We start from the raw sequence: 57,671 nt of genomic DNA on the forward strand, positions 1-57,671 counted from the left end.
CTGCACCAGCAGAACCGGCGTTAAAGCCAAACCAGCCAATATACAGAATCGCAGTACCGGTAAAGACCATCGGCAGGTTATGCGGTTTGAAGGCTTCTTTGCCAAAACCAGTACGTTTACCGATGAAGTAAGCACCTACCAGACCTGCAATTGCAGCGTTAATATGCACCACAGTTCCGCCAGCAAAGTCCAGCGCACCGTGAGATGCCAGTAAACCACCGCCCCAGACCATATGCGCTATCGGCAGGTAGGAGAAGGTAAACCACACCACAACAAAGATAAGGATCGCAGAGAAGCGAACGCGTTCAGCCAGAGCACCGACAATCAGCGCAACGGTAATACAGGCAAAGGACCCCTGGAATGCCACGTGGATATATTGATATATCGTTCCGGTGACAGTGGTAATTTCCATATTACTCAGCATCGCCCAGTCAAAGTCACCGAAGAAACTGTTGCCAGGACCAAATGCCAGCGAGTAACCGTAGACCACCCACAGAACACAAACCAGCGCAAAACTAACAATGATTTGCGACATCATGGAAAGGACGTTTTTAGCGCGAATCAGGCCGCCGTAGAATAATGCCAGTCCTGGAATAGTCATAAACAGGACCAGCGCAGTACAAATCATCAGAAAAGCGTTATCGGCTTTATCTGCAACCACCACAGCAGCAGGTGCAGCCATCGCCAGCGCAGGCATCAGAGCCAGACCGCCAAAAACCAAGTATGAAGTGAGTCTTTTCATGTTTTCCGTCCGTTTGCGGTCAATTAATTACAGGGCGTCTTCATCTGTTTCACCGGTACGAATCCGGATTACGCGTTGCAACTCAGTCACAAAAATCTTGCCGTCACCAATTTTTCCGGTCCAGGCTGATTTACTCATTACGTCAATCACTTCATCGAGCTGCTCATCGGTAATAGCCACTTCAATCTTCACCTTAGGTAAAAAATTGACATTATATTCAGCCCCACGATACAGCTCGGCATGTCCCTTCTGACGTCCAAAACCTTTGACTTCAGTTACGGTGAGCCCTTGAATGCCGATTAAAGAGAGCGCTTCACGTACGTCTTCGAGTTTGAATGGTTTGATAACCACAGTAACCAGCTTCATAGATCCTCTCCTCTTGAGATCAGGTCATTACCTGTATGGAGTTATTAAAAGCAAGTCCCGTGCCAAAAGTTCATCAGCGGTTTTTTTTGTGGCAGAAATGGGGATCGTGAAGCGCGGGAAGGCGTTTATGGATAAGCAAAAGGGTATGGGCTAAAAAAAACGCACCATTGCAGTGCAATGATGCGTTACCTGATATCCAGTCCGGTGCAAAACGTTAAAAATGGGTCTCTTTTATGTTAAGCAAGGGCGGCATCTTCCTGAATGGTCGCCACTAATGCCTCACCGGCTAACTGAAGCTGATACATCTGCCAGTAACGCCCCTGCTGTGCCAGGAGCTGACTGTGTGTACCACGTTCAACTGCCTGACCACGATGAAGCACCAAAATAGTATCCGCATCAGTGATAGTCGAAAGTCGATGAGCAATGACGATGAGCGTGGTTTTTTTCCGTACCACCGCAAGTGCTTGCTGAATAGCCTGCTCGGTTCCGGAGTCAATATTGGCGGTCGCTTCATCCAGAATAAGAATTCGTGGAATATCCACCAGCACACGAGCCAGTGCCAGTAATTGCTTTTGTCCGACAGAGAGATTATTTCCCTGCTCGCCAAGCCGGGTATGAATGCCCTCAGGCAGTGCACGCGCGAAATCGGCCATCTTTACCGTTTCCAGCGCCTGCCAGACCTGGCTTTCACTGATATCCCGTCCCAGGGTTACATTGACAAAGAAAGAGTCAGCCGTAACCACCGGATCTTGTTGCACCATCGCAATACCACTGCGGAGAACCTGGTGGCTGAGAGTACTGAGCCCTCGTCCATCAAGATAAATTTCTCCGGCAGTTAACGGGTAATAGCCCATCAGTAAATTCGCCAGGGTGCTTTTACCACTCCCGGTATGCCCCACTAGCGCTACAAAATTGCCAGAGGGGATCTCAATACTGATATCGTCCAGCACTTTATTATCATCACGATAAGCAAAAGAGAGATGATTTATCGCGATACTTCCGCTTTCCAGAGGGCGGCTATCGTGCCCATAGTCCTGACGTTTACCATCCATCAGTTCGAATACGCGCTCTCCGGCTACCACCGCCTGCTGCAAAATGGACTGCTGAGTGGTCAGTTCAATTAAGGGTTCATTTAGCCGACTCAGATAGTTGATAAAGGCATACAGCACCCCGACTTCAATCATGCCCGGTTCGCTGAAACCAAATAGCAGCAACAGACCGCAGAGGATCATCGCGGCAAACAGGCTCAATAATGGACGGAGTAACCAGCCATCCAGCCGCAAGGTTTGCATACGCGCCAGATAATGCGAGCGGCTTGACTGCCCCATGCGTTCACCAAAACGGGCCTGCTGGCGAAACTGCTGAATAATCGCCATCCCATTGATGATTTCATTGAAGCCATTGTTGATATCCGCCAGATAGCCACGAACCCGCCGTACAATCGGCGTGCTATAGCGCTGATAAATAAACATCACCGTAAATACAGCCGGGAACATCGTGATAGCGACTAATGCCATTCGCCAGTCAAGACTGAACATCGCCACCAGCATGACACTGATCAACGCAATACTGCGTAACACGGTAGAGACGACCGTAATATACAGATCGCGTATCACCTCTGTGTCATTGGTAATACGCGAGATAATCTGGCCGACCGGCTGAGTATCAAATGCGCTCAACGGCTGGCGCAGCGCTGCATCCATCACATCACTACGCAGTTTTTGTACGACTCCGACGGCTGCGGTATTAAATAGCAGTGCCTGATAGTAATTCAGCAATGCTGCCAGCCCGACTAACAGCAGATAAGCCGTCGCCAGCCCGGCTACCAGGCCAAGCGGCAGGCGGTTCTTTGCTACCAGGTTATCAATAAAATAACTGACTAATACCGGACCTGTGACTTCTGCCGCGGCGGCAATCCACATGATGATCATCGCCCACGACAATGGCTTACGCCAGGGCAGACCATAGGCAAGGAGACGTTTAATCGTTGGCCATTGTAGCTTACGCATTGCTCTCTCCCTGGCTTCTTGCTGGCTGCTGATAATCATCCAGCGCCGCTTCCAATTGCTGATAACGATACATATCCCGGTACCAGCCCGTTTCTGCGACTAATTCATCATGGGTGCCGCGCTGGCTGACATTACCATGCTGTAGCACCAGAACTTCACTGGCCTCGGTCAGAGCAGAGAGCCGATGCGCACTGATGATTACGGTGCGTTGTTCACCCCACTGGCGCAAATTAGCCAGAATTTCATGCTCAGTACGCCCGTCAACGGCAGAAAGCGCATCGTCGAGGATCAAAATCTCAGCATCCAGTAACAAAGCTCGCGCAATAGAAATACGTTGTTTCTGACCACCCGAGAGCATTACGCCGCGTTCCCCGACTTCGGTTTCATAACCCTGAGGCAGACGCAGAATATCGTCATGAACGCAGGCCAGACGAGCAGCCTCTTCTATTTGTTGCCGGGTAGCGGTCGGGTGACCTAAGGCAATATTACTGGCCACAGTGTCGGAAAAGAGGAACGGCGTCTGATTTACTACAGCTAGTCGGCTTCGCCAGCTGTCGAGAGTCAGCTGCTTCAGGGGAATATCGTGATAGCGGATCTCCCCCTCGTCCACATCGAAGTGGCGCTGAATCAATGCCAGCAAGGTACTTTTCCCGCTTCCCGTAGGACCACACAATCCAAGCATTTCGCCCGGTTTCAGGACCAGAGAGACCTTCTCCAGCACCCCTTGTTCGGTTTGCGGATAACAAAAGCGATTCACGTTAATATCAAGGCTGGCACGCCCGTCAGGAACCGGCTGAGTACCATCGATCACCTGAGGTTTTTCATCAAGCAGGGAACGAATACGGCTGTAGGCTGCGCTGCCACGTTCAACGATGTTAAACATCCACGCCAGCGCCAGCATCGGCCAAATCATTAATCCGAGATACATCATAAAACTGGTTAACTGCCCAAGAGTTAACTGCCCTTCAACTACCATCCAGCTACCACCGCCAATTGCCAGGAAATTGGCAACACCGATAGCAACATAGATAGTCGGGTTAAAACGGGCGTCAACGCGCGCTACGTGCATATTTTTCGCGCCCGCATCTTCGGCCTCTTCAGAAAATAATGATGACTGTCTGTCTTCAAGCCCGAATGCCTTGATCATCCGGATACTGGTCATACTTTCCTGGGTGCGGTTATTAAGGACTGAAAAAGCCGCCTGAGCCACTTTAAAGCGTTCATGCAAACGGGCACCATCACGCTTAATCACCAATGCCATAATCGGCATGGGTAACAGCGCCAGTAGAGTCAGCGGGAAACTTATCTGGGTCGACATAACAATCAATACCGCAAGCCCCATCACCAGGGAGTCAACCAGCGTCAGTACGCCCTCTCCTGCCGCAAATACCACTCTGTCCACATCGTTGGTGGCTCGCGCAATCAAGTCTCCGGTACGATAACGCTGATAGAACTCTGGGTGATGTCGGCTCAGTTTCTGGTAATAGTCTTCGCGTAGCTCAATCGCTAACTGATAGGATGCCCCAAACAGCAGAACGCGCCAGACATAACGCAGCAGATAGACGGTAACGGCAATCGCCAGGATAACGCCAATCCACATAAGAATTTCTGACGATGTCAGGGTTTGCTGATGAACACCGTCAATAATCACGCCCACCAGTTTAGGCGGGAACAGCTGTAGCGCTGCAATGATTATCAATAATGATACCGCTCCGAGATAGCGTCGCCACTCGCGAGTAAAATACCAGCTTAATTGAGCAAATAATCGCACGAAGTTTACATCCTGAGTTGCAGCAGCCGCGCCCCGGCACTGCTTGAAAGTACATTACGCAAGCGGCAATGCAGTAGTATATTTTATCTGTTCCATGGCAAAACTCGACGTCACATCGCTGAGTCCCGGTATGCCATTAACGAGCCGTTTATAGAACTCATCATAACGTTTCATATCAGCCACCTGAACTTGTATCAGGTAGTCATACTCACCGGCCATACGCCAGAACCCTAAAACCTCAGGCATAGCTTCGACGACAGAGACAAACTGACTGTACCATTCACGGCTGTGTTGCTGGGTTTTAATCAGCACAAAAGCGGTCAGTGCCAGTCCTAGTTTTTCCGGATCAAGTAAGGCGACTTTGCCGCGAATATAACCGTCATCTTCCAGGCGTTTTAAGCGTTTCCAGCAAGGCGTGGTGGTCAGATTAACGGCATCGGCCAGGGTCTGCAAAGAGAGCGTACAGTCATCTTGTAGTAGTGCGAGCAGCTGACGATCTATTTTATCTATCATACCCTATCCAAAGAGAATAATTTTCTACTATGAGAGCTATTTGAAGGAAAATTAGCAACTTTTTTATCTTTATTTTACGTTATTCTACGCACAAATTGCTAAAAGAGAATGTGCTATGACCAATGCCTGGGTTAACAACGCTATCAGCGAAATTAATGCCGATTATCAACGTTCGGCAGATACCCATTTAATTCGTTTTGCTTTACCGGCATTTCCGGGAATTCAGCTCTATTTAAAAGACGAGAGCACCCATCCGACCGGTAGCCTGAAACACCGTCTGGCACGCTCTTTATTCCTCTACGGCCTGTGTAACGGCTGGATAAAAGAAGGGACAACCATTATTGAGGCTTCTTCAGGCTCAACAGCCGTATCAGAAGCCTATTTTGCCCGACTGTTAGGGCTGCCGTTTATTGCCGTGATGCCCGCCTGTACTGCCAGACGAAAAATAGAACAAATCGCTTTCTATGGCGGTCAATGTCATTTTGTCGATCATCCCGCTGAAATCTATGCCGCCTCGGAAAAACTCGCCCGCGAGCTGAACGGGCATTATATGGATCAGTTTACCTATGCCGAGCGTGCAACCGACTGGCGGGGTAATAACAATATCGCGGACAGTATTTTCCGCCAAATGACCCATGAACCCCATCCTATCCCGGATTATATCGTTATGAGTGCCGGTACCGGGGGGAGTTCAGCAACACTGGGGCGCTATATACGTTATCAGGGATATAAAACTAAATTACTGGTGGTTGATCCACAACATTCAGTCTTTATGGACTACTGGCTGCAACGAGACTGTGGGCTCACCAGCCCGACAGGCAGCAAGATAGAAGGTATTGGTCGGCCACGTTGCGAGCCCTCTTTTATTCCGGATGTCATTGATGACATGATGCGCGTTCCGGATGGTGCCAGTGTCGCAACCATGCAATGGCTGGAGACATTACTGGGACGTAAAGTGGGCGCGTCTACTGGAACCAATATGTGGGGCGTACTTCAGCTCGCTGCGAAAATGCATGCCGAAGGGCGTAGCGGTTCGATTGTCACTCTGCTCTGCGATAGCGGTGAACGTTATCTGGATACCTACTACAACTCACAATGGGTTGAAGAAAATATCGGTAGCTTACAACCCTGGCAGCATAAACTCAGTGAGCTGATAAAGTAGCGATCCTCCCGATCCCACATTATTCGATGATAATGTGGGATACCTCGCATTTTGAAAGTATCTGGTAGATATTAGTTCTTTTATTTGATTATAGTTAGGCACCATATTATATGGAGCCATCAAATATGATCCTTGAACAAAAATACCAGGCACTCCTGCAAGAAGCACAGCGCCGTCAGCTTCCTGATATAGAAGGCATTCAACTGTGCTTTCAAACCCTCTCTCTGGCCTCACATATTGACAATGACTGCGCCAGATTACTGGCACCGCAGGGATTATCCGAGGGGCGTTTCGTGATGTTATTTCTGCTCGATAGTGTCGGCGAAGCGCTAGCCCCCAATGAACTGGCTGAACGAGCAGGTGTAACCCGAGCGACCGTAACAGGACTCCTCGACGGTCTTGAACGTGAAGCGTTAATCGAACGCCTGCCAGCAGAGCACGATCGCCGCGCGATTCGCATCCAGCTCACCGACAAAGGCAGACAAACAGCGAAACAGGTTTTTGATAGTCACAGCACCTGGATTGCCAGTCTTTTTGGCCACCTGTCCAGGACCGAACGTGAACAGCTGGCGATGCTGTTGAATAAGGTATCGACCGGCCTGATTCACTCGGAAAAGGAACTCCCCCAATGAGCCAGCTCATGCCACGTAAAGGCTTCAGTCGTACCGCGGATATTCCGCCCGATATTCTGCACGCCTTATCACAAGGCCTTATCCCCAGTGCCACACTGACCGAAGGGCTGGCACTCGATCAGACTCAACTATTACAGGCCGTTTTTCCCGGGCTATCAGAATCCGTAGTGGCCGCAGCCAGAGCAGCTTGCCAGTTGAGCATTCTTAAGCGAATGCAGGCTATGGGTATTCTGTTACTCAATGAGTCAGGGGCTGAGGGTCTTAATCAATGCCGTACACATGATTCAGATACCGTTCGTGGCTGGGCATGTTTTATGATTGGGGCGCAAACTGGGCTGACTCTTCAGGCACGATTAGACTTGATTCAGCCTCTGGCGGATGACGAACATTTTGGCGTCCGTGAATGGGCCTGGATGGCGGTACGCCCGCATCTGGTGCAAGATTTGACCGTCACCATCACTTATCTGACCGCCTTGACACGCTCACCTTCTGAGAGAATACGTCGTTTCGCCAGTGAGGCTATACGCCCGCGCGGTGTCTGGTGCAGCCATATTGCCGAGTTTAAACAGTACCCTGACACCCTTACGCGCCGATCCTTCAGTCTATGTCCAGGACTCCGTCGCAAACTGGCTCAACGATGCCGCAAAAGACCAGCCTGTCTGGGTAAGCCAGCTTTGCATGCAATGGCTTGAAGATACACCGGCTGATGCGACCCGGCGGATATGCCAGCGCGCTTTACGAAATCTGAAATAAAGAGAATAACCCACAGGTTAATTTTCACCAGACAAGGATAAAACTGATGAATCCATTCGTTATCATTTCCGGCTGTTCCGGTGGTGGTAAAAGCACTTTACTCGCAGAGCTGGAACGACGCGGCTATACCGTATTCACTGAACCCGGACGGCGCATTATTCAGGAAGAGGTGCTCACCGGTGGCCGGGCAGTGCCTTGGGTTGATATGGCATGTTTCTTACACAGGGCGATTGAGATGTCACAGGACGACTATCTCAAGGCCCCTGCTAACAGCCATAAATGGGTGTTTTTTGACCGTGGATTAATTGATGTTAGTGCTGCTCTTGAAGCCTTAACAGGCGAAGCACAACTGTCAGTCCTCAGTGAAAACTATCGCTACCATCCCAAAGTTTTTCTGACGCCACCCTGGCCTGAAATCTACGTCCAGGATACGGAGCGCCGCCATGATTTGGACGCGGCACGGGTTGAATTCGAGCGACTACAGCAAACATATCCTGCCTTGGGCTACGAGGTATTGCTGTTACCAAAGACTGGGGTGAAGGAACGAGCTGACTTTGTACTGGAAACTCTGATGGGTCACCAGGAGGATGAGTGAAAAAAACCGGGCATATAGCCCGGCGCTGGAAGGTCTCAATATTCTGGGGAATCGGTGAGATGTGATGTGTCCAGCCAAGAGGTTAAATACTGCGCCACCGCCTGATCAGCGCAGTGGCCGATGACAGTCAGATGGGGTAAATCGGTTTTCAGTTGTGGCATGGCATTGCCCATAACCAGGCCTCGCCCCACTGAGGCAAGCATTTCCCGGTCATTCATGGCATCACCAAAGGCCATACATTCCTGCATCTTAATATCAAGATGACTACTGAGCTTATCCAGGGCAGCCCCTTTGTTCGCGCCCAGAGGCAGCACTTCAAGGCATTCGGCCGCCGAGAAACAGAGAGTAGCGCTATCACCTAACACCGCAGCCAGCTCAACAGATAAATCACACAGGCTTTCATAAGTCCCGCAGAAAACGACTTTGGTGACTTCATTGAGTGGAATACTGCGCAAGTCGGTATCCTGGGGTTTAAAGCCACTGAAGACATGGGCCGCCAGCAGTTCTGGGGTAACTTGCTCGGTAAACCAGCCGCGGTCATTGAAAACATGCATGCTCGCTGAAGTATTCCATTCCCGGTGAATAACCCGCTCTGCGACTTCAGCAGGAAGATCGCTCCCGTGCATGAGTTCCCCATCACGGCCATGAATACGCGTGCCATTTCCGGTAATCAGATACGCATCCAGATTAAAGGCATCAAGCACATGCCGCATTTCGAGTACATGGCGTCCGGTAGCAAAGACCAGAGTCACCTGACGCTCATCACGCAGACGCTCCAGGGCGGTGAGAGTATCATCACCAAGATGATGATTGGGCATCAAAAGTGTGCCATCCATATCAAATGCAGCCAGACGAACCATGTTTACTCCAGTGTGGGGAAGTGACATTAAAAGTATCGCCTGGTATATACGGAACTAATAGTGAATACTTAAAAAAAAATGTTCCGGGTTTCTTATGCGTATCCTTAACAAGCTCAATCAGTTTCAGCGTCTGTGGCAACCTTCAGTCGGAGAAACACAGCAGGTGACTGTCGCTGAACTAGCAGCACGCTGCTTCTGCAGCGAGCGTCATATACGTACTCTGCTGGGTCAGCTTAGCGATTTGGGCTGGTTACAATGGCAGGCTCAATCTGGCAGAGGGAAACGCGGGCAGCTCATTTTTAGGCGTACACCCGAGAACGTACGTACAGAGCTGATGGAGCAAGTGCTAAATAAAGGCCTGCATCAGAACGCACTGGATTTGGCAAAGATAGCCCCGGATCAGCTTCGTCATCTGCTCCAGCCTTTTCTTGGTGGCCAGTGGCAAAATAATGTGCCAACCCTGAGGATCCCCTACTATCGGCCGCTGGAGCCAATTCGACCCGGTTTTTTAGCTGGACGCGCTGAGCAGCATCTGAGCCGGCAGATATTTTCTGGTTTAACGCGTTTTACCCGGGAACATGCCCTCCCCCAGCCTGATTTGTCCCATCACTGGCAAGTTTCTGATGATGGCTTATGCTGGGACTTTTTTATTCATCCGACGCTTTACTGGCATAACGGTGAACCGCTGGATACCGCTCAGTTACAACAGCAACTACAGAGCCTGCTGCAACTTCCCGAGTTAAAACCGCTGTTTTCCAGCGTTAAAGCGATTGAGCTCCCCCATGCAGGGTGTCTGCGTTTTATGCTCTCCGGGCCGGATTACTGGCTGGCACACCGTCTTGCCAGTTACTGCAGCCGTGTTGCCCATCCGCTTCATCCTGATGTGGGATGCGGGCCTTTTCGTATTGTCAGCTTTAAAGATAATCTGGTCAGGCTGGAAAGCTTTGAGTACTACCACCTGCGCCATCCGCTGCTGCAAGCGGTGGAACTCTGGATAACGCCGCAACTGTTTAATGATTCCGCCAGAACAGGGTGTCTGCATCCGGTGCAAATTGCTATTGGCCAGCAAGAGCAACTGACGGACTTACGTCCGATAACGAGCAAAATTAGTCTGGGTTTTTGCTATCTGAGCATTAAACAGCAGGGAAAACTGACCCTGGAACAAGCCCGAACGCTGATGCAAATGGTTCGTGAACCTGAAACGATCGCCACTTTACCCTTCGATAGCACCTTGATTACGCCAAATACCGGTATGTTGCCGGGCTGGCAAACACCTGAGTGGGAACAACAAGGCGCGGTCGAGCTACCAAAAGCGCTAACGCTCATTTATCACCTGCCGGTGGAACTTCATGCAATGGCCCGGCAGCTAAAACACCACCTCGCCGCACGCGGCTGCGAGCTGAAGATAATCTTTCATGATGCTAAAAACTGGCGTCACTGCCAGAGGCTGGAAGAGGCGGATTTGATTATGGGTGACAGGCTGATTGGTGAAGAGCCGGAATATACCCTTGAGCAATGGTTGCGGGTGGATAAGCTGTGGCCCGCATTATTTAACGCCAGCCAGTATGCGGGCTTGCAAGCCAGTCTCGATAAAATCCAGTGTTCAGCCAGCGAGTTACAGCGCATTGATGACCTGAAAGCCCTGTTTCATACGCTGATGGAGAATGCTGTGATCACCCCCCTGTTTAATTATCGCTATCAGATCAGCGCCCCGCCCGGTGTACGTGGCGTGAAATTAAATACCTGGGGCTGGTTTGATTTTGCCGATGTCTGGTTGCCGCCGCCAGAGAGTGCCTGAAGATCTTGCCTCCTAGATTTCAAGTGCCGCAAGAATTCTGGCTTCCATTTTCTCCGGAGTGGTGAAGGGGGCAAAGCGCTTGAGCGGTTTACCGTCGCGTCCAATCAGAAACTTAGTGAAATTCCACATGACTCGTCCACCCAGCAGACCAGGTAATTCTTTTTTCAAATAACGGAATACCGGATGTGATGCAGAACCGTTGACCGCCACTTTCTCGAACATCGGGAAACTGACACCGTAGTTGATATGGCAGGTCTGCGCAATGTCATCGGTTCCGCCAGGTTCCTGCTTACCGAACTGGTTGCAGGGGAAGCCCAGCACCACCAGCCCCTGAGCGGCATATTTTTTGTAGAGCGTTTCAAGGCCTGCGTACTGCGGCGTAAAGCCACAATGGCTGGCGGTATTGACCACCAGCACCAGCTTGCCTGCATAGTCAGCCATAGAGACAGGCTCGCCTCGCAGGCTGGTGGCTGTAAGTTGATAAAAGGTGGTCATAGATAATTCCTCAGCTCAGAATTAGCTCAACGTCAACGGAGCCACGTGGTACTCTTTTTTTAGGTACTCGTATGTAAATCTCATTAAGTAACTCAGGATGTCGGTCTAACACTTGAAGTAGTTTCACCGTCGATGGATGAGGCTGAGAACTGCCTTTCTCATAACGAGAGAAAGCATTCGTACCGCCACCGAATACTTCTGCCGCTTCTTTTTGCGTAAGTTTCAGTTTTTTGCGCACGTTTATGATAAATACAGGATCAACAAATTTCGCGTTAATCTTCGCTTTAAATTCATTCATCAGTCCTTGTACACGATTAACCTCATCTCGCGCCATCACCACTTCGCCGCACGCTGGGCAATGGTCACCAGTGATTGAAAAGAAAGTTTTCTGCTCTTTGAAGGTAAAAGGAACATGTCTTGTTCCCGCTACAAGTTCTGCACCGGCACACACTGGACATTTCATCTTATCTCTCCTTAAACGAGACAACGACGACATCATCGCTGACTGTAAGTTTTAGATACACCCGACAGTCAGTTAAGACAGGTCGGTAAACATCCTGCCAAACTGTATGATTACTGATAAGTTGTCATGCTTTTGTAGAAGTCCGCACTTGTTAAAGCTAAAACCACTTGCTTCACATTATCAAAATCAAGTCCTGGCTCATCAGCTCCATCAGTCGCAGACATCGTCATCCTAATTTTGTCCTGCTCGACAAGCTCCTTAACTACATTGAGCCTGGTATGAGGTGTTTTCTTTTCCATTCCATGTCCACCTGCTGTCCTTACACTGAAAATAACCTAATAGGTGATTTTTAGTCAATTTAAAAACACCTGATAGGTTATATTTAAGAAAAACTTCACCGCCTGCCGGAGTATTCAGTACCTTACCTTAAACATAGCAGGGCATTTCTATTTCACCGTGAAGTCACCATCCCGCTACCAACACCAGGCTGGCTTCCCTGTTGCAGGGAAGTTACCATACCCGACTTATACTCAGTGATTATCAGCGATGGAATTTCAATGAAACGTACCGTAGTCGTCTTCAGTGGTGGGCAGGACTCAACGACCTGTCTTATTCAGGCCTTGCAACAGTATGACGAGGTACACTGTGTGACCTTTGATTATGGCCAGCGACATCGGGCTGAAATTGAAGTGGCGCAGAAGCTTGCTCGCAAGCTAGGAGCCTGCGCGCATAAAGTGCTGGATGCCACCATGCTGAACTCACTGGCCGTCAGTAGCCTGACGCGTGACAATATTCCGGTTCCGAACTATCGCCCTGATGAGCAAGGTATTCCCAATACCTTTGTCCCGGGACGTAATATTCTGTTTCTGACCCTGGCAGCTATTTATGCCTGGCAGGTAGAGGCTGAGTCGTTGATTACCGGCGTATGTGAAACGGATTTCTCTGGTTACCCGGACTGTAGAGATGAATTTGTTAAATCCCTCAATCAAGCGGTTAATTTAGGTCTGGCGCGGAATATCCGTTTTGAAACCCCGTTAATGTGGCTGGATAAAGCCGAGACTTGGGCCCTGGCTGACTACTGGCAACAGCTGGACCTGATTCGTTATGAAACCCTGACCTGCTATAACGGTATTCAGGGGGAAGGTTGTGGTGAATGTGCCGCCTGCAATCTGCGAGCAAACGGCCTTAATCACTATCTGGCCGACAGAACCGCCGTCATGGCTTCTATGAAAGAAAAAACCGGTTTGCGTTAATCGCTAAAACGCCAGATGACACCCTCCTCTGGCGCATCAACTTGTCAGCTCTTCCAGTCGGGTACTGAGTTCACCCTCAATCGGCAAAACCTGTTTGGTGTTTAAATCAATACAGACAAAAGTGATTAAAGCGTCAGCCACTATTTTTCCGTCAGGATCCAGCGTAACACTTTGCTGAAGTACGCCGCTTTTTCTGTTCAGTTGCTGTAACTGACTGGTGATACATAATACGTCGCCCAGGACGGCAGCACTGCGATAATTAATATTGATATTCACCACGATGAAGGCAATGTTATTTTCAGTGATCCATTGAAAAAAGGCGGTGTTTTCCAGACCTTCCCAGCGAGCCTCTTCCAGAAACTCCAGATAACGCGCATTATTTACATGCTGATAGACATCTAAATGATAGCCTCTGACTTTAATAATCGTCTTCATCATACCGTTACCCTTGTTTGACTTTTATCAAAACTTCATCACGCCTGTAAGGCCATACCGTTACACTGGTATGACCTTACAATTAACCTAGCAAATTTTTAATCTCAGATAGAAACAAAATCTATCAATTTCACGATTTTATGCGACTGCGGTTACGTTCCAGCAATGAGGCACCTATACCAGGTACATCTGTTATATTCTCGATGCTTTTAAAAGGACCAAACTCTTGTCGGTACTTCACAATGGCTTGTGCTTTTTTGATGCCGACTCCGTTCATTGCTTCCGCTAATTCTTCAGCAGAGGCAGTATTAATATCGACACCATAAGCGCCTGTATCTGTGGGTTTATCAGTAGCGGGTTTAGCCGCTTTTTCTGTCTGGGCTGAAGGTTCAGGACTACGCTCCTGTCCTGCATGGGCGGTAAACGTACTTATCCAGCTTGCCAGAATAAAAGTTGAAAGTATTTTTTTGATGCCGGTGTTCATGCTGTTCCTCCTTGTATGTAGACAGCTGAATCACCCTACAAGCCCTATATCAATGGAACAAACCTCATCCTTTAAATGTGGAAAAGGCCGCGAAAGCGGCCTTTTGTTTTTGCATCACGTTACAGAAACGTGCGGTGTGCTATGGAATTAATTACTGCTGTTCCAGAGACTCACCCATTTTAATTTTCGCTTGCTGACGCAGGCTGGACATTAAAGCTTCAAACGCTATCTGAGCGTTATTCTGAGTGATCCCCTGCTCCATCGCCTTTTTCTGTGCTTCCGGAACGGTTCCCGCTTTCACTTCATCCAGTGCCAGTAATACGACATTGCCATTACTGTCATTTGCCACGCCATAGCTTGGTTTATCAGCCGCAGGCAGAGCCAGGGCAAAGGCAGCCTGACTAATCGGGCCTTGAGAACCACGACTCAGAGTTTGCGGCTCGCCAAAGCTGAGGTTAGCAGCTTTCATCGCTGCATCGCCATTGCCCTTTTTCAGCTCAGCCAGCAGTTTATCCGCGTCAAGTTTCGCTACACGCTCTGCTTTTTGCTGTTTAACTTGCTCAGTAACCTGCTCTTGCACTTCATTCAGAGGTTTGATGCTCTGTGGAGTGTGAGCTGAAATACGCAGGACAAATGCCCGGTCACCATCAACGGTAATGATATCCGAGTTACTGCCAGGCGCTCCGCTCTGACCGACTAATCCGCCGTTAAAAATCATATCGGCAACAGGCTTAAAGTTCAGTGCTTCTGGCAGATTATCGTGACCAAACCACTCGGTTTCGACAGCCTTAACGCCAGCAACTTTTTCAGCACTGCCCAGTGACTCATTGTCATTACTTGCTGCATCACTCACTTGCTGCTGCAGGGCATAATAGGCATCAAGTGCTTTTTCTTGCTCAACCTTGGAAACAATATCATTGCGAACTTCTGACAGCGGTTTGACTTGTGCTGGCTGGATATCATCAAGACGTGCCACCAGGAAACCGACAGAGGACTTAATCACGCCGGATAACTGCCCTTTCTCACGAAGACCAGCATTTTTCAGCTCGTCAGGCGTGGTTGAAGCTTCCAGCCATCCCATATCACCGCCATTACGGGCAGAGATGATATCAGCCGACTTTTCTTTCGCCAGAGCGGCGAAATCCGCACCTTTTTTCAGCTCATCCAGAATGGCTTGTGCCTCTGCTTCTGTTTTCGTCTGAATAATGCTGTAGCGGTCACGCTGAGGCTGGGTGAAAGACTCAATATGCTGATCGTAGTAGGCCTGAATATCTGCATCACTGGCCGTTTCTTTAAATGTCGCCGCATCCAGCAGGATGTAGCTGACTTTAAATTGCTCAGGAGCAATATAGTTATTTTTGTTACGCTCGTAGAATTCGCTAACTTCCTGCTCGCTCGCAGTTTGTTTGGCTGCTAAGGCATCAACATTAATGGTCGCTTCACGGACAACACGTTGTTGCGAGATAAGTCCTATCAGCTCATCCATTTCGCCGGTAAGCACAAAATCAGTACCGACAATGGCTGTCACCAGTTGCTCGGTTATCAGTTGATTACGCAATGCCTGGGCATATTGTTCCGGGGTCAGCCCCATATTACGAATAATTGAGGTGTAACGAGCATTATCGAATTTGCCGTCATTCTGGAAAGCAGGCTGTTTAAAAATGGCCTGTTTGATCTGCTCATCACTGATACTCAGTCCCAGCGTTTTGGCATACTGATCAAGCAGTGCCTCATCGATCATCTGGTTCAGTACCTGACTGCGCAGCGCTTGCATATAACCATCATTAGCAGCCAGTTCAGAGAAACGTTCTCCCATCTGTTGTTGCTGGCGATTACGCTCATTGACTACCGCATTTTCAAACTGGCCACGACCAATTTCCTGGCCGTTAACTTCTGCGGCATAGTTATTGTTACCGCTCACGTAGCCACCGACGCCAGTCAATACGAATGACACGATAATCAATCCCAAAATTATCTTGAGCGCGAGGTGATTGGCCGCCGCACGTAAATTGTCCATCATGGTGTAACAACACTCCGCTGTAATAAGATGAGTAAGCTTGCGCAGGCGCTAAACTAGCATCAATGCCGACGAGATCTGCCATGATGCTGCGCGCAAAAACCTATTGTGACAAGAAACGCGTTTCAAATCATCAATCGCAAGTAAAAATCCACTCAGGATAACAAAAAAGGCACATCATTGATGTGCCAGAGCAATACCGAGATGTTTTTCCCGCTCATATCCGCCATACTCAAGCTGAACAAGTGTGACTATCGTTACTCAGCCGAATGATTGAGGATAGATAAGACGGATAACTTAGTTAACCGCGTCTTTCAACACTTTACCCGCACGGAAGCTCGGGACTTTTGCTGCAGCAATGGTTATCTCTTTACCTGTTTGTGGGTTACGGCCGGTACGAGCAGCACGTTCTTTGACGGCAAAGGTTCCGAAACCAACCAATGCTACGTCTTCACCAGCCTGAAGTGACTCAGTCACAGCAGCAATCACAGCATCTAAAGCACGTCCTGCCGCTGCTTTAGAAATATCAGCACCTGCAGCAATTTGATCGACCAGTTGAGATTTATTCACTTTAATCTTCCCCTATTTCTCATGTATATCGCACAGTCCTTGTAAAGTGCGACCGCTTTGCAGTTTATAGCATCCATGCCATTCCCTTACAACAATAGTAAGGTAAGGCAGCTATCTAACTTAACGGCACAAAAAAAAGCTGGCAAGTGACAATCTACTTACCAGCTCCTATTTTATTGACTATTTTTGCTGCAAGTCACTATTTCTCAGTAACAACCTGCATACCGTACGGAGAATTCTGTAAAGCAAGGGTCAGAACTTCTTCGATACGTTTCACCGGATGAATCACCAGGTCGGCGATAACATTGGCAGGAATCTCTTCCAGGTCACGTTTGTTATCGTCAGGGATCAGAACAGTTTTGATCCCACCGCGGTGAGCTGCCAGTAACTTCTCTTTCAGTCCACCAATCGGCAGAACTTGACCACGTAGAGTGATTTCGCCCGTCATGGCGACATCAGCACGTACCGGATTACCTGTCAGACAAGAAACCAGCGCAGTACACATTGCGATACCAGCACTTGGACCATCTTTCGGAGTCGCCCCTTCTGGTACGTGAACGTGAATATCACGTTTCTCGTAGAAATCGCTGTTAATACCCAGTTTTTCTGCACGAGCACGTACCACAGTCAGCGCTGCCTGGATGGATTCCTGCATCACTTCACCCAGTGAACCGGTATAAGTGAGTTTACCTTTACCAGGCACACAGGCTGTTTCGATAGTCAGCAGGTCACCACCGACTTCTGTCCATGCCAGACCAGTAACCTGGCCAACGCGGTTTTCACTGTCAGCACGACCATAATCAAAGCGCTGCACCCCGAGATAGTCCTTCAGGTTATCGCCATTGATTTCAATGTGCTTCAGCGTGCTATCAAGCAGGAGTTGTTTGACTGCTTTACGGCACAGTTTAGAAATTTCACGCTCAAGGCTACGCACACCCGCTTCACGCGTGTAATAACGAATAATGCCAATCAATGCGCTGTCTTCAACTTTCAGCTCGCCTTTTTTCAAGGCATTGCGTTCTATCTGCTTCGACAGTAAGTGCTGTTTAGCAATATTCAGTTTTTCGTCTTCGGTATATCCCGACAGACGAATGACTTCCATACGATCCAGCAGTGGCGCAGGAATATTCATTGAGTTAGATGTGGCAACAAACATCACATCGCTCAAGTCATAATCCACTTCAAGGTAGTGATCGTTGAATGCTACGTTCTGCTCTGGATCAAGTACTTCCAACAGGGCTGAGGCCGGATCGCCACGCATATCCGAAGACATTTTATCGATCTCATCCAACAGGAAAAGTGGGTTACGTACACCGACTTTTGCCATTTTCTGAATCAATTTACCCGGCATTGAACCAATATAAGTCCGACGGTGACCGCGGATTTCCGCTTCGTCACGTACTCCACCTAAGGCCATACGTATATACTTACGGCCCGTCGCTTTCGCGATAGACTGACCCAATGAGGTTTTACCCACACCAGGAGGCCCAACCAGACACAGGATAGGTCCTTTGAGCTTGCTGACACGCGTCTGAACCGCGAGGTACTCCAGAATACGGTCTTTAACGCGCTCAAGGCCATAATGGTCAGTATCAAGCACTTCCTGCGCCTGACGCAGGTCTTTTTTCACCTTACTGCGCGCGTTCCATGGAACCTGCACCATCCAGTCAATGTAGCCACGCACTACGGTAGCTTCCGCAGACATTGGCGACATCATTTTAAGTTTTTGCAGCTCTGCTTCAGCTTTTTCACGCGCTTCTTTGGGCATTTTTGCCGCATCGATTTTGCGTTTTAGCGCTTCGTTCTCGTCCGGAGCATCATCCATTTCGCCGAGTTCTTTCTGAATCGCTTTCATTTGCTCGTTCAGATAGTACTCACGCTGACTTTTTTCCATCTGCTTTTTAACACGATTACGGATCCGTTTTTCAACCTGTAACAGGTCGATTTCAGATTCCATCATCGCCATCAAATATTCCAGACGCTCATTGATATCTGACATCTCCAGCACGGATTGTTTGTCAGAAAGTTTCAACGGCATATGGGCTGCGATGGTGTCAGCCAGACGTTCAGGATCGTCGATGCTGTTCAGCGACGTCAGAACCTCAGGAGGAATTTTTTTGTTCAGTTTGATGTAGCCTTCAAACTGATTAATAGCAGTGCGCACCAGTACTTCCTGCTCGCGCTCTTCAATAGCTGGCGAGTTCAGGTATTCAGCCTGAGCTGAAAAGTGTTCGCCATTATCAGAAAGGGCTGTGATACGTGCACGCTGTAAACCTTCTACCAGCACTTTTACCGTACCATCAGGTAATTTAAGCATTTGTAGAATAGAGGCAACGGTACCCACTGAGAACAGGTCGTTAACGCCAGGCTCATCCGTCGAAGCCTCTTTCTGCGCCACCAGCATGATTTTTTTATCATGGTCCATTGCTGATTCCAGGCAGCGAATGGATTTTTCACGCCCGACAAACAGTGGGATAACCATGTGCGGATAAACCACCACATCGCGCAACGGCAGGACGGGGATTTCAATGCGTTCAGAACGCTCAGGATTCATAGAGCTCTCTCTTAGTTTAATTTCCGCCAGGTAATGAGGTGGTAATGTGCATAATGCGTCCCACCAATTAAGTAGATAAGTATATGGGGATGATTCTTACACATTCAACGGCAGGTATTAAGGAAAAATAAGTGGGAGATGAAATCTCCCACTTATTGCTAAATGACTGGCGAATTTATGAATTACTCACCGGAGGCTTGTTGCGCTTCAGGCTTGCTGTAAATCAGCAATGGTTTCGACTGTCCGGATATAACCGATTCATCAACAACCACTTTTTCGACATCATCCAGAGAAGGAAGGTCATACATCGTATCCAGCAGAGCGCCTTCAACAATAGAGCGTAAACCACGCGCACCGGTTTTACGGATCATGGCTTTTTTAGCGATAGCATTCAGCGCATCATCACGGAACTCAAGATCAACACCTTCAAGGTTAAACAATGCCTGATACTGTTTAGTCAGTGCATTCTTCGGCTCTTTAAGGATCTGAATTAACGCTTCTTCGCTTAATTCACTCAGCGTTGCCACAACAGGCAGACGACCGATGAACTCAGGAATTAATCCGAATTTAATCAAATCTTCCGGCTCAACTTGTCCCAGTAACTGCCCTTCGCTGGCTTTTTCTGATTTAGCTTTAACTGTCGCACCAAAACCAATACCTGAACCGGTTTCAATACGATTAGAAATCACTTTATCAAGACCGGCAAAAGCACCACCACAGATAAAGAGGATCTTAGAGGTATCAACCTGCAAGAACTCCTGCTGTGGATGTTTTCTGCCACCTTGCGGAGGTACGGCAGCAACCGTTCCTTCGATAAGCTTCAACAGCGCTTGCTGTACACCCTCACCCGAAACGTCACGCGTAATTGAAGGGTTATCTGATTTACGAGAAATTTTGTCAATTTCATCGATATAGACAATCCCACGTTGTGCTTTCTGCACATCGTAATCACATTTCTGCAACAGTTTCTGAATAATATTTTCGACGTCTTCACCGACGTAACCGGCTTCGGTCAGCGTCGTTGCATCAGCCATAGTGAAAGGTACATCCAGCAGGCGTGCCAGGGTTTCGGCCAGCAATGTTTTGCCGCTTCCCGTTGGTCCGATCAGCAGAATGTTACTTTTACCCAGTTCAATACCCTGCGCATTGTCGCCATTACGCAGGCGTTTGTAATGGTTATATACCGCAACAGCCAGAACTTTTTTAGCCTGTTCCTGACCAATCACGTAATCATCAAGATGATGACGAATTTCATGCGGTGTCGGTAGAGAGCTGCGTTCGCGATGTGGTGCGATTTCTTTAATTTCTTCGCGGATGATGTCGTTACATAAATCGACACACTCATCGCAGATATACACTGACGGCCCGGCAATTAACTTGCGCACTTCGTGCTGGCTTTTGCCGCAAAAAGAGCAGTACAGCAGTTTGCCTGAACCGTCTTTGCGTTTATCTGTCATCAGTAAAACCTCTTATCTGTTTCTTTGTGCTATCACCGATAACACAAGTGCCATTCCAGGGCCCAGCTAATGGTGGGGCTTAAACGCGAGCTGCCGCTACCAGTAAGATAGGCAGCTCACTATTTGTAGCATTAAATACGTTCAGTAAGAATTGAGTCAACCAAACCGTACTCTACTGCCTCGCTGGCAGACAAGAAACGATCGCGCTCAGTATCTTTCTCGATTTTTTCGATAGGCTGACCGGTATGCTCAGCCATCAATTCATTCATGCGTGCCTTAATTTTCAGTATTTCACGGGCATGAATTTCAATATCTGTTGCTTGCCCCTGGTAACCACCCAGCGGCTGGTGAATCATGACACGAGAATTCGGCAGGCAGAAACGCTTACCTTTAGCACCAGCAGTCAGCAGGAAAGCCCCCATAGAGGCAGCCTGTCCCATACAGATAGTACTGACATCTGGTTTAATAAATTTCATGGTGTCATAAATTGACATCCCGGCAGTAATTACACCACCCGGTGAGTTAATGTACAGATAAATATCTTTTTCCGGGTTTTCAGCTTCCAGAAAGAGCATTTGCGCCACAATCAGGTTAGCCATGTGATCTTCTACCTGTCCGGTCAGAAAAATCACGCGCTCCTTGAGCAAACGAGAGTAAATATCGTATGAACGCTCACCACGGGATGTCTGCTCAACAACCATCGGCACCAGCGCCATGTGGGGTGCTGACTGATTTTTTTCGCCACTGTATGACATTACCGTCTCCTGGTGTAATTAAGCTAACTGTACTGATTCTACTTGAGCCACAGGGTATTGACTATGGATCCTGCGCCACTTTTTGACGGAGTCAGTCAGGGAATGATTAATAAAACTTGAACTTAGTTATGGGGATTCTTTTACCCTATTTCAAGCATAACAATCTTTTGTCGATACGCTAACCTGATAATCGGTTTTATCTTTCATTCATGGTAAAAAAAAGCCCGCCACGATAAGGTGACGGGCCTTGTAACAGACAATTAAATGCTAACGTTTAAAAAACGTGCATTAAGCCTGCTGAGGTTGGTTCATCAACGCACTGAAGTTGGTCGCTTTCTCAGTCACTTTTGCTTTTTCAAGCAGTGCTTCAACAGCCTGTTCTTCCAGAGCAACATTACGCATGTTGTCCATCAGTTCTTTGTTTTTACCGTAGAACTCGATAACTTCTTTAGGATCTTCGTAAGCAGATGCCATTTCTTCGATCATCGCTTTAACGCGGTCTTCGTCAGCTTTCAGCTCTTGGGTACGAATCACTTCACCCAGCAGCAGGCCAACAACTACGCGACGTTTAGCTTGCTCTTCGAACAGCTCACGAGGTAATTCCAGCGCCTGGTTCTCGTTGCCACCAAAACGTTGTGCAGCCTGACGACGCAGAACATCGATTTCACTGTCAATGAGAGCCGCAGGAACATCGATGTTGTTTGCGTTAACCAGTCCGTCGATAGCCTGAGACTTAATACGGTTACGTACTGCGCCTTTCAGCTCACGTTCCATATTTTTACGAACTTCGGTACGCAGACCCGCGATAGAACCATCTTCAACGCCGAAACGTTTGATGAATTCTTCGGTAAATTCTGGCAGTTCACGCTCTTCAACTTTCTTCAGAACGATATCGAACTTAGCCGCTTTACCTTTCAGGTTTTCAGCATGGTAGTCTTCCGGGAAGGTCACTTCCACGACAAACTCTTCGCCCGCTTTGTGGCCAACAACGCCATCTTCAAAACCTGGGATCATACGACCCTGGCCCATTGCCAGTACGAAGTCAGTCGCTTTACCGCCTTCGAAAACTTCACCGTCTACAGAACCAGTAAAGTCGATGGTCACACGATCTTCTGCTGTTGCAGCTGCATCAGTGTCTTTCCAAGTGGCTTGCTGCTTACGCAGGGTGTCCAGCATGGTATCAACGTCTTCATCAGTCACGTCTACAACCGGTTTTTCAACTTCGATAGACTCAAGACCTTGCAGCTCAACTTCCGGGTAAACTTCAAACTCTACAGAGTAAGTGAAGTCTTCACCCAGCTTGTATTCACCTGGAATATAATTAGGTGCGCCAGCTGGATTAATTTTTTCCTGAATGATCGCATCAATAAAGTTACGGCTCATCAGCTCGCCCAGCACGTCCTGACGCACAGAAGCGCCATAACGCTGAGCAACAACGGTCATCGGAACTTTACCTTTACGGAAGCCGTCGATACGTACTTTTTTTGACACGTTGACCAGCTCGCTTTTTACAGCGGTTTCGATGCTGTCTGCAGCGATAGTAATCGTGAGACGGCGGCCAAGGCCCTGGGTGGTTTCAACTGAAACTTGCATCTTGTTACCTCAAAAAAATCACAGTGCTCGGTCAACTCAAAAGCTTAGGTTAGCTTCACAGAACCGGGACGTTCTCTAAATCAGCAGCACATTCCCTGTCTTGTCAGAATCATCCCGAAGACATTCCGAAAAATAAGACGCGCATTATAGCGGCATCACTGGGGTGAGTCGAGAACAGCAGCAACGCACAGCTGTGGTCTTTTTCACATTTTATCCCTTTCAGCTGTTCGTCTGACCTCATAAATAGAGGAATTCAGGCAAAATAGAACCTTACTCTGGCTATTTTCTCAAACAGCTAAAACAAAAAACACTGCAACATAACGGAAAACTTCTATTAAGTGCAAATGGTTAGCTATTTACTTACCGCCCCCCATACAGGGCGGAGATGCAAGCTGCTTATCTTGTAAGTCTTCCCATTCTTGTGCGGTATAAGTATGTAACGCCAGAGCATGCACACTACCCGCAAGAGCATCACTGAGAACAGAATAGACTTGGCGATGACGACTAATTAAGCGCTGACCTGCAAATTTTTCACTTACCAGAGTCACTTTGAAATGGCTCTCTGCGCCTGAAGGAACATTGTGGCGGTGGCTTTCATCAACCACTTCCAGATATTCCGGGCTGAATGAGGAAGTCAGTTCAGCTTCTATATGTTCACGCATCGTCATTAACGCTTTCCTCAATCACTTAAATAGCGGGTATCCCGATAAACTGGAGCCGTCTTCTGCCTCAATTCAGTTCAGGTGATTGAAGACGATATCCTTTGATGATGCATCCTGACACAAAAAATGGGCTAATAAGAGGCTAAATGTCAGTCAGGAGGGTAACAATAGGTAGCGACAGGCGAAAAAAAAAGCAATGCGATGTATTTACGGACATTCCCTACTTCCCTGGCGCTTCGGCAATGATATGATGGCGGGGTTTTATCAGCCTGCCTATTGAGTATATTGAGAATATCAAACATGTTAAAAAAAATAATTTTCCCGCTGGTAGCGCTCTTTATGCTGGCCAGTTGCGCAACGCCTCCGACGACGATTGATGTTGCGCCAAGAATCACCTTACCCAGTCCTGACCCAAGTTTAATGGGCATTACCGTAAGCATTAATGGTGCCGATCAGCGTAGTAGCCAGGCACTGGCTAAAGTGACCCGTGATAACCAGTTAGTCACACTGACGCCTTCACGAGACTTACGTTTCTTACTGCAAGAAGTACTGGAAAAACAGCTGACCGCGCGTGGTTATATGATTGGCGCGAACAGTCCGGTTGACCTGCAGATTATTGTCAACAATCTGTTTGCAGACGTCTCTCAAGGTAACCTGAAGTACAATATCGCCACTCGCGCAGATATCTCTATTATTGCTACGGCAAAAAATGGCAATAAACTGACCAAAAATTATCGTGCCAGCTATAACGTTGAAGGTGCCTTCCAGGCGTCTAATAAGGATATCGCTAATGCGGTGAATTCTGTGCTGACTGATACCATTGCGGATATGGCTCAGGACACCAGCGTGAACGATTTCATTAAGCAAAACGCACGTTAATTTTTACCCTGGTGGCCTGTTAGATAGGGCCACCTGTCGCCGGTATCCTTTTCCTTATGATGTCCAATAACTACTTACGCATTTTTCAGCAACCTAAGTTAGCTCTGCTGCTGATCCTGGGTTTTGCTTCGGGACTGCCTCTTGCGCTAACTTCCGGCACTTTGCAAGCCTGGATGACTGTTGAGAACGTCGATTTAAAAACTATCGGCTTTTTCTCACTGGTCGGCCAGGCTTATGTGTTTAAGTTTCTCTGGTCTCCGGTGATGGATCGCTACACGCCTCCTTTTTTGGGGCGGCGACGTGGCTGGTTACTGATAACCCAAATACTGCTGTTAATCGCTATCGCCAGTATGGGGTTTCTGAACCCAACCACCGATTTGCGCTGGATGGCCGCTCTGGCGGTGATTATCGCTTTCTGTTCAGCCTCCCAGGATATCGTTTTTGATGCCTGGAAAACGGATGTATTGTCAGCGACCGAACGTGGAACGGGTGCGGCCGTCAGTGTGCTCGGTTATCGTTTAGCCATGTTAGTGTCAGGTGGACTCGCGCTGTGGCTTGCGGACAGGTATTTAGGCTGGCAGGCGATTTACTGGTTGATGGCAGTGCTACTGATCCCCTGTATTATTGCCACCTTTATGGCACCAGAACCCTCCGATACGATTCCAGTTCCGCGAACCCTCGAACAGGCTGTTGTTGCACCATTGCGTGATTTCTTCGGTCGTAATAATGCCTGGCTGATTCTTTTGCTCATCGTACTTTATAAGCTGGGTGATGCCTTTGCCATGACTCTCACCACCACCTTTCTGATCCGCGGTGTCGGGTTTGATGCGGGCGATGTCGGCATGGTTAATAAAACGCTGGGCCTGCTGGCGACTATCCTCGGTGCTTTATTTGGTGGTGTTCTGATGCAGCGCCTGACGCTGTTCCGCGCACTGCTCATTTTCGGCGTTCTTCAGGGTGTTTCTAACATCGGCTACTGGGTACTTGCAGTGACTGAGAAAAATATCCTGAGCATGGGAGGCATTGTCTTTTTTGAGAACGTTTGCGGTGGGATGGGAACTGCAGCCTTTGTCGCTCTGTTGATGACGCTGTGTAACCGCTCTTTTTCGGCAACACAATTCGCTCTGCTGTCAGCTTTATCGGCCATTGGCCGGGTCTATGTCGGGCCGATAGCGGGCTGGTTTGTTGAGGCCCATGGCTGGTCAACTTTCTATCTGTTTTCCGTTGTTGTCTCAGTACCCGGAATTTTGCTGCTACTGATTTGTAAAAACACGCTGGAATATACTCAGCGTACCGAACGCTTTATGCCACGTACTCAGTATGCTGTGGCCTACCGTCTGGCACTACGTATGTTAACTGCTGGCTGCGTGTTACTGGCAGCATGGTTGCTTATTCTTATCAGCAACGCTCTGGATTTAACCGACTGGACGATAGGAATAACCTTGCTGGAGCTGGGAGGACTATTGGCTGTAGCGGGTATTATGTTCGGAGGTTTACTGGACTTCTTAGCATTACGAGGCACACCAGAAATATCCGAAAAATAGTGTCGAATTCATCAGCATACAGGTAACAGGGTAGGTAGGATAAACGCTGCTTTAGCTTTACTGAACCTGTTACATAAATGCTGCAGAATTCCAGGCAAAAATCCAATTCAAAGCGAATCAAAAAACATACAAAAAAACACGCCCTGTTCACTTATCAACCATGAAAATAACAAATAATATACATCCGGTATTATTTATGGAAAAAAAAGCAGCCACTGTTAAAAATTATGCATATGATTAATTAAGAATGTATCTTATCCCGGTTATTTTTATTATTTCGTGCTGCTAATTAATTAAATATTTAACTTTCTCGATTCAGCTAAAATTACCGAAATAATGTAATAATTTGTTCCTTAAAAGATATTTTATTGTTAATTAATTGTTCTATTTCCCTGCTGGTTATAGCCATTAAGACTGTGCGGTTCAGCCGTGAGGTCTTTTTTGTTATAACAAGTCAACTTCCTGTACTTTTAGTTAGTTCCCCCTCTAAGCCTGGCAGCACTGATACTGTGACCATAAACAGACTATCCCCAATAACACTACGCCATTCAGGTTTACACTCATGTAACCTTCCCGTAAAATGCCGCCACACTTTAAACGACAATAGAGTTCCCTGAAGAGTTCCCTGAAATTGAGGTCGTTAAATGATAATCAGGAAATACAATAATAGTTTGAAATGGCTGTCATTAATTGCAGGCACTGTGTTACTCAGTGGTTGTGATTCTGCGCTGCTTGATCCGAAAGGACAAATTGGACTGGAACAACGTTCTTTGATACTGACCGCTTTCGGGCTGATGTTGATTGTCGTTATCCCTGCAATTCTCATGGCTGTCGGTTTTGCCTGGAAATATCGGGCTTCAAACAAAGACGCCAAATATAGCCCAAACTGGTCACACTCTAATAAAGTTGAAGCCGTTGTCTGGACTATCCCTATCCTTATCATCATCTTCCTTGCCGTGCTGACCTGGAAAACCACCCATTCTCTTGAGCCAAGCAAACCGCTGGTTCACGATGAGAAGCCAATGACCATTGAAGTTATTTCGATGGACTGGAAATGGTTCTTCATTTATCCAGAGCAAGGCATTGCAACTGTTAACGAAATTGCATTCCCGGCTAACACGCCTGTGGAATTCAAAATTACCTCTAACTCGGTGATGAACTCCTTCTTTATTCCACGCCTGGGCAGCCAGCTTTATGCAATGGCAGGAATGCAGACCAAACTGCACCTGATTGCTAACGAAGCGGGTATCTACGACGGTATCTCTGCAAGCTACAGCGGTAAAGGGTTCTCTGGCATGAAGTTTAAAGCGATTGCCACGCCAGATGCAGAAGCCTTTGACCAGTGGGTCGCTAAAGTCAAAGCATCACCTAAAGTGATGAATGATATGGCAGCTTACGAAAAACTTGCTGCACCTAGCGAGAATAATCCAGTCGAGTACTTCTCTAGCGTCAAACCGGGTTTATTTGTTGAAGTTATCAATAAACTTATGGGACCTGGCGGTGGACACGGTCATGGCGCACCTGCAGCTAAAGCAGCAGAGCACGGTGATCATGAAAACATGGACATGAATCACGCTGACCATCAAGGCATGGACATGAATCACGGGGAAACCTCTCACTAAGGGGCCGAGGAATAATACGATGTTCGGAAAATTATCACTTGATGCAGTCCCGTACCATGAACCGATTATCATGGTTACGGTGGCAGCAATTATTGTCGGGGGACTGGCATTAGTTGCAGCAATCACTTATTTCGGTAAGTGGGAATACCTATGGAAAGAATGGTTTACCTCTGTTGACCATAAACGCCTTGGCGTAATGTATATCATTGTCGCTATCGTGATGCTGCTGCGTGGTTTTGCTGACGCCATCATGATGCGTAGTCAACAAGTCCTGGCCTCTGCCGGGGAAGCTGGCTTCCTGAACGCCCACCACTACGACCAGATCTTTACCGCCCACGGCGTTATTATGATCTTCTTCGTAGCGATGCCATTTGTTATTGGCCTGATGAACATTGTTGTTCCGCTACAGATTGGCGCGCGTGACGTTGCCTTCCCGTTCCTGAACAACCTGAGCTTCTGGCTGACTGTCGTCGGTGTGGTGCTGGTTAACATCTCTCTGGGAGTGGGCGAGTTTGCTCAGACCGGTTGGGTTGCTTATCCGCCATTATCAGGGATTGAGTACAGTCCGGGGGTCGGGGTCGACTACTGGATATGGAGTCTCCAGCTTTCAGGAATTGGTACTACCCTCACAGGGATTAACTTCTTTGTGACCATTCTGAACATGCGTACTCCTGGTATGACTCTGTTCAAAATGCCGGTATTTACCTGGGCATCTCTGTGTACTAACGTTCTGATTATCGCTGCGTTCCCAATCTTTACTGTGACCGTCGCACTGTTGACCATGGACCGTTATCTGGGCACCCACTTCTTTACCAATGATATGGGTGGCAACATGATGATGTATGTCAACCTTATCTGGGCGTGGGGCCACCCTGAAGTTTATATTCTGGTTCTGCCAGTATTCGGCGTGTTCTCTGAAGTGGTTTCTACCTTCTCCAGAAAACGTCTGTTTGGTTACACCTCTCTGGTATGGGCAACTATTGCTATTACCGTTCTGTCGTTTATCGTTTGGCTGCACCACTTCTACACCATGGGCAGCGGCGCGAACGTTAACGCCTTCTTCGGTATTGCAACCATGATTATCGCCATCCCTACAGGGGTGAAGATCTTCAACTGGCTGTTCACGATGTACCAGGGCCGTATCGTCTTTAACTCCGCAATGTTATGGACCATCGGTTTTATTATCACCTTCTCTATCGGTGGTATGACAGGTGTTCTGCTGGCAGTACCTGGCGCTGACTTTGTTCTGCATAACAGTCTGTTCCTGATTGCTCACTTCCATAACGTTATTATTGGTGGTGTCGTATTCGGTTGCTTCGCGGGTATGACTTACTGGTGGCCAAAAGCGTTCGGCTTTACCTTAAATGAAACCTGGGGTAAACGCGCATTCTGGTTCTGGATCATCGGTTTCTTCGTGGCATTTATGCCGCTGTATGTCCTCGGCTTCATGGGTATGACCCGTCGTCTGAGCCAGGATATTGACCCGATGTTCCATACCATGCTGTCTATCGCAGCTGTTGGTGCAGGATTAATTGCTCTGGGTATCCTTTCTCAACTGATTCAGTTCTACGTCTCTATTCGTGACCGTGAGCAGAATCGTGATTTGACTGGCGATCCATGGGGTGGCCGTACTCTGGAGTGGGCAACCTCTTCACCTCCACCGTTCTATAACTTTGCTCATCTGCCAGTGGTTCACGAGCGCGATCCGTTCTGGGAAATGAAAGAGAAAGGTGAAGCGTATAAGAAACCAGCAAGCTATGAAGAAATTCATATGCCACGGAATAGTGCTGCGGGTATGGTTATTGCCGCGCTGCTGACTATCTTCGGTTTTGCCATGATCTGGCATATCTGGTGGCTGGCAATTGTTGGTTTCGCCGGCACTATCATTACCTGGATTGTGAAAAGCTTCGACGAAGATGTGGACTACTACGTTCCGGTTGCTGAAGTCGAGAAATTGGAAAACGAACATTTCGAAGAACTTAAGAAAGCAGGACTGAAAAATGTCAACTGAAACTCTGAATCAGACAAACGCCCACGCTGAGGAGCATGGGCACCACGATGCAGGAGCCAATAAAGTCTTTGGTTTCTGGATCTACCTGATGAGCGACTTGATTCTGTTCTGTTGCTTATTTGCTACCTATGCCGTTCTGGTGAACGGCACAGCAGGCGGCCCGACCGGCAAAGATATCTTTGAACTGCCGTTCGTTATGGTTGAAACCGCCCTGCTGTTGTTCAGCTCCATTACCTATGGCATGGCAATCATTTGCATGGACAGAGGGACCAAGAATCAGGTTATCGGCTGGCTGGCCGTAACCTTCTTGTTTGGTGCTGGATTCGTCGGTATGGAAATCTATGAATTCCATCACCTGATCGTTAATGATATGGGCCCTGACCGCAGTGGCTTCCTGTCAGCTTTCTTTGCGCTGGTAGGTACTCACGGTCTGCACGTGACCTCTGGTCTGGTATGGATGGCTCTGATGATGTTCCACGTTTATCGTCGTGGACTGACCAGTGCTAACCGTACGCGTCTGATGTGTCTGAGCCTGTTCTGGCACTTCCTGGATATCGTCTGGATTTGTGTGTTCTCGGTAGTTTATTTGATGGGGGCGATGTAATGAGTCATTCAAACGAATTAGGCGGCGCCCAGCACGGCAGTGTTAAAACCTATATGGTTGGCTTCATTCTGTCTATCATCCTGACCGGTATTCCGTTCTGGATGGTGATGGAAGGTAGCGCCTCTCACGCCCTGATTCTGGGTGTGATTCTGGTGAGTGCTGTTGTGCAAATTATGGTTCATCTTGTTTGTTTCTTGCATATGAACACCTCATCGAGTGAGCGCTGGAACGTCGTGGCACTAGCCTTTACGGTGTTGATTATCGCTATTCTGGTTGTAGGCTCCATCTGGATTATGTGGAACCTCAATCTGAACATGATGGTTGGCTAAGAGCGGTCTGTATGATTAAGCAATACCTGCAAGTTACGAAACCAGGAATTATTTTCGGCAATTTAATTTCTGTGATTGGGGGATTTTTACTGGCCTCGAAGGGCAGTATTGATTACCCCTTGTTTCTCGCCACGCTGATTGGTGTCTCTTTAGTGGTCGCATCGGGTTGTGTTTATAACAACTTTATCGACCGTGATATCGATCAGAAGATGGAGAGAACGAAGAATCGGGTACTGGTAAAAGGCCTGATTTCACCGAGCGCCTCGCTGGTTTATGCCACCTTGTTAGGTATTGCTGGCTTTATGCTGCTGTGGTTTGGTGCGAATCCTCTGGCGATGTGGTTAGCGGTGATGGGCTTTGTGGTTTATGTCGGGGTTTATAGCCTGTACATGAAGCGCCACTCTGTCTATGGCACGCTAATCGGTAGTCTGTCTGGTGCTGCTCCACCGGTCATTGGTTACTGTGCAGTAACCAATGAGTTTGATGCAGGTGCTGCTATCCTGTTAGCCATCTTTAGTCTCTGGCAGATGCCGCACTCCTATGCGATTGCTATCTTCCGTTTCAAAGATTATCAGGCAGCGAATATTCCTGTATTGCCAGTAGTTAAAGGGATCTCGGTCGCCAAGAACCACATAACGCTCTACATCATTGCTTTTGCTGTTGCTACACTAATGCTGTCTCTGGGAGGCTACGCCGGTTATAAATACCTGGTGGTTGCTGCCGCAGTGAGCGTCTGGTGGCTGGGAATGGCATTGCGTGGGTATAAAGTGGAAGATGATAAAGTCTGGGCACGTAAATTGTTCATCTTTTCAATCGTCGCCATTACCTCGCTGAGCATCATGATGTCGGTAGACTTTATGGTTCCTGAGTCACACCAGCTGTTAACTTACCTCAGGTAAGTAGAAAATAGCTTAAAAGGGCACATAAGTGCCCTTTTTTATTGGATAAATAGCTTACAATTTGGTGTTACAATTTGTTGAAAATGAGTCATTTACCCTCCCTCCCTACTCACGCACTATACCCAAAATAATTCGTGTTGTAGGACAAAACGTTTACGTTTTGAACAACGCAAAGCGTTGGCCCGCCAGGGCGAGGCTCATTTATGAGCCTCGTAACGCGGCAAGTGAGAGAGTCCCGATGAGCTTACAAGGGTAAGTGATTCGGGTGAACGAATGCAGCCAACGCGCATGCAACTTGAAGTATGACGGGTATACTGATACCGACTTTTTATCTGAGGTGCCAATGAACGACTATAAAATGACCCCAGGCGAATTACGAGCTACATGGGGTTTAGGCACCGTATTTTCGCTGCGTATGCTCGGTATGTTTATGGTGCTGCCGGTCCTGACCACCTGGGGCATGGCTTTACAAGGCGCCAGTGAGGCACTCATCGGCCTGGCAATTGGTATTTATGGTCTGACTCAGGCCGTATTCCAGATACCTTTTGGCCTGCTGTCCGATCGTGTAGGCCGCAAGCCACTGATTATCGGCGGACTCACCATTTTTGTCATAGGTAGCATCATAGCTGCCACTACCGACTCTATCTGGGGCGTGATACTGGGCCGGGCGCTTCAAGGTTCCGGAGCAATTGCTGCTGCCGTTATGGCATTGTTATCTGACCTGACCCGAGAACAGAACCGGACCAAGGCAATGGCCTTTATCGGTATCAGTTTTGGTGTCACCTTTGCCATAGCCATGGTACTGGGCCCTATTATTACTCAGGCTTTTGGCCTGCAGGCCCTGTTCTGGATGATTGCCGTACTGGCAACCCTGGGCATTGCCGTGACTATCTGGGTGGTTCCTGATAGCAAGACTCACGTATTAAACCGTGAGTCGGGGATGGTCAAAGGCTGTTTTCGTAAAGTACTCGCGGAACCCCGACTACTGAGACTCAACTTTGGCATTATGTGTTTACATATCATGCTGATGTCGACCTTTATTGCCCTGCCGGGAATCCTGGAACAAGCCGGTTTTCCGGCAGCGGAGCACTGGAAGGTGTATCTGATAACCATGCTGATATCCTTCGTCGCGGTACTGCCACTGATTATCTATGCTGAAGTCAAACGCCGCATGAAACGCGTGTTTATTGGCTGTGTCGCTCTGCTGCTTATCGCTCAAATTATCTTGTGGGGATCCGGCCCTCATTTCTGGGAACTGGTTATTGGCGTACAGATTTTCTTCCTGGCCTTTAACTTAATGGAAGCGATTCTGCCTTCGCTGATCAGTAAAGAGTCCCCTGCTGGCTATAAAGGTACGGCAATGGGTATCTACTCCACCAGTCAGTTCTTAGGGGTGGCGATTGGCGGTGCAGTCGGTGGCTGGGTGAATGGTTTATTTGACTCACAAACCGTCTTTTTGCTCGGAGCCCTGCTGGCCACTATCTGGCTACTGGTCAGTTACACCATGCAAGAACCGCATTACGTTACCAGTCTGCGTATCGAGCTTGAGCAGCAGATTGAAGATGCAGAGCGTTTAGAGGCGCTATTAGTAACACAGCCCGGCGTGAGTGAAGTGAGAATCATCCCCGAAGAGCACAGTGTTTATATCAAAATAGACAGTAAAGTGACGAAACGCGCTGTGATTGAAACGGTGATAAAAGAGCACTGGCCGCTACAGCAGGTCAGTTAAAACGGAAAAAACCACCTGACGGTGGTTTTTCTTTTTAACGGTAATGTTCGTCGGCCAGCATTATTTCAGCGTCGCAGGGTGAGCGCCGTGCTCTTAATCCCTACCAAGTACTATGAAGGATATCAGTCGCGGAAGTTTTTGAACTGGAAAGGTTGTCCTAAATCTCCACCACGAATCAGAGCCATAGCCCCCTGCAAGTCATCACGCGACTTACCGGTGACGCGAATTTCCTCGCCCTGAATTTGTGTTTGTACCTTCAGTTTATTATCTTTGATGAGTTTCACAATTTTCTTAGCGATAGTAGCCTCAATGCCCTGTTTGAGCTTAGCATTCACGCTCCAGGTTTTACCGCTATGGTCAAACTCTTCTGGTACATCAATTGAGCTGCCTTCAATACCGCGTTTCAAGAGTTTGGCGCGCAGAATATCCAGCAATTGGTTTACCTGGAAATCTGACTCGCTCGCCACTTTAATGCTTTGATCTTTCTCATTGAGCTCAAAGCTTGCCGGGACGCCACGAAAATCAAATCTGGTGGCTAACTCACGCTCGGCATTTTCGATTGCGTTACGGACTTCTTGCATATCGATTTCAGAAACAATATCAAACGATGGCATAATTTTTCTCCCTTTCTGGTTTGCGTTGCATAATACCTTCTGGGCTGAGCAAAACAACCCGTTAAGGAATCAGAAGGCGTATAACGCTATAATATACCCGTCATGCAACTCAAATTATTTTGGGTAAAGAATATGTTCAGGATTTAGCTGAGGAGAAAAAAATGCAAATCACCGTACTGGGTTGCGGTGCTCTGGGTCAACTTTGGCTAACTGCACTCTATAAACAAGGGCATGAGTTACAAGGCTGGTTGCGCGTGCCGCAGCCCTATTGCCATGTAAACCTACTGGACAGTACTGGCGATATCTTTAATCGGTCATTTATTGCAAATGACCCACAATTTCTTGCCGAGAGCGACTTACTTCTGGTGACACTCAAGGCCTGGCAAGTTTCTGATGCGGTAAAAGCTCTGGCACAAAACCTTCCGGAGACGAGTCCTATTTTATTGCTCCACAATGGTATCGGTACCCTTGAAGAGCTCAGCCGTCTGCAACACCCGATATTACAGGGGTTCACAACGCAGGCAGCAAAACGTGATGGTAACGTAATCGTCCATGTTGCGAATGGCGTGACACATATCGGCCCGGGAAATTTTCAGGCAGCAGGATACAGTTATCTTGCTGACACCTTGCATCAGGCACTACCTGATGTGGCATGGCATAATAACATCGGCTCCGCTAGCTGGAATAAACTGGCAGTTAACTGCGTAATAAATCCTCTTACGGCGCTTTATAATTGTCGGAACGGAGACCTGGCGAACCATAACGAAGAAGTCTTCGATATCTGCGACGAAATAGCGCATGTCATGGAACGCGAAGGCTACAACATCTCAACAGAAAATCTGTTTTCCCATGTTACACAGGTGATTGAATCCACTGCTGAGAATATCTCTTCAATGCTTCAGGATGTTAGAGAGCAACGCCACACTGAAATTGATTATATTACTGGTTATTTAATACGCCGTGCACGTGCCAATGGTACCCCTGCCCCGCTGAATACGCGCCTTTATGAGCTGATTAAACGTAAGGAAGATGAATATGAGCGTTCGAGCGCTGGTTTGCCTGGCTCCTGGGGCTGAAGAAACCGAAGTTGTTACTACTATCGATTTGTTAGTCAGGGCCGGTATTTCCGTCACTACAGCCAGTGTAGCTAGCGATGGTGCTCTGATTATTGTCTGTTCACGCGGAGTCAAACTGGTCGCTGATGTGACCTTGGTCGAAGTCGCAGATGATGAATTTAATATTGTAATCTTACCAGGTGGAATTAAGGGTGCAGAGTGCCTGCGTGATAGCCCACTGCTGGTAGAAACCGTCAGGCAATTTCATCTTTCCGGACGTATTGTCGCGGCTATTTGCGCTGCTGCCGGAACCGTGCTGGTTCCTCACGGGTTATTTCCCATCGGAAATATGACAGGCTTTCCCGCACTGAAAGAGACTATACCAGAGGGACAGTGGCAGGATAAGCGTGTAGTCTGGGATCCGCGGGTCAATCTTCTGACCAGCCAGGGGCCTGGAACCTCGATTGATTTTGCCCTGAAGATAATTGATTTACTGGTCAGCCGGGAAAAGGCGCATGAAGTCGCAGAACAACTGGTACTGGCCGCGGGTATTTATAGCTTCAGGGATTATACGTAAAGCTAATTCCCCTTCTCAGATCAGAGAAGGGGAGCCATCGCCATTACTGACGATAAACCTTGACGTTTTTATACCCGAGTTCGTTCAGATACAATGCTTGCAGACGACTCATCACACCGCGATCGCACCACAGTAAATAGGTTTTACTCTGATCGAGAGTGCTAAATGCCGTACTCAACTTATAAAACGGCAGCGCTGTAACCTCCACACCTTCCAGTTTCATCGGCTTCGCTTCAACTTCGTCATTAGAGCGAATATCCAGCAGAACGTCGTTTAAACCAAACTCAGAGACAGTCTCAATTTCGACGACCTCTTCTTTGGCTTGTGTTGCAATCTCGCGAATATCGATATTCTTAGCTTCTGCTATAACTTTATCCAGAATAGAGAAATCAAAGTTTTGCTCTTCTGCTTCAATCTTCGCTTTAACTGCTTTGACAGTTGGGCTTTTTGAAATAACACCACAATACTCGGGAATAGTGCGGGCAAAATCAGCGGTACCAATTTCACGCGCAAGGTCGATAATATGTTCTTTATCGTGTGAAATCAGCGGACGCAGGATAAGGGTGTCGGAAACATTATCAATCAGGCGCAAATTAGTCAGCGTCTGACTGGAAACCTGTCCCAGCGCTTCACCGGTAACCAGAGCTTGTACGCCGTAACGCTCAGCAACCTGTGAGGCCGCGCGGACGAACATGCGTTTTAACACCACGCCCATTTGTCCGTCTTCGATTTTTTCGAGGATCTCACCGACTACAGGCTCGAAGTTAATGGCAACAAAACGCACCTTATGGGAACTACCAAAGCGGTTCCACAGATAGTGGGCAACTTGTTTTACGCCAATTTCATGCGCAGCACCGCCGAGATTGAAGAAACAGTAGTGAACCCGGCATCCACGGCGCATCAGCATATAGCTGGAAACACCGGAGTCAAAGCCCCCTGAAATCAGTGACAGAACGTCTTCCTGAGTACCAACCGGGAAACCACCGAGCCCTTCACTGCGGCTTTTAACCAGCAGCAGGCGATCGTCTTCAATCTCCAGATTGACGGTAACATCCGGATGGTTCAGTTTGACACGTGCAGACTCAATATGCTGGTTAAGACCACCACCAACATAGCGCTCAACATCAATAGAGCTAAACTCATGTTTACCGCGGCGCTTAACGCGTACACAGAAGCTCTTATTGATCAGGCTATCGCGGTAGAGTTCCAGTGCCTGCTCAAAGATATTATGCATATCGGTGAATGGCACATCTTCGACATCGAGAATATGATGAATGCCTGGGATTCGTGTTAAACCTTCACGAATAGTCTGATGTTTGCTTTCATCTTTGGAGCGGACTTCAATATGATCCCAGTGGCGGACTACCGCCAGATTCTCATCGTAAGACTTTAAGACATTACGAATGTTCGCGGTAAGTATCTTAATGAAGCGCAATCGCACAGATTGGCTCTTGATGGTGATTTCCGGGAACAATTTAATGATAAACTTCATGGCGGTAAGAGTTCGTTAGTGAGCCATTTATGCGATTAGACATAGGGGCTTAAAGAAAAATACAGCAGCAGCATAGAGCCACTGCATCCGAGAGAGGCAGGAGTATACCACTATCCCGGGAAGACTGCGTATCTTAACCAGATGTTCGAGCTTGCTTGATAATCATTTTGACTCCGTTACCATATCGGCGTCGAATTAAAATAGAGTCAGACATTCACTATGCCGAAAAAAAATGAGTCCCAAACCAGTTTTGAAACTGCACTGGTTGAACTGGAACAAATCGTTAGCCGCCTGGAAGGGGGCTCTCTTCCTCTGGAAGAAGCCTTAAATGAATTTGAACGTGGTGTACAACTGGCACGCCAGGGGCAAGTAAAATTACAGCAAGCAGAACAGCGGGTACAAATTCTGCTGAGTGATAATCCTGACTCTCCGCTGACTCCTTTTGCGCCGGATGCTGAATAATATGGACTTTACTCGTCAACTCCAGACCCACACTGACAGAGTGAACCAGGCGATAGTCAATTTTCTGGCGCCTCTCCCCTTTCAGAACAGCCCGATGGTCGAAGCCATGCACTATGGCGCATTATTGGGTGGAAAGCGGTTACGTCCTTTTCTGGTTTATGCCACAGGTGAAATGTTTGGTGTCAGCCCTGAAGCATTGGATGCACCCGCGGCCGCGATAGAGTGTATTCATGCCTATTCATTGATTCATGATGACCTGCCTGCGATGGATAATGATGATTTACGCCGCGGTCAGCCGACTTGTCATATAAAATTTGGTGAAGAGAATGCTATCCTAGCAGGAGATGCTCTGCAAACTCTGGCATTTTCGATACTCAGCCAGGCTCCGATGCCGGGTGTAAGCGTCAACGACCGACTGGCAATGGTCGCTGAACTGGCGACAGCCAGCGGTGTAGCAGGTATGTGTGGTGGTCAGGCTCTGGACTTAGCGGCTGAGGGTAAACAAATCAGCCTTGAGAGTTTGGAACGTATCCACCGGCATAAAACAGGCGCCTTAATTCGCGCGGCCGTTCGCCTGGGTGCATTAAGCGCCGGTGAGACAGGTCGTCGGGCACTGCCGCTGCTGGATAGCTTCGCGCAGAGTATTGGCCTCGCGTTTCAGGTTCAGGATGACATTCTGGATGTGATTGGTGACACCGCAACCTTGGGTAAACGCCAGGGAGCCGACCAACAACTTGGCAAAAGTACGTATCCTGCTTTACTTGGCCTTGAGCAAGCCCAGGTGAAAGCACAAGAGCTATATCAGGAAGCACGCCTTGCCCTGACAACCCTTTCTGAACAGTCGCTGGATACCACAGCCCTGGAAGCGTTGGCAAACTACATTATCCATCGTGATAAATAACGTATAACAACCATGAGTTTAGATTGCTGATGAGTTTTGATATCGCCAAATACCCGACCCTGGCACTGGTTGACTGCACTCAAGAGTTACGCCTGTTGCCGAAAGATAGCCTGCCGAAGCTATGTGATGAGCTACGTCGTTACCTGCTGGATAGCGTCAGCCGTTCCAGCGGACATTTTGCTTCCGGTCTGGGTACCGTTGAGCTCACTGTAGCGCTGCACTACATCTATAATACCCCCTTCGATCAGGTTATCTGGGACGTGGGGCATCAAGCTTATCCGCACAAGATCCTGACGGGTCGTCGTGACAAAATAGGTACTATTCGTCAGAAAGGCGGCCTGCACCCTTTTCCGTGGCGAGCTGAAAGCGAATATGACGTACTGAGCGTCGGTCACTCTTCGACCTCGATCAGTGCCGGGATCGGAGTGGCTGTTGCCGCCGGAAAAGAAGGCAAAGATCGTAAAACGGTCTGCATTATCGGCGATGGCGCAATTACCGCAGGTATGGCGTTTGAAGCCATGAATCATGCGGGTGATATTCACCCGGATATGCTGGTCGTGCTGAACGATAATGAGATGTCTATCTCTGAAAATGTCGGTGCGCTGAATAACCATCTGGCACAGTTACTTTCTGGCAAGCTATATTCTACCTTGCGTGAGGGCGGGAAAAAGGTTTTCTCCGGCGTTCCGCCTATCAAAGAACTGCTCAAACGTACCGAAGAACATATTAAAGGAATGGTAGTTCCGGGGACTCTGTTTGAAGAGCTTGGCTTTAACTATATCGGCCCGGTTGACGGTCACGATGTGATTGGTCTGGTCAATACACTGAAGAATATGCGTAGCCTTAAGGGACCACAGTTCCTGCATGTCATGACCAAAAAAGGCCGTGGTTATGCGCCAGCAGAAAAAGATCCTATCAGTTATCACGCCGTTCCTAAGTTTGATCCACAAAGTAATACACTGCCGAAAAGTGCGGGAAGTCTGCCAAGTTACTCAAAAATATTCGGCAACTGGCTGTGTGAAACCGCAGCACACGATGACAAGCTGATGGCGATTACCCCTGCGATGCGTGAAGGTTCCGGTATGGTCGAGTTTTCTCGTCAGTATCCGGACCAGTACTTTGATGTTGCGATTGCAGAGCAACACGCCGTCACCTTTGCTGCCGGTCTGGCAATCGGCGGTTATAAACCGGTCGTCGCCATTTATTCCACTTTCTTGCAGCGCGCTTACGATCAGTTAATTCATGATGTAGCGATTCAAAAGCTACCGGTATTATTTGCCATTGACCGGGCCGGTATTGTGGGTGCTGACGGACAAACACATCAGGGTGCTTTTGATCTCTCATTCCTGCGCTGTATTCCGGATATGGTCATTATGACCCCGAGCGATGAAAATGAATGTCGCCAGATGTTATACACTGGCTATCATCACCAGGATGGCCCTAGTGCAGTTCGTTACCCGCGTGGGACAGGTACGGGGGTTGAACTGGCACCTCTGGAGTCACTGCCACTCGGTAAAGGCGTTATCAAACGTCAGGGGGAAAAACTGGCCATTCTTAACTTCGGAACCCTGCTTCAGGATGCCCAGGTTGTAGCTGAAAAACTGAATGCTACCCTGGTTGATATGCGCTTCGTCAAACCACTGGATCAAGCACTGATCCTGCAAATGGCAGAACAACATGAATCACTGGTGACAATAGAAGAAAACGCCATTATGGGTGGAGCCGGTAGTGGAGTGAATGAAGTTTTAATGGCCCACAGAAAAGCAGTACCGGTGCTTAATATCGGCTTACCTGATTTCTTCATCCCACAAGGAACTCAGGAAGAAGCACGGGAAGATATCGGTCTTGATGCCGCTGGAATTGAACGGCAAATCGGTCGCTGGCTCAGTTAATCCGGGCTTGCAACACAGGGGTAGCAAGGATGCTTCCCGAGTAAAACAATGTCTGGCCTCAATCCGTATGACTTCATCAATACCAGACACCTTTGATAGCATCAGAGACAGCTGCTCGTAATATTCTTACCAACCACTCAATAAGCCGTTATTCACTGGAAAAGTGGTCATATCCCTTCAAATTCAGCGTCACCGGGTCACCATTATGCAGGAACCGTAATCCTTCAGATGCCGCAGTTATCTGACCGATACAGGAATAAGGCACGCCAAGATTACCGATAGCGACTTCCAGTGCTCCTCGATTAATCTCCGGCACGGTAAAGCATAATTCATAGTCTTCTCCCCCAGAGAGCCCCCAGGACACAGCCTGCTCAAGCGAAACTTGCGCCAAAAGTGCATCGGAGAAAGGAAAGCTCTCAAGAGAGATACGCGCACCGCAGTCACTGGCTTTCAGTATATGGCCCAAATCAGAAATCAGCCCATCTGAGAGATCTATCGCGCTGTTTGCCAGCCCTCTTAGTGCTTGTCCATGGAGAATTCGTGGGGTAGGACGCAAATGACGGGCAACAAGATACCCAGCCTGCTGGCTATCGCTGACCTGTAATCTATTTTGCAAAATCGCCAGCCCAGCGGCGCTGTCGCCAGGCGTCCCGGTGACATAAATCCAGTCACCTGGCTTGGCTCCACTGCGTTTAAGCGCCCGTCCCTCAGGAACCATACCGTGAATACCCAGCGTCATAGACAGTGGACCACGGGTAGTATCGCCGCCGATCAGTTGAACACCATAATAATCCAGCTGCTCGAACAAACTGTCACTGAAGGCTGCAAGCCAGGACTCATCAATTTCTGGTAGCGTGATGGCCAGCGTCAGCCAGGCAGGATCGGCTCCCATAGCCGCCAGGTCACTTAAATTCACCGCCAGCGCTTTATAAGCAAGGTCTGTCGGTGAAATATCATCCAGAAAGTGAATGCCTGAAACCAGAGTATCCGTACTGATTGCTAACAGCTGTTTTTCTGGAAGCGTCAGTAAAGCGCAGTCATCGCCAATCCCAGTGTCGACTTCAGGCCGAGAACTTCTGGTCCTGTCGAAGTAACGGGCAATAAGGGAAAACTCACCACATGCCATGCGTGAGACCTCAAGAGAATAGAAAGAAGCAGGCCGGACAATGCCGGCCTGAAGATTATTTTTTGCGGGGACGAATAACTGGAGCGGCTTTATCAAGCACGCCATTGACAAATTTATGGCTGTCTTCAGCGCCGAAGGTTTTGGCTAATTCAATCCCTTCGTTAATGGCAACCTTATAAGGTACGTCATCGCGTTTCGATAATTCAAACAGCGAAATACGCAGGACCGCCTTTTCAACTTGCCCCAGTTCTTCCAGCTGGCGAGACAGATAAGGCTTCATCAGCCCATCCAGATACCCGCTGTTAGTCGCCACCCCAATCAGCAACTCACGGAAATAGTTAACGTCAACGTCTTTGACGTCCTGTTCCGACAGGAACTGATATTCAACATCAGCGATGTCGTTTTTAGACAACTGCCATGAGTAGAGCGCCTGAACGGCACATTCACGGGCGCGGCGACGAGCAGCAGGTTTCACGAATTTCCCCTTACAAAAATCAGGCTTTAATAGCCTTCAATACATTAATCATTTCCAGTGCGGTTAATGCCGCTTCGGCACCTTTATTACCCGCTTTGGTACCCGCACGTTCGATAGCTTGTTCAATACTTTCGGTAGTCAGCACGCCAAAGGCAACTGGCACACCGCTGTCATGAGAGACATGAGCCAGACCATTGCTCGCTCCACCCGCAACATATTCAAAATGCGCGGTACCGCCACGAATCACGGTACCCAGCGCGATAATCGCGTCATATTTACCGGTTTTTGCTAATGCATCAGCAGCCAGTGGCAGTTCATAAGCCCCTGGTACCCATACAACGGTAATATTGTTATCTGCAACCTGGCCGATACGTTTCAGTGCATCTACGGCACCATCCAGCAGGCTGTCGTTGATAAAGTTGTTAAAACGCGCAATCGTGATGGCAATACGAGCGTCAGGAGTAGCAACAGCTGCTTCAATAATGTTCATAATCTTCCTTTACGGGTTCTGTTTAGCCCCAAAGGGGGGCGGATTTTACCATAATCTTTTCGCGACTGCTTACGTTTTACGAGTACGCGTGTTTTGGCATTAAGTGTAGACATAAATCAGGGCCAACCTGCCGAATCTGGCTGAAGGCAAATTCCGGAGCATCGACGAGCTTTTCAAGTCCAGGGAGCGTACACAGGCCGCGTGCATCAGTGCCCAGCAGTTTAGGTGCCATATAAACGATTAACTCATCTACCAGTCCTGCCTGCAATAATGCGCCGGCGAGCGTCGGGCCCGCTTCCACCCAGATGTTGTTAATCTGGCGTTTACCTAGCTGCATCATCAGCACAACCAGGTCAAGATGACCTTGATGCGGTGCGATAATCAGCTGCTCAACATCGTCAGACCAGGATTGGGTATCGGCCTGACAGCGTGCAAGCCAGGTCTGGCCTGGCTGCTGAATAATCCTATGCTGCGGCGTTACACGATTTTGACTATCGATAATAATCCGCACTGGCTGACGCGTCTGTGGTTCATCGAAAAGCGAAAGCGTCGTTTCATCCAGTTCGTCCCAGCGAACAGTTAAGGCAGGATCATCAGCCAGAACCGTAGCGCTGCTGGAAAGAATCGCCGCACTCTGGGCACGTAATCGCTGCACATCACGACGCGCCTGGGGCGAGGTTATCCACTGACTTTCGCCGCTGGCCATCGCCGTACGACCATCGAGCGATGCACCTAACTTAAGCTGCAGATAAGGGAAACCGGTACGCATACGTTTCAGAAAACCACGATTGATGGCTTCCGCTTCAGCCATCATCAGGCCATGGCTGACATCAACGCCCGCCTGTTGTAAGCGATACAACCCACGTCCCGCCACTTGCGGGTTGGGATCTTGCATGGCGGCAACCACTCGGGTGACACCAGCAGCAATCAGCGCGTCACAGCAAGGAGGTGTCCGTCCATGATGGCTGCAAGGTTCCAGCGTCACATAAGCGGTAGCCCCGCGCGCTTTTTCACCCGCCATACGCAGAGCATGCACTTCAGCATGAGGTTCGCCGGCGCGATAATGATACCCCTCACCAACAATTACCTCTTCTTTTACCAGTACGCAACCAACATTAGGGTTGGGCATTGTGGTAAAGCGCCCGCGCTTCGCAAGCTCAAACGCACGTGCCATAAACAGCTCATCACCTGACATATCTCTAATCCTGTAAGCGCGCGATTTCTTCGCCAAATTCTTTAATATCTTCGAAGCTACGGTATACCGAAGCAAAACGGATATAGGCCACTTTATCCAGTTTTTTCAGTTGTTCCATGACCAGGTTACCCACCATCTTGCTCGGCACTTCTCGCTCTCCGGTTGCCCGCAGATGAGATTTGATATGGTTGATAGCCATTTCAACATCATCGGAATTAACCGGGCGCTTCTCGAGCGCTTTCAGTATTCCACTGCGCAGCTTATCTTCGTTAAAAGGCTCACGTACATCATTGCTCTTAACTATCCGGGGCATAACTAATTCAGCCACCTCAAAGGTGGTGAAGCGCTCATGGCAAAGCAGACACTGTCGGCGGCGGCGTACTGAGGAACCTTCACCTACCAGGCGCGAGTCAATAACTTTAGTATCCACGGCGAAACAGAATGGGCAATGCATAGCGTTTCCTTCACAGATAATAAAAATGACTGACAGTCTACCGCGAAGTTGCAGGAGTACAAAGATAGCTCGCCCTATCGGCCATGAAATAAGTGCTATCTTTAGTTATCAGTAGTCTGATTTACACTTTTGGAAGGATATCCAGCTATGTCTCTGCGTTGTCTGAGAACTCTGCTGGCGTTTAGCTTTTTGAGTCTGACCGCCTGCGCGCAACAATCAAGTCTGCATGAAATCCAGCATGAAATAAAAACGCTGAATCAGGATATGGTGGATTTGAGCCAGCAAGCCGTTATCCTCAGCGAGCAAAACGCTCTGAATGCCGAGTCGACTCAAGGCCTGTACTTACTGCCTGATGCGGGCGCTCCAGCCTTACTGGAAAGCCAGATTGGAATGCTGAAGATCTCACTCTCACATATCACTGCCACGACTAACGGAACACAAGTGACGCTGTTGATTCAGGAAAAGACTCAACAGCCTTTACCTGCTTTCTCAGGGATGATTGCGTGGAAAATACGTACAGATAAAACAGATGAACCATCCACAAACGTTAACGGACAACAATCATTTACGGCACCCGCCCAGTTAGCCTCACCAGGTGAAGCAACCCTAACGCTGGTACTACCTGATGTTGCCCCTGAAAATCTACGCTGGATACGCATTCACGATATTCATTCTGCCGCTGAAGGTATTACCGCCGCCCCCTAAATCTGCCGCTGGTTGGTAGGGTTCCTATGCGGCCAGCACATTTAATTTAGCTTCTCCTGAAATAGTAACTCAATGTTACTAATTACCTAAAGTTCGCATTCAGACATATAAAAGAGAATTAAATTCGATACAATAGACAAAAACGTGAACGCAATCGATTACGTGCATGATGAAAGTGTGAAACAGAACATATTTTTGTGAGTCGTGGCATCTATAATAGTCACATCGTGAGAAGCCTGCGGGTAAGGCTCCGCAGAAAGTTGTTTCACAATTTCTCAACATGAAATAAACAGTGGCGAAAATATGAAAAAAATCATCCTGGCAGCCGGCGCTGCTATTGCACTTGCTAGCTCGTTCTCTGTCAGTGCAGAAGAGGTCAAAGTTGATCGTTCTGAATATCTTTCAGACTGGTGGCAGCAGAGTGTTAACGTAGTCGGCAGCTATCACACCCGTTTCGGACCACAGTTGCGTAATGATACCTACCTGGAATATGAAGCATTTGCTCGTAAAGACTGGCTGGATTTTTATGGCTATGTTGATGCGCCAGTATTCTTCGGTGGTAATACCGATGCGCGTGGTATCTGGAACCACGGTTCACCACTGTTTATGGAAATCGAACCTCGTTTCTCTATCGATAAACTGACTAATACTGATTTGAGCTTTGGCCCATTCAAAGAATTCTTCATTGCTAACAACTATATCTACGATATGGGACGCAATAAAGACGGCCGTCAGAGCACCTGGTATATGGGTCTGGGTACCGATATTGATACCGGCCTGCCAATGAGCCTGGCACTGAACGCTTATGCTAAATATCAGTGGCAGAACTATGGCGCAGCTAACCAGAATGAGTGGGATGGCTACCGCGTTAAAGTGAAATATTTCGTGCCATTGACTCAGGTTCTGGGCGGTGATTTAGCCTATATCGGCTTTACCAACTTTGACTTTGGTTCAGACTTGGGCGATTCCCAGTACCGTACCAGCAACTCAATCGCTTCCAGCCATATTCTGGCGCTGAACTATAGCCACTTCCACTATTCATTCGTTGCCCGTTACTTTAATAATGGCGGACAGTGGAAAAATGGCGATCGTCCAGTATTTATGGATGACAAAATTCAGTCAAATGGATTTGGTTACTACCTGGTAGCAGGTTATAACTTCTAATCTAAAGAGCTGAACAAAGGCAATGAATAAGGGTTTCATGTTCGTCATGGAACCCTTTTTTAATAGAGTTCCCACAGACCGTTCGCCATTATTTTCTATATTCTACGACCAAGCCTTGGATTTTCCGCCATATCCCGCTTACCAGCATTCAGCTGGAACTGTTTCTGCTACCCATAACCATTTTCTACTCGACAGAATCTGAAAAAAATACCGATGACGCCTGATGGGTAGACTATCCCGATCGCGCCCTACGTAAACAGACGTCTACACCTGAAAAACTACCGTATTGTGAAATAAAGAGCTGAGCAGTGCTGATACTTTCAGCGCTGCTTGGTTATGCCGGGCAGACACCATGTATCTATTTAATATTATGAGATTTTTATATTATGCCCTTTGATGTTAACACCGGATGTTTTCCCGCTGTAATTCGCGACAATCATATTGCCTCTGTCACCCGCACAGATCCCCCTCCTGAGATGAGAGTCTGGGAAAAAATTCAGACACTCTTCGGTCATGCCCAACAACCTGGAGCATTAGAGTGCATCCTAACGATTTATCACCCGCAGACAGGAACTACACGAGAAGATATATGCATCAAATTTGAACTGATAAAAATGCTCTCGCATTTCGGATATGAAGAAAATATTCAGTCAGGCCGACACGGGAGCAACCACCTCTGTATCCTGGACGCCAACAGCCATGAAATTCTCTCTGTCACCCTTGATGATACCGGAAGCTATATACTGGAATCTGAAGGCTACAGAAAAACACATCCCCTCACCGCCACGCCCCAACAAATGGCTAAAGCCCCCCCAAAGACCGAAAAATATTATGACGTTATCTGGTCTGCGTGGGAAAGGGCTGCATCGCCCGAAGAGGCACCCAGTCGCACAAAAGTGGTACAAAAATTGAACCGCTGCCTGCACGATAGCTATACCAAACTTGAACTGAGAAACCTCAACCTCACTACTTTACCTGACTTTTTACCACAGAATATTCTGGAGTTGGAGATTGAAAACACATCACTATCCAGCCTGTCGCAATTACCATCAGCGCTTCAGAAACTGACTGTACATGATATCTCGCTGATCAGATTACCTAAATTACCAGCAGGGCTTCAGCATTTGGACCTGCATACGCATCAACTGATAAAAGTACCAGCATTACCGTTAAATCTTGTTACCTTGAAACTAGATACCTTACTGACCAGAATACCAGCATTACCGTTAAATCTTGTTACTTTAACGGTAGATTCCCAATTGACCAAAATGCCTGAATTACCACCAAAACTTCAGGTACTGGAGCTGCGTAACACCAAATTTACCAGCCTGCCCCCGTTGCCATCAGGGCTTAAACGATTGCTGATTGCTGATACTAAGCTGGCCAGTCTGCCGGAAAGCATCGCCAGCCTGTCCCGAGAAGCAGAGGTATTGCTGAGTAATAATCCTCTGACAGAACGCACTCTGCTGACACTAAGGAATATGACCAGAGCCTCTGACTATTCAGGCCCCAAGATACATTTCAGCATGCGCAGAGTTCCCCCACTATAGGAGGACACTCCGGCCACTACATCTGGCGACTGGCACCGGCTAATGAAGTAAACAAGCCCCCTTTAACTGATGGCAGTTTTTTTGGACAACAAAACAATGCCACCTCTTTCAGCACATTTCAGGACAGGCTGGGCGAGGCGAAAAAAGTCAGTACAGACCCGGGCTTTAGAACTCAGACCGTCTCCTGACTGACACACCTGCTGAAGTGGGAACCGTGACACGGCGTGCTGCAACGTATATATCCGGCAGACTGGCAGCGTTTTTCTGAACAAAAAATATCAGACTATAACGATGAATACAGAACGCTGTCGGGTACAAGGCTAGAACTGGCAGTGCTGTCCAATGATGATGATGCCGTTCGTGCTATTGGAGCAGAAGCCATGGCGCATGCAGAAAATAAATTTCGGGAACGACTCTGAACGCTGATAAACAAGATACTGGCAGGACACCTGAATGCCAGATGGTCTTAATACCTCCTGAATAACTCGACACGTTTAACTGAAAAATGACCGTATTGTGAAATAAAGGGCTGAGCAGTGCTGATACGTTGAGCGCTGCCTGCCAGGCTATCCCGGGTAGACACCATGTATATATTTAATATTATGAGATTTTTATATTATGCCCTTTGATGTTAACACCGGATGTTTTCCCGCAATAACCAATGACAATCATATTGCCCCTGTCACCCACACATATCCCCCTCCGGAGATGAGAGTCTGGGATAAAATGAAGGAATTCTTCGGTCATATTCAACAACCTGAAGCGTTAGAGTACATCCGTATGATTTATCACCCACCGCTCGGAACAGCACGAGTAGATGTCTTCAACAGATTTGAACAGCTAAAAATGCTCGTGTATTACGGGTACGAGGACAATATTCAGTCTGGCCGACACGGGAGGGATCACTTCTGTATCCTGGACGCCAGCAACCACGAGATGCTCTCGGTCACCCTTGATGATACCGGGGGCTATACCGTGGAATGTGACGGCGACAGAAAAACATACACCCTCGCCACAACGCCCTCACAAACGGCAGAATCGCCCTCAGGACTTCATAATCTGGGAGTGAGTCACACCCCGCTGACCAGCCTGCCGGAATTGCAGTCAGTGCTTCGGAATCTGCAGATGAATAGCATCCGGTTAACCAGCCTGCCAGAATTACCGTCAGGACTTCAGAGACTGGAAGTGAATAACACCTCGCTGACCAGCCAGCCGGAATTGCAGTCAGTGCTTCGGAATCTGCAGATGAATAGCATCCGGTTAACCAGCCTGCCAGAATTACCGTCAGGACTTCAGAGACTGGAGGTGAATAACACCTCGCTGACCAGCCTGACAGAAAGAATCACTGGCCTGCCCACCCAGGAAGCACGGCTACTGCATTTGGCAGTCGCTGACTGGCTGGCGCCTGTGAACGAAGGTCAGAAGGCTCCCTCTGACAGATGGCAGAATTTTGCACAGCAAGATGATGCCGCCTCTTTCAGCCGATTTCTGGACCGGCTGAGCGAGACGAAAAATGTCATAGCTGACCCGGGCTTTAAAACTCAGATAGCCTCCTGGCTGACAGACCTGGCCGAGGATGATGAGCTCAGGGCCAAAACCTTTGCCATGGCGACAGAAGCTGCGTCAACCTGCGAAGACCGTGTCACCCTGACACTGAATCACATGAAGAACGTACAACTGGTACATCGTGCAGAAAAAGGAGAGTTCGATAATAATCGCTCCGCCCTGGTTTCTGTTGCACGTGAAATGTTCCGCCTGGATGAACTGGAGAAGATTGCCCGGAAGAAGGCCAGCACCTTACGTTTCGTCGATGAAATAGAGGTTTATCTGGCCTATCAGAATAAACTGAAGGAAGCGCTCGAACTGACCTGCGTGGCAAAGGAAATGCAATTTTTTGATGTCGCTAATGTTACCGAGTCAGACCTGAAGAACGCAGAAATTCAGGTAAAGGCTGCCGAAAACAGTGAGTTCATGACGTGGATACTGCAGTGGGCGCCGTTACACAGCATGCTGCAACGCACATATCCGGCAGACTGGCAGCGTTTTTCTGAACAAAAAATATCAGACTATAACGATGAATACAGAACGCTGTCGGGTACAAGGCTAGAACTGGCAGGGCTGTCCAATGATGATGATGCCGTTCGTGCTATTGGAGTAGAAGCCATGGCGCATGCAGAAAATAAATTTCGGGAACGACTCAATCATCTTGTGAACCAGATGCTGGCTGGATCCTCACAAAAACAATGATCGTCCCCCAATAAGATATTTTAACGCTAAAAAAACGCAGTCGATTAAACGACTGCGTTTTTTATCAGGCTTATGTCAGATTAAGGTAAAATAGAAGGCTGATCCGCCCCTTCTTTTTCCACTTTCTGCTGCAACATATGCTCACGCTTCATACCCATTTTCAGCGCTAAAGCTGAAGCTACATAGATAGAAGAAGCCGTACCGACAGTAACACCGATAAGCATAGTCAGTGAGAAGCCTTGTAGCATCGAACCACCAAACAGGTAAAGCATCAGGATAACAATCAGAGTCGTACCTGATGTTATCAAGGTTCTTTTCAGTGTCTGGGTTAACGAAACGTTAAAGATTTCATAAGGCGTACCACGACGAATTTTGCGGAAGTTCTCACGAATACGGTCCGATACCACGATGCTATCGTTAAGTGAGTAGCCGATAACTGACATCAGTGAAGCAACGATAGTCAGGTCAACTTCAATCTGGAATAACGACAGGACACCCATGGTGATGATGACATCGTGCGCCAGTGAAATAACAACACCCGCGGCCAGACGCCACTCAAAACGGAACCCGACATAGACCAGAATAGAAACCAAAGCGACGAGCAGCGCCATAGCGCCACTTTGTGCTAAATCAGCACCGACACTTGGGCCAACAAACTCAATACGTTTAACCGCACTGTGCTGGTTGGTTGACTCATCAATCACTTTAACGACCGAGCTACCCAGCGTTTGTCCGCCAACTTCACCACTCACTGGAGGCATACGCACCATAATATCGCGGCTGCTACCAAAGTTCTGAACCAAGGGATCCTGGAAGCCCGCTTTTTCGAGCGCGCCACGAATTACATCCAGTTCAGCCGGTTTTTCCAGTGAAATCTCAATCACTGTACCGCCGGTAAAGTCGAGTCCCCAGTTAAAGCCTTTCACGCCGATAATCGCGATGGAGACAATAAGTAAGAGACCGGAGATGCCGAAAGCCCAGTAGTCCCAGCGCATAAAGTCGATGACTTTACGCCCGTGGTTCAATTGTTCAACAGTATATTCCTGTGCCACAACGCACTCCTTAGATAGACAGCTTGTTAACGCGCTTGCCGCCATACAGCAGGTTTACAATAGCGCGGGTACCGACAATTGCCGTGAACATAGAGGTCGCGACACCGATACCTGTGGTAATCGCAAACCCTTTAATGGCTCCGGTTCCCACCGCGTACAGGATGACAACTTTAATCAGCGTTGTGATGTTGGCGTCAAAAATTGAGCTAAATGCCCCTTTATAACCTTCATCAATAGCCTGTTGAACAGATCGCCCGTTGCTGAGTTCTTCTTTAATACGTTCGTTAATCAGAACGTTAGCATCCACCGCTACCGCAAGTGTCAGTACTACCCCGGCAATCCCTGGCATGGTTAACGTAGCCCCTGGTAGCAGCGACATAATGCCAACAATCAGGATTAAGTTAGCTATCAGGGCCGTTGTTGCTATCAAGCCAAACTTCTTATAGAAGAACAGCATAAAGATGATAGAAACCAGCAAACCAGCCAGACAGGCTTCCAGACCTTGCTTGATATTTTCCAGACCCAGGGTCGGGCCAATAGTACGTTCTTCGACAATCTGAATCGGCGCAATCAGCGCACCCGCACGTAACAGCAAGGAAAGCTGACGAGCTTCAGCCGAGTTATTAATACCGGTAATACGGAAGCTGCTACCTAAACGCGACTGAATATTCGCGACGTTGATAACTTCTTCTTTCTTAACGAGAATGGCACGACCGTTCGCATCTTTTTTACCGCTGTCGTTATACTCCACGAACAAGGTCGCCATCGGCTTGCCGATGTTATCCTTGGTGAAGTTAGACATGGTATTACCACCCGCACCATCCAGAGAGATATTAACCTGCGACTGGTTATATTCATCCACACTGGAGGTAGAGTCAGTGATGTGATCACCGGTCAGAATAACGCGTTTGTACAAGACGACAGGCTGACCGTCACGGGTTTGTTTCACTTCTGAATCACCCGGAACACGTCCTGAACTGGCTGCACTGGCGTCTACGTTAGTATTAACCAGACGGAATTCGAGGGTAGCTGTCGCACCGATGATTTCTTTGGCTCGTGCAGTATCCTGGATACCCGGCAGTTCGACCACAATACGGTCTGCACCCTGACGTTGTACCAGCGGCTCAGCAACACCCAGCTGATTCACACGGTTACGAAGAATATTGATGTTCTGTTGTACAGCATATTCGCGCGCTTCACTCAGACGAGCATCACTCATTACAGCACGTAGCGTGTTATTGCTGAGACGAGAGAATACCAAGTCACGGTTACGCTGACTTAAATAAGAAATAGCCCGGTCACGAAGATCTGCATCAGGAAAAACGATGTCTACACCGTAGTTACTGGCTTTACGCACACTGGAGTAAGCAATACTTTGCTCACGCAGGGAGCTACGCAAATTATCGATGGTCTGTTCCTGAAGTTTGCCCAGCGCCGTATCCATATCCACTTCCATCAGGAAGTGCACACCACCGCGCAGATCAAGCCCCAGTTTCATCGGGTCAGCATGAATAGCAGACAACCAGCGAGGCGTTGCAGGCGCGAGGTTCAGTGCGACAACGTAATTATCGCCTAACTGACTCATCAGTACTTCACGTGCACGCAGCTGAGTTTCAGTTGAATCAAAGCGCGCGAGGATAGAGCCCTCTTCCAGCGCAATAGATTTAGCGGAAATGTCGTCTTTCTTTAAGATGTCATGGACCTGGATCAGCGTTTGTTCACTGGCGGCGGCACCGCGCGCGCCAGTTAATTGAACAGCCGGATCCTCACCATATAGGTTGGGAAGCGCATAGACTGTACCGACGATAAGAACGACGATCAGCATGATGTACTTCCACAAAGGATAACGGTTTAACACGTTTAGTTCCCTTAGGGAAAACGAAAAATTACAGCGCCTTCATAGTGCCTTTCGGCAGAACGGCAGCTACGAAATCACGTTTAATGACAACTTCATTGGTGTCATTCAGCGCGATAGCAATATAACCAGTTTCAGCAACTTTAGTTACACGACCAACCAGACCGCCATTCGTCAGAACTTCATCCCCTTTAGAGATAGAGTCCATCAGTTTTTTATGCTCTTTCGTACGTTTTTGTTGAGGGCGCAGGATCATGAAATAGAAAATCAGACCAAACACCACCAGCATCAGAATCAAAGAGTACGGGCTACCTTGCGATGAAGCACCTGTTGCAGCAACCGCATCAGAAATGAAAAAGCTCATTAAAATTCCCTCATTATTAAATTAATCTATATTCAAAGGTGGAACGGATTTACCTATGCGCTCATAAAAAGCCGCCACAAAGAGCTCTAATTTACCCTCTTCAATAGCCTGACGTAAACCAGCCATTAGACGCTGATAATAACGCAAGTTATGAATAGTATTAAGACGCGCTCCCAGTATTTCGTTGCAACGGTCAAGATGATACAAATAAGCACGTGAATAGTTGCGACACGTGTAGCAATCGCACTCTGCGTCAAGCGAGGTGGTGTCATCCTTATATTTAGCATTCCGGATTTTTACCACACCATCAGTCACAAACAGATGACCATTACGAGCGTTACGCGTTGGCATCACGCAGTCAAACATGTCAATGCCACGACGCACACCCTCAACCAGGTCTTCCGGTTTTCCAACCCCCATCAGGTATCGTGGTTTGTCTTCAGGGATCTGCGGGCAAACATGCTCCAGAATACGGTGCATATCATCCTTTGGCTCACCGACAGCTAAACCGCCGACAGCGTAGCCATCAAAGCCAATCTCTACCAGACCTTTTACCGAGATATCTCGTAAATCTTCGTAAACACTACCCTGAATAATGCCAAACAGCGCGTTTTTATTTCCCAAAGAATCAAAACGATCCCGGCTACGCTGTGCCCAGCGCAGTGACATTTCCATCGAACTCTTAGCATAGTCCCAGTCAGCGGGATACGGCGTACATTCGTCAAAGATCATCACAATATCAGATCCGAGATCGTACTGAATCTCCATCGACTTTTCAGGATCGAGGAAGATAGGATCGCCGTTGATCGGATTACGGAAATGTACTCCTGCTTCGGTAATCTTACGAATATCGCCCAGACTGAATACCTGGAAACCACCGGAATCCGTCAGAATAGGGCCTTTCCACTGCATAAAGTCATGCAGGTCGCCGTGCAGTTTCATTATCTCCTGCCCCGGACGCAACCATAAATGGAAGGTATTACCGAGAATAATTTGTGCACCGGTCGCTTCAACTTCTTCCGGTGTCATACCTTTTACAGTGCCGTAGGTACCCACAGGCATAAATGCCGGGGTTTCAACAGTCCCACGTTCAAAAACCAGACGCCCACGACGAGCACGGCCATCTTTCGTATCTAATTCAAACTTCACATATCCTCCCGCATCAGATAAACAGTCCAATGACGTACAAAAGCCGCATAGTGTAAACCAACTACTGAAGTCGTACCACAAACCTGTTGCTGAGCTGCATTTTTGTCATGACACGAGGGCATCAGAAGCAGTCGCTGCACAGCTCAAGGTTACGTCATCGATATTCCCAGGACAATCCGAGAACCTACGCCAATACAGGTGTCCCAGACCTCGATTAAAGATCTTGTTTTTTTATATAAAACAATAAAGAAAATCTGATAATCGCACTGTGTATTTATTTTTACCGGAGTAGATGCCCTATGCCTTTTATTACTCATCAACAGTCTCCCACAAATCCGATATCCTGCCACTCATCAGTCTCAAGTGTGAGCCATAGATCCAGCCATAAAGATTCATCAGCCCTGGCAGAAAACATAGCTTCAGCATCCTGTTGTTCATATGGCGATGAAGAAATCAGCCTCAAAGCAATCCTTTCTGCAGGTAAAAACCTACAATTACAGGCGGAGTCGCTACAGAACGATCGGCGTGTCACATCAATGCCCCAAACTTGGAAATGTGGTTTGCTTACACGTTGTTTGCTGGGGATAGGTATTCTGACTGGAACAGGGGTACTGGGTTATCCTCTGTACAGATATAGCTCAGCAAGAGGGCAGGAAAATGCTACGCAACCAGAAATCCAGCCTTCTATTGGCAAGACTGAAAACGTATTAAGTATTCAAACGTTGCAGGATACACATGCTGTAAACAGAATCCATTCCCGCCGCCATATCCCCGAGTATCAGCCTGCTCCCTCCAATAATTCTGTACTTGAACAACAGAGTATCAACACAGAACTTCTTAAAGAAAATAATGCCCGGATTTCATCTCCTACAAAAAAAGCGAATCGCAGGGTAATAAAAATGCTCCGTGGCAATATTCTGCCGAAAACAGGAAAAATTAGCAGAGCAAAACTACTTTATGCAGTATCCGTTTATCTTTTTCACAGTAAGAATGGTATTACCGACCACGCATGTGAAGTGACATTACTGGCCCAAAATATACTTTCTACTGATAAACGATACCCTGCTGAAAATCATCAGCTACTATCGCTTTTACAAGCAAAATCCGTCGTCCGTAACTGGGTATTTCAGAATATTTTGGGTAAGTCTCTCGTAGAGTTCATCGCTTGGAAGATGAAAAAAAATATTAATTCACTGGAATATACCGTTGCTACTGTCCATCATTTTTTGTCTGCCGATCGTCTGCCTGCGGGTAATCATCCACATTATAAAAAACTCTCTGAATTTGAAAAAAAAATGCTCTTAACTCTGTGGAAATCATTCCTGAACGATGAAATGCCCTTTCTTCGGTTTAACACTAGCCACATCAAAAACACGCGTCTCGATGATTATGTTTTTGCCCATATTTATACTGGATCTCGTTTTCTGATAACAATTTCAGGAGATGATTTTAGCGCTGAAGAAGCTATATCGACGGGTAAGATAATGTGGGGTTTAGCTATTCAGGAGAGCATTCCGGAGGATGAACAATGGTATTATCGAGCCCCGGCTATCTTTTTTGCAATGACAGTACCCGGCATGAACACAGGTCGTAAGCAAGCATTCGATATTGATCCTGTTAATATGTATATCCAGCATAGAAAAAAAATCAGCAAGATAAAGAAAGATATAGAATTAAAGCACAACCAATATATCACTGCCACAAAAAAATGGCACAGTAAATCACAACTAAACAACAATATATTATCGCAATGTATTTCTCACTATATGTTCTCTTCATTAAATCCCAAAAACACAAGTGACATACAAATAAATGACAAAGAAGAAACAGAGAGATTTAATAGCAAAGTGTATCTAAAAGGTATGCCAATATCTTGTAACAATGAAAAAAAAGTTCTGGACGATAAATATAAAAAATTGACTAATGATGTCGCCGATAGTTTTCGAGACATTGATAAATATATTATTCTGACTGCAATCAGAAAGTTACCCGAAGATGAACAAGAATTTATTTCTTCATCTGATGCTACTATTCATCGTGTAGAGATAAGAGCGAGGACGCACAAAATTTTATGGAATGCATATGGTGCCCCCTATGGTAAGCAGACAAAGGTTCCTCTAAAAGAGAGTACAGATCTTATCTCAGTACATCAGGGGCAAGAAAAAAGAATCTATTCCTTAAGAGCTGAAATAGGTCATGACTACGGCTATCGAATGACTCGTATAGATCGTGAAATGAGTGACTATTTTGACCGTAATATTATTAATTATGCTTTTAATGAAATACATAAGAACGACTTGGAAGAAAAAAAAATACAATAACTATGAAATACAAGAAATTACAGGTATAAATAATAACATCTGCTCAATTATATCTTTTCTGGCTGATAAACATCGGAATTTATTATATCAATCTCTTTATGAATCAGGTAACAGTCAATATAACGAACAAAAAGCATGGGATATTATTAGGCACATATTCCCTTTTTATGATTGTGTTGAAAATATTATAAGTAATGGTCTAACACAGACGATCCCTTCCTGTCTTATGAATGCAGTGATGTTTATTCCTGATTTTGGAACAACGATTAGTCTGAAGGAACAATTTGGTTTAGAACTGGCACCTTCCGGGCAAACCATACTCCAAAGTATCATTCCAGATTTTGAACCCATAACAGACATCAGCAAAACGTTTCGTCATCGAGTTATAAATTTAATATTTGCCAATAATAAAACAGCAAGCATAGTTGAGAAAATAATCTCATCAGATCCAGCAAAAAAAATGAACATTATTATTTTTTTTCGCAATCGGAGGATAGAAATAGAAGAGGAATTAAAAGCAGTAAATTATGCTCAACATCCCCCTCAACCCCTGTAAATACAGCAGATACTGAAAAGAAAATCATCGGAAAAGGAAGTGTTAGCACCGTTTATGACTTAGAAAATGGGTACGTTGAAAAAACCTATACAGGATATTTTACTGAGAATAATAAATCACGATTAATCTCTGCCAAAAATAATGCCAAAGGGTTTAATCGATATTATGGCACAGGTTCAGCTACCGTCAAACTAACTCATAATACCGATGGAGAAATATCAGTTTCAGTAAAACTTAAAAAAATTAACGGCAAAATCCTAAGCGATATTTTATCTCTTAAAGATAGTCATCTCAATACAGAGATAATATCAAAAATAGAATCTAATTATCCTGAAGAAACTCTCTCAAGAAAATTACAAGAGAAAGGAATTATTCATCATGACATTAATAAAGGCAATATTATTTACAATGAAGGTGAG

General features: G+C 47.5%; 55 protein-coding genes and 1 pseudogene (2 of these 56 only partly in view). 27 read left to right on the forward strand and 29 right to left on the reverse strand.

Going from position 1 to position 57,671, the window contains the following annotated elements; all coding sequences use genetic code 11:
- The 5 genes from amtB to M2387_RS14245 form a co-directional block, all read right to left on the reverse strand.
- Window positions 1-742: the 5' portion of an ammonium transporter AmtB gene (gene amtB, locus M2387_RS14225; protein WP_259050322.1), read on the reverse strand. Its footprint begins 554 nt before the window's first position; 742 of the gene's 1,296 nt are visible here — the first part of the coding sequence; its start codon is at window positions 740-742; its stop codon lies off the left edge, out of view.
- A gap of 27 nt (window positions 743-769) precedes the next feature.
- Window positions 770-1,108, reverse strand: coding sequence for a P-II family nitrogen regulator (gene glnK, locus M2387_RS14230; protein WP_259050323.1), 339 nt, complete (start codon window positions 1,106-1,108; stop codon window positions 770-772).
- A 236-nt stretch (window positions 1,109-1,344) separates the two neighbouring features.
- The gene (locus M2387_RS14235; RefSeq protein WP_259050324.1) at window positions 1,345-3,117 is read right to left on the reverse strand and encodes a SmdB family multidrug efflux ABC transporter permease/ATP-binding protein; all 1,773 of its coding nucleotides are present in this window, start codon (window positions 3,115-3,117) and stop codon (window positions 1,345-1,347) included.
- Window positions 3,110-4,888, reverse strand: a complete 1,779-nt coding sequence (locus M2387_RS14240) for a SmdA family multidrug ABC transporter permease/ATP-binding protein (protein WP_259050325.1) — start codon at window positions 4,886-4,888, stop codon at window positions 3,110-3,112. The genes M2387_RS14235 and M2387_RS14240 overlap by 8 nt, the downstream gene beginning before the upstream one ends.
- A gap of 54 nt (window positions 4,889-4,942) precedes the next feature.
- Window positions 4,943-5,401, reverse strand: a complete 459-nt coding sequence (locus M2387_RS14245; protein WP_259050326.1) for an Lrp/AsnC family transcriptional regulator — start codon at window positions 5,399-5,401, stop codon at window positions 4,943-4,945.
- Between the two features lie 115 nt (window positions 5,402-5,516).
- Here M2387_RS14245 and M2387_RS14250 point away from each other — a divergent pair, with 115 nt between their 5' ends.
- From M2387_RS14250 to M2387_RS14265, 4 genes are all read left to right on the forward strand, one after another.
- Window positions 5,517-6,563, forward strand: coding sequence for a PLP-dependent cysteine synthase family protein (locus tag M2387_RS14250; RefSeq protein ID WP_259050327.1), 1,047 nt, complete (start codon window positions 5,517-5,519; stop codon window positions 6,561-6,563).
- 125 nt (window positions 6,564-6,688) lie between these two features.
- Entirely contained in the window at window positions 6,689-7,195 is a 507-nt protein-coding gene (locus M2387_RS14255; RefSeq protein ID WP_259050328.1) for a MarR family winged helix-turn-helix transcriptional regulator, read from the forward strand.
- The gene (locus M2387_RS14260; RefSeq protein WP_259050329.1) at window positions 7,192-7,887 is read left to right on the forward strand and encodes a DNA alkylation repair protein; all 696 of its coding nucleotides are present in this window, start codon (window positions 7,192-7,194) and stop codon (window positions 7,885-7,887) included. The genes M2387_RS14255 and M2387_RS14260 overlap by 4 nt, the downstream gene beginning before the upstream one ends.
- Before the next feature lie 107 nt (window positions 7,888-7,994).
- Complete coding sequence (locus M2387_RS14265; protein WP_259050330.1) at window positions 7,995-8,543, forward strand: AAA family ATPase; 549 nt, start codon at window positions 7,995-7,997, stop codon at window positions 8,541-8,543.
- 35 nt (window positions 8,544-8,578) lie between these two features.
- Here the strand turns inward: M2387_RS14265 and cof are convergent, their stop codons facing one another.
- Window positions 8,579-9,403, reverse strand: coding sequence for an HMP-PP phosphatase (cof, locus tag M2387_RS14270; RefSeq protein WP_259050331.1), 825 nt, complete (start codon window positions 9,401-9,403; stop codon window positions 8,579-8,581).
- Window positions 9,404-9,497: 94 nt separating this feature from the next.
- Between cof and M2387_RS14275 the strand changes: the two genes are divergently transcribed.
- Window positions 9,498-11,201: an SgrR family transcriptional regulator gene (locus tag M2387_RS14275; protein WP_259050332.1), complete on the forward strand. Its 1,704-nt coding sequence runs from the start codon at window positions 9,498-9,500 to the stop codon at window positions 11,199-11,201.
- Between the two features lie 12 nt (window positions 11,202-11,213).
- Here M2387_RS14275 and M2387_RS14280 read toward each other — a convergent pair whose 3' ends face one another.
- The 3 genes and pseudogenes from M2387_RS14280 to M2387_RS14290 all read right to left on the reverse strand — a co-directional run bounded on the left by M2387_RS14280 (window position 11,214) and on the right by M2387_RS14290 (window position 12,458).
- Window positions 11,214-11,696 (reverse strand): glutathione peroxidase, encoded by a 483-nt coding sequence (locus tag M2387_RS14280; protein ID WP_259050333.1) that lies wholly within the window; start codon window positions 11,694-11,696, stop codon window positions 11,214-11,216.
- A 10-nt stretch (window positions 11,697-11,706) separates the two neighbouring features.
- Complete coding sequence (locus M2387_RS14285; protein ID WP_259050334.1) at window positions 11,707-12,159, reverse strand: type II toxin-antitoxin system MqsA family antitoxin; 453 nt, start codon at window positions 12,157-12,159, stop codon at window positions 11,707-11,709.
- 1 nt (window position 12,160) lies between these two features.
- Window positions 12,161-12,458: pseudogene (locus M2387_RS14290) on the reverse strand (type II toxin-antitoxin system MqsR family toxin).
- A 258-nt stretch (window positions 12,459-12,716) separates the two neighbouring features.
- On the opposite strand from M2387_RS14290, the gene queC reads away from it, so the two are divergent.
- Window positions 12,717-13,412 (forward strand): 7-cyano-7-deazaguanine synthase QueC, encoded by a 696-nt coding sequence (gene queC, locus M2387_RS14295; protein WP_259050335.1) that lies wholly within the window; start codon window positions 12,717-12,719, stop codon window positions 13,410-13,412.
- Window positions 13,413-13,448: 36 nt separating this feature from the next.
- Here the strand turns inward: queC and M2387_RS14300 are convergent, their stop codons facing one another.
- From M2387_RS14300 to bolA, 9 genes are all read right to left on the reverse strand, one after another.
- The gene (locus M2387_RS14300) at window positions 13,449-13,847 is read right to left on the reverse strand and encodes a YbgC/FadM family acyl-CoA thioesterase (RefSeq protein ID WP_259050579.1); all 399 of its coding nucleotides are present in this window, start codon (window positions 13,845-13,847) and stop codon (window positions 13,449-13,451) included.
- A gap of 130 nt (window positions 13,848-13,977) precedes the next feature.
- The gene (locus M2387_RS14305) at window positions 13,978-14,331 is read right to left on the reverse strand and encodes a ComEA family DNA-binding protein (protein ID WP_259050336.1); all 354 of its coding nucleotides are present in this window, start codon (window positions 14,329-14,331) and stop codon (window positions 13,978-13,980) included.
- 151 nt (window positions 14,332-14,482) lie between these two features.
- Entirely contained in the window at window positions 14,483-16,351 is a 1,869-nt protein-coding gene (gene ppiD, locus M2387_RS14310; protein WP_259050337.1) for a peptidylprolyl isomerase, read from the reverse strand.
- A 294-nt stretch (window positions 16,352-16,645) separates the two neighbouring features.
- Window positions 16,646-16,918, reverse strand: coding sequence for a nucleoid-associated protein HU-beta (gene hupB / locus M2387_RS14315; protein WP_259050338.1), 273 nt, complete (start codon window positions 16,916-16,918; stop codon window positions 16,646-16,648).
- 199 nt (window positions 16,919-17,117) lie between these two features.
- Window positions 17,118-19,472 carry an endopeptidase La gene (gene lon / locus M2387_RS14320; RefSeq protein ID WP_259050339.1) on the reverse strand — a complete coding sequence of 785 codons (2,355 nt, stop codon included), beginning with the start codon at window positions 19,470-19,472 and terminating at the stop codon, window positions 17,118-17,120.
- Window positions 19,473-19,654: 182 nt separating this feature from the next.
- Complete coding sequence (gene clpX, locus M2387_RS14325; RefSeq protein ID WP_259050340.1) at window positions 19,655-20,929, reverse strand: ATP-dependent protease ATP-binding subunit ClpX; 1,275 nt, start codon at window positions 20,927-20,929, stop codon at window positions 19,655-19,657.
- Between the two features lie 131 nt (window positions 20,930-21,060).
- Complete coding sequence (clpP, locus tag M2387_RS14330; protein ID WP_259050341.1) at window positions 21,061-21,684, reverse strand: ATP-dependent Clp endopeptidase proteolytic subunit ClpP; 624 nt, start codon at window positions 21,682-21,684, stop codon at window positions 21,061-21,063.
- Window positions 21,685-21,972: 288 nt separating this feature from the next.
- On the reverse strand, window positions 21,973-23,277 hold the full coding sequence (tig, locus tag M2387_RS14335; RefSeq protein WP_259050342.1) for a trigger factor: 1,305 nt from the start codon (window positions 23,275-23,277) through the stop codon (window positions 21,973-21,975).
- A gap of 356 nt (window positions 23,278-23,633) precedes the next feature.
- Complete coding sequence (gene bolA / locus M2387_RS14340) at window positions 23,634-23,945, reverse strand: transcriptional regulator BolA (RefSeq protein WP_259050343.1); 312 nt, start codon at window positions 23,943-23,945, stop codon at window positions 23,634-23,636.
- Window positions 23,946-24,239: 294 nt separating this feature from the next.
- Between bolA and M2387_RS14345 the strand changes: the two genes are divergently transcribed.
- The 8 genes from M2387_RS14345 (at window position 24,240) to M2387_RS14380 (ending at window position 33,556) form a co-directional block, all read left to right on the forward strand.
- The gene (locus tag M2387_RS14345) at window positions 24,240-24,818 is read left to right on the forward strand and encodes a lipoprotein (protein WP_259050344.1); all 579 of its coding nucleotides are present in this window, start codon (window positions 24,240-24,242) and stop codon (window positions 24,816-24,818) included.
- Between the two features lie 59 nt (window positions 24,819-24,877).
- Complete coding sequence (gene ampG, locus M2387_RS14350; protein ID WP_259050584.1) at window positions 24,878-26,362, forward strand: muropeptide MFS transporter AmpG; 1,485 nt, start codon at window positions 24,878-24,880, stop codon at window positions 26,360-26,362.
- Between the two features lie 644 nt (window positions 26,363-27,006).
- Window positions 27,007-27,984 (forward strand): cytochrome o ubiquinol oxidase subunit II, encoded by a 978-nt coding sequence (gene cyoA, locus M2387_RS14355; RefSeq protein WP_259050345.1) that lies wholly within the window; start codon window positions 27,007-27,009, stop codon window positions 27,982-27,984.
- A gap of 19 nt (window positions 27,985-28,003) precedes the next feature.
- Window positions 28,004-29,995 (forward strand): cytochrome o ubiquinol oxidase subunit I, encoded by a 1,992-nt coding sequence (gene cyoB / locus M2387_RS14360; protein WP_259050346.1) that lies wholly within the window; start codon window positions 28,004-28,006, stop codon window positions 29,993-29,995.
- Window positions 29,985-30,599 carry a cytochrome o ubiquinol oxidase subunit III gene (locus M2387_RS14365; RefSeq protein ID WP_259050347.1) on the forward strand — a complete coding sequence of 205 codons (615 nt, stop codon included), beginning with the start codon at window positions 29,985-29,987 and terminating at the stop codon, window positions 30,597-30,599. The genes cyoB and M2387_RS14365 overlap by 11 nt, the downstream gene beginning before the upstream one ends.
- Window positions 30,599-30,928 carry a cytochrome o ubiquinol oxidase subunit IV gene (locus tag M2387_RS14370; RefSeq protein WP_259050348.1) on the forward strand — a complete coding sequence of 110 codons (330 nt, stop codon included), beginning with the start codon at window positions 30,599-30,601 and terminating at the stop codon, window positions 30,926-30,928. The genes M2387_RS14365 and M2387_RS14370 overlap by 1 nt, the downstream gene beginning before the upstream one ends.
- 11 nt (window positions 30,929-30,939) lie before the next feature.
- Complete coding sequence (gene cyoE, locus M2387_RS14375) at window positions 30,940-31,827, forward strand: heme o synthase (RefSeq protein WP_259050349.1); 888 nt, start codon at window positions 30,940-30,942, stop codon at window positions 31,825-31,827.
- A gap of 343 nt (window positions 31,828-32,170) precedes the next feature.
- The gene (locus M2387_RS14380) at window positions 32,171-33,556 is read left to right on the forward strand and encodes an MFS transporter (protein ID WP_259050350.1); all 1,386 of its coding nucleotides are present in this window, start codon (window positions 32,171-32,173) and stop codon (window positions 33,554-33,556) included.
- A gap of 122 nt (window positions 33,557-33,678) precedes the next feature.
- On the opposite strand, the gene M2387_RS14385 is transcribed toward M2387_RS14380, so the two are convergent.
- Window positions 33,679-34,170 carry a YajQ family cyclic di-GMP-binding protein gene (locus M2387_RS14385; RefSeq protein WP_259050351.1) on the reverse strand — a complete coding sequence of 164 codons (492 nt, stop codon included), beginning with the start codon at window positions 34,168-34,170 and terminating at the stop codon, window positions 33,679-33,681.
- 161 nt (window positions 34,171-34,331) lie between these two features.
- On the opposite strand from M2387_RS14385, the gene panE reads away from it, so the two are divergent.
- On the forward strand, window positions 34,332-35,246 hold the full coding sequence (gene panE, locus M2387_RS14390; protein WP_259050352.1) for a 2-dehydropantoate 2-reductase: 915 nt from the start codon (window positions 34,332-34,334) through the stop codon (window positions 35,244-35,246).
- A complete protein-coding gene (yajL, locus tag M2387_RS14395) occupies window positions 35,206-35,802 on the forward strand; it encodes a protein deglycase YajL (RefSeq protein ID WP_259050353.1) in 597 nt (198 codons plus the stop codon). Before panE ends, yajL begins: the two co-directional genes overlap by 41 nt.
- Window positions 35,803-35,845: 43 nt before the next feature.
- Here the strand turns inward: yajL and thiI are convergent, their stop codons facing one another.
- Complete coding sequence (thiI, locus tag M2387_RS14400) at window positions 35,846-37,294, reverse strand: tRNA uracil 4-sulfurtransferase ThiI (protein WP_259050354.1); 1,449 nt, start codon at window positions 37,292-37,294, stop codon at window positions 35,846-35,848.
- 219 nt (window positions 37,295-37,513) lie between these two features.
- Between thiI and xseB the strand changes: the two genes are divergently transcribed.
- The 3 genes from xseB to dxs are packed head-to-tail and all read left to right on the forward strand — an operon-like array spanning window position 37,514 to window position 40,549.
- Window positions 37,514-37,756 carry an exodeoxyribonuclease VII small subunit gene (xseB, locus tag M2387_RS14405; protein ID WP_259050355.1) on the forward strand — a complete coding sequence of 81 codons (243 nt, stop codon included), beginning with the start codon at window positions 37,514-37,516 and terminating at the stop codon, window positions 37,754-37,756.
- Window position 37,757: 1 nt separating this feature from the next.
- Entirely contained in the window at window positions 37,758-38,657 is a 900-nt protein-coding gene (gene ispA / locus M2387_RS14410) for a (2E,6E)-farnesyl diphosphate synthase (RefSeq protein WP_259050356.1), read from the forward strand.
- A gap of 29 nt (window positions 38,658-38,686) precedes the next feature.
- On the forward strand, window positions 38,687-40,549 hold the full coding sequence (gene dxs / locus M2387_RS14415; protein ID WP_259050357.1) for a 1-deoxy-D-xylulose-5-phosphate synthase: 1,863 nt from the start codon (window positions 38,687-38,689) through the stop codon (window positions 40,547-40,549).
- Window positions 40,550-40,697: 148 nt separating this feature from the next.
- Here the strand turns inward: dxs and thiL are convergent, their stop codons facing one another.
- The 5 genes from thiL to nrdR all read right to left on the reverse strand — a co-directional run bounded on the left by thiL (window position 40,698) and on the right by nrdR (window position 44,289).
- Entirely contained in the window at window positions 40,698-41,675 is a 978-nt protein-coding gene (gene thiL, locus M2387_RS14420) for a thiamine-phosphate kinase (protein ID WP_259050358.1), read from the reverse strand.
- Window positions 41,676-41,730: 55 nt separating this feature from the next.
- Window positions 41,731-42,150: a transcription antitermination factor NusB gene (gene nusB / locus M2387_RS14425; protein WP_259050359.1), complete on the reverse strand. Its 420-nt coding sequence runs from the start codon at window positions 42,148-42,150 to the stop codon at window positions 41,731-41,733.
- A 19-nt stretch (window positions 42,151-42,169) separates the two neighbouring features.
- Entirely contained in the window at window positions 42,170-42,640 is a 471-nt protein-coding gene (gene ribH / locus M2387_RS14430) for a 6,7-dimethyl-8-ribityllumazine synthase (protein ID WP_259050360.1), read from the reverse strand.
- 76 nt (window positions 42,641-42,716) lie between these two features.
- Window positions 42,717-43,835 carry a bifunctional diaminohydroxyphosphoribosylaminopyrimidine deaminase/5-amino-6-(5-phosphoribosylamino)uracil reductase RibD gene (gene ribD / locus M2387_RS14435; RefSeq protein ID WP_259050361.1) on the reverse strand — a complete coding sequence of 373 codons (1,119 nt, stop codon included), beginning with the start codon at window positions 43,833-43,835 and terminating at the stop codon, window positions 42,717-42,719.
- A gap of 4 nt (window positions 43,836-43,839) precedes the next feature.
- Window positions 43,840-44,289, reverse strand: a complete 450-nt coding sequence (gene nrdR / locus M2387_RS14440) for a transcriptional regulator NrdR (RefSeq protein ID WP_259050362.1) — start codon at window positions 44,287-44,289, stop codon at window positions 43,840-43,842.
- A gap of 147 nt (window positions 44,290-44,436) precedes the next feature.
- Between nrdR and M2387_RS14445 the strand changes: the two genes are divergently transcribed.
- The 5 genes from M2387_RS14445 to M2387_RS14465 all read left to right on the forward strand — a co-directional run bounded on the left by M2387_RS14445 (window position 44,437) and on the right by M2387_RS14465 (window position 49,955).
- Window positions 44,437-44,994 carry a DUF3251 domain-containing protein gene (locus tag M2387_RS14445; protein ID WP_259050363.1) on the forward strand — a complete coding sequence of 186 codons (558 nt, stop codon included), beginning with the start codon at window positions 44,437-44,439 and terminating at the stop codon, window positions 44,992-44,994.
- 303 nt (window positions 44,995-45,297) lie between these two features.
- Window positions 45,298-46,158 (forward strand): nucleoside-specific channel-forming protein Tsx, encoded by an 861-nt coding sequence (locus M2387_RS14450; protein WP_259050364.1) that lies wholly within the window; start codon window positions 45,298-45,300, stop codon window positions 46,156-46,158.
- A 614-nt stretch (window positions 46,159-46,772) separates the two neighbouring features.
- Window positions 46,773-47,708: an NEL-type E3 ubiquitin ligase domain-containing protein gene (locus tag M2387_RS14455; protein WP_259050365.1), complete on the forward strand. Its 936-nt coding sequence runs from the start codon at window positions 46,773-46,775 to the stop codon at window positions 47,706-47,708.
- 224 nt (window positions 47,709-47,932) lie between these two features.
- Window positions 47,933-48,127 carry a hypothetical protein gene (locus M2387_RS14460; RefSeq protein ID WP_259050366.1) on the forward strand — a complete coding sequence of 65 codons (195 nt, stop codon included), beginning with the start codon at window positions 47,933-47,935 and terminating at the stop codon, window positions 48,125-48,127.
- Window positions 48,128-48,326: 199 nt separating this feature from the next.
- Window positions 48,327-49,955, forward strand: coding sequence for an NEL-type E3 ubiquitin ligase domain-containing protein (locus M2387_RS14465; RefSeq protein ID WP_259050367.1), 1,629 nt, complete (start codon window positions 48,327-48,329; stop codon window positions 49,953-49,955).
- A gap of 80 nt (window positions 49,956-50,035) precedes the next feature.
- Here the strand turns inward: M2387_RS14465 and secF are convergent, their stop codons facing one another.
- Genes secF through tgt form a run of 4 tightly spaced genes read right to left on the reverse strand, consistent with a single transcriptional unit; the run spans window position 50,036 to window position 54,375 of the window.
- Window positions 50,036-51,007, reverse strand: coding sequence for a protein translocase subunit SecF (secF, locus tag M2387_RS14470; RefSeq protein ID WP_259050368.1), 972 nt, complete (start codon window positions 51,005-51,007; stop codon window positions 50,036-50,038).
- Between the two features lie 10 nt (window positions 51,008-51,017).
- Window positions 51,018-52,865 carry a protein translocase subunit SecD gene (secD, locus tag M2387_RS14475; protein WP_259050369.1) on the reverse strand — a complete coding sequence of 616 codons (1,848 nt, stop codon included), beginning with the start codon at window positions 52,863-52,865 and terminating at the stop codon, window positions 51,018-51,020.
- Window positions 52,866-52,893: 28 nt separating this feature from the next.
- Window positions 52,894-53,226 carry a preprotein translocase subunit YajC gene (yajC, locus tag M2387_RS14480; RefSeq protein WP_259050370.1) on the reverse strand — a complete coding sequence of 111 codons (333 nt, stop codon included), beginning with the start codon at window positions 53,224-53,226 and terminating at the stop codon, window positions 52,894-52,896.
- A gap of 21 nt (window positions 53,227-53,247) precedes the next feature.
- The gene (gene tgt / locus M2387_RS14485; protein ID WP_259050371.1) at window positions 53,248-54,375 is read right to left on the reverse strand and encodes a tRNA guanosine(34) transglycosylase Tgt; all 1,128 of its coding nucleotides are present in this window, start codon (window positions 54,373-54,375) and stop codon (window positions 53,248-53,250) included.
- Between the two features lie 299 nt (window positions 54,376-54,674).
- Here tgt and M2387_RS14490 point away from each other — a divergent pair, with 299 nt between their 5' ends.
- The 3 genes in view from M2387_RS14490 to M2387_RS25920 are tightly spaced (at most 26 nt apart) and all read left to right on the forward strand, a layout consistent with a single transcriptional unit that may run on beyond the window.
- A complete protein-coding gene (locus tag M2387_RS14490) occupies window positions 54,675-56,696 on the forward strand; it encodes a hypothetical protein (RefSeq protein ID WP_259050372.1) in 2,022 nt (673 codons plus the stop codon).
- Window positions 56,653-57,252: a hypothetical protein gene (locus M2387_RS14495; protein ID WP_259050373.1), complete on the forward strand. Its 600-nt coding sequence runs from the start codon at window positions 56,653-56,655 to the stop codon at window positions 57,250-57,252. Before M2387_RS14490 ends, M2387_RS14495 begins: the two co-directional genes overlap by 44 nt.
- Window positions 57,253-57,278: 26 nt before the next feature.
- Window positions 57,279-57,671 carry the 5' portion of an OspG family effector kinase gene (locus M2387_RS25920; RefSeq protein ID WP_409040063.1) on the forward strand. The gene runs 129 nt beyond the window's last position, so only the first 393 of its 522 coding nucleotides appear in the window; it begins with the start codon at window positions 57,279-57,281; the stop codon falls past the right edge of the window.

It is taken from the genome of Klebsiella sp. BIGb0407 (assembly GCF_024807845.1).
Lineage (GTDB): Bacteria > Pseudomonadota > Gammaproteobacteria > Enterobacterales > Enterobacteriaceae > JGM124.

Coding starts and splice junctions, on each gene's coding strand:
- glnK (WP_259050323.1), bottom strand. CDS start 1,108: ATGAAGCTGGTTACTGTGGTTATCAAACCATTCAAACTCGAAGACGTA.
- M2387_RS14235 (WP_259050324.1), bottom strand. CDS start 3,117: ATGCGTAAGCTACAATGGCCAACGATTAAACGTCTCCTTGCCTATGGT.
- M2387_RS14245 (WP_259050326.1), bottom strand. CDS start 5,401: ATGATAGATAAAATAGATCGTCAGCTGCTCGCACTACTACAAGATGAC.
- M2387_RS14250 (WP_259050327.1), top strand. CDS start 5,517: ATGACCAATGCCTGGGTTAACAACGCTATCAGCGAAATTAATGCCGAT.
- M2387_RS14255 (WP_259050328.1), top strand. CDS start 6,689: ATGATCCTTGAACAAAAATACCAGGCACTCCTGCAAGAAGCACAGCGC.
- M2387_RS14260 (WP_259050329.1), top strand. CDS start 7,192: ATGAGCCAGCTCATGCCACGTAAAGGCTTCAGTCGTACCGCGGATATT.
- M2387_RS14265 (WP_259050330.1), top strand. CDS start 7,995: ATGAATCCATTCGTTATCATTTCCGGCTGTTCCGGTGGTGGTAAAAGC.
- cof (WP_259050331.1), bottom strand. CDS start 9,403: ATGGTTCGTCTGGCTGCATTTGATATGGATGGCACACTTTTGATGCCC.
- M2387_RS14275 (WP_259050332.1), top strand. CDS start 9,498: ATGCGTATCCTTAACAAGCTCAATCAGTTTCAGCGTCTGTGGCAACCT.
- M2387_RS14280 (WP_259050333.1), bottom strand. CDS start 11,696: ATGACCACCTTTTATCAACTTACAGCCACCAGCCTGCGAGGCGAGCCT.
- M2387_RS14285 (WP_259050334.1), bottom strand. CDS start 12,159: ATGAAATGTCCAGTGTGTGCCGGTGCAGAACTTGTAGCGGGAACAAGA.
- queC (WP_259050335.1), top strand. CDS start 12,717: ATGAAACGTACCGTAGTCGTCTTCAGTGGTGGGCAGGACTCAACGACC.
- M2387_RS14300 (WP_259050579.1), bottom strand. CDS start 13,847: ATGAAGACGATTATTAAAGTCAGAGGCTATCATTTAGATGTCTATCAG.
- M2387_RS14305 (WP_259050336.1), bottom strand. CDS start 14,331: ATGAACACCGGCATCAAAAAAATACTTTCAACTTTTATTCTGGCAAGC.
- ppiD (WP_259050337.1), bottom strand. CDS start 16,351: ATGATGGACAATTTACGTGCGGCGGCCAATCACCTCGCGCTCAAGATA.
- lon (WP_259050339.1), bottom strand. CDS start 19,472: ATGAATCCTGAGCGTTCTGAACGCATTGAAATCCCCGTCCTGCCGTTG.
- clpX (WP_259050340.1), bottom strand. CDS start 20,929: ATGACAGATAAACGCAAAGACGGTTCAGGCAAACTGCTGTACTGCTCT.
- clpP (WP_259050341.1), bottom strand. CDS start 21,684: ATGTCATACAGTGGCGAAAAAAATCAGTCAGCACCCCACATGGCGCTG.
- tig (WP_259050342.1), bottom strand. CDS start 23,277: ATGCAAGTTTCAGTTGAAACCACCCAGGGCCTTGGCCGCCGTCTCACG.
- bolA (WP_259050343.1), bottom strand. CDS start 23,945: ATGACGATGCGTGAACATATAGAAGCTGAACTGACTTCCTCATTCAGC.
- M2387_RS14345 (WP_259050344.1), top strand. CDS start 24,240: ATGTTAAAAAAAATAATTTTCCCGCTGGTAGCGCTCTTTATGCTGGCC.
- ampG (WP_259050584.1), top strand. CDS start 24,878: ATGTCCAATAACTACTTACGCATTTTTCAGCAACCTAAGTTAGCTCTG.
- cyoA (WP_259050345.1), top strand. CDS start 27,007: ATGATAATCAGGAAATACAATAATAGTTTGAAATGGCTGTCATTAATT.
- cyoB (WP_259050346.1), top strand. CDS start 28,004: ATGTTCGGAAAATTATCACTTGATGCAGTCCCGTACCATGAACCGATT.
- M2387_RS14365 (WP_259050347.1), top strand. CDS start 29,985: ATGTCAACTGAAACTCTGAATCAGACAAACGCCCACGCTGAGGAGCAT.
- M2387_RS14370 (WP_259050348.1), top strand. CDS start 30,599: ATGAGTCATTCAAACGAATTAGGCGGCGCCCAGCACGGCAGTGTTAAA.
- cyoE (WP_259050349.1), top strand. CDS start 30,940: ATGATTAAGCAATACCTGCAAGTTACGAAACCAGGAATTATTTTCGGC.
- M2387_RS14380 (WP_259050350.1), top strand. CDS start 32,171: ATGAACGACTATAAAATGACCCCAGGCGAATTACGAGCTACATGGGGT.
- M2387_RS14385 (WP_259050351.1), bottom strand. CDS start 34,170: ATGCCATCGTTTGATATTGTTTCTGAAATCGATATGCAAGAAGTCCGT.
- panE (WP_259050352.1), top strand. CDS start 34,332: ATGCAAATCACCGTACTGGGTTGCGGTGCTCTGGGTCAACTTTGGCTA.
- yajL (WP_259050353.1), top strand. CDS start 35,206: ATGAGCGTTCGAGCGCTGGTTTGCCTGGCTCCTGGGGCTGAAGAAACC.
- thiI (WP_259050354.1), bottom strand. CDS start 37,294: ATGAAGTTTATCATTAAATTGTTCCCGGAAATCACCATCAAGAGCCAA.
- xseB (WP_259050355.1), top strand. CDS start 37,514: ATGCCGAAAAAAAATGAGTCCCAAACCAGTTTTGAAACTGCACTGGTT.
- ispA (WP_259050356.1), top strand. CDS start 37,758: ATGGACTTTACTCGTCAACTCCAGACCCACACTGACAGAGTGAACCAG.
- dxs (WP_259050357.1), top strand. CDS start 38,687: ATGAGTTTTGATATCGCCAAATACCCGACCCTGGCACTGGTTGACTGC.
- thiL (WP_259050358.1), bottom strand. CDS start 41,675: ATGGCATGTGGTGAGTTTTCCCTTATTGCCCGTTACTTCGACAGGACC.
- ribH (WP_259050360.1), bottom strand. CDS start 42,640: ATGAACATTATTGAAGCAGCTGTTGCTACTCCTGACGCTCGTATTGCC.
- ribD (WP_259050361.1), bottom strand. CDS start 43,835: ATGTCAGGTGATGAGCTGTTTATGGCACGTGCGTTTGAGCTTGCGAAG.
- nrdR (WP_259050362.1), bottom strand. CDS start 44,289: ATGCATTGCCCATTCTGTTTCGCCGTGGATACTAAAGTTATTGACTCG.
- M2387_RS14445 (WP_259050363.1), top strand. CDS start 44,437: ATGTCTCTGCGTTGTCTGAGAACTCTGCTGGCGTTTAGCTTTTTGAGT.
- M2387_RS14450 (WP_259050364.1), top strand. CDS start 45,298: ATGAAAAAAATCATCCTGGCAGCCGGCGCTGCTATTGCACTTGCTAGC.
- M2387_RS14455 (WP_259050365.1), top strand. CDS start 46,773: ATGCTCTCGCATTTCGGATATGAAGAAAATATTCAGTCAGGCCGACAC.
- M2387_RS14465 (WP_259050367.1), top strand. CDS start 48,327: ATGCCCTTTGATGTTAACACCGGATGTTTTCCCGCAATAACCAATGAC.
- yajC (WP_259050370.1), bottom strand. CDS start 53,226: ATGAGCTTTTTCATTTCTGATGCGGTTGCTGCAACAGGTGCTTCATCG.
- M2387_RS14490 (WP_259050372.1), top strand. CDS start 54,675: ATGCCTTTTATTACTCATCAACAGTCTCCCACAAATCCGATATCCTGC.
- M2387_RS14495 (WP_259050373.1), top strand. CDS start 56,653: ATGAAATACATAAGAACGACTTGGAAGAAAAAAAAATACAATAACTAT.